The 51,248-nt window shown below is 71.1% G+C and carries 35 protein-coding genes, 1 tRNA gene and 1 pseudogene; 30 read left to right on the plus strand and 7 right to left on the minus strand.

Translation table 11 applies throughout. The annotated features are described in order from the left end of the window. Positions 1-135: 135 nt before the first annotated feature. Complete coding sequence (locus tag ACFYPH_RS29745; protein ID WP_387186397.1) at positions 136-2,112, minus strand: hypothetical protein; 1,977 nt, start codon at positions 2,110-2,112, stop codon at positions 136-138. Between ACFYPH_RS29745 and ACFYPH_RS29750 the strand changes: the two genes are divergently transcribed. Both ACFYPH_RS29750 and ACFYPH_RS29755 read left to right on the plus strand, forming a co-directional pair. Then, positions 2,101-3,150, plus strand: coding sequence for a hypothetical protein (locus ACFYPH_RS29750; RefSeq protein ID WP_387186435.1), 1,050 nt, complete (start codon positions 2,101-2,103; stop codon positions 3,148-3,150). The genes ACFYPH_RS29745 and ACFYPH_RS29750 overlap by 12 nt on opposite strands. After that, positions 3,147-4,172: an HAD-IIA family hydrolase gene (locus ACFYPH_RS29755; RefSeq protein ID WP_387186399.1), complete on the plus strand. Its 1,026-nt coding sequence runs from the start codon at positions 3,147-3,149 to the stop codon at positions 4,170-4,172. The genes ACFYPH_RS29750 and ACFYPH_RS29755 overlap by 4 nt, the downstream gene beginning before the upstream one ends. 18 nt (positions 4,173-4,190) lie before the next feature. Here ACFYPH_RS29755 and ACFYPH_RS29760 read toward each other — a convergent pair whose 3' ends face one another. Beyond that, positions 4,191-4,529, minus strand: coding sequence for an SCP2 sterol-binding domain-containing protein (locus tag ACFYPH_RS29760; protein ID WP_387186401.1), 339 nt, complete (start codon positions 4,527-4,529; stop codon positions 4,191-4,193). A 111-nt stretch (positions 4,530-4,640) separates the two neighbouring features. Here ACFYPH_RS29760 and ACFYPH_RS29765 point away from each other — a divergent pair, with 111 nt between their 5' ends. The 5 genes from ACFYPH_RS29765 to ACFYPH_RS29785 all read left to right on the plus strand — a co-directional run bounded on the left by ACFYPH_RS29765 (position 4,641) and on the right by ACFYPH_RS29785 (position 11,388). Next, the gene (locus tag ACFYPH_RS29765; protein ID WP_355069043.1) at positions 4,641-5,390 is read left to right on the plus strand and encodes a hypothetical protein; all 750 of its coding nucleotides are present in this window, start codon (positions 4,641-4,643) and stop codon (positions 5,388-5,390) included. A 32-nt stretch (positions 5,391-5,422) separates the two neighbouring features. Beyond that, positions 5,423-5,632, plus strand: coding sequence for a hypothetical protein (locus tag ACFYPH_RS29770; RefSeq protein ID WP_355069056.1), 210 nt, complete (start codon positions 5,423-5,425; stop codon positions 5,630-5,632). Between the two features lie 37 nt (positions 5,633-5,669). Then, positions 5,670-6,530 carry a TlyA family RNA methyltransferase gene (locus tag ACFYPH_RS29775; protein WP_387186403.1) on the plus strand — a complete coding sequence of 287 codons (861 nt, stop codon included), beginning with the start codon at positions 5,670-5,672 and terminating at the stop codon, positions 6,528-6,530. 94 nt (positions 6,531-6,624) lie between these two features. Further along, on the plus strand, positions 6,625-7,509 hold the full coding sequence (locus ACFYPH_RS29780) for an NAD kinase (protein ID WP_355139518.1): 885 nt from the start codon (positions 6,625-6,627) through the stop codon (positions 7,507-7,509). 159 nt (positions 7,510-7,668) lie between these two features. Further along, positions 7,669-11,388 (plus strand): S8 family serine peptidase, encoded by a 3,720-nt coding sequence (locus ACFYPH_RS29785; RefSeq protein ID WP_387186406.1) that lies wholly within the window; start codon positions 7,669-7,671, stop codon positions 11,386-11,388. Between the two features lie 56 nt (positions 11,389-11,444). Here the strand turns inward: ACFYPH_RS29785 and ACFYPH_RS29790 are convergent, their stop codons facing one another. After that, on the minus strand, positions 11,445-12,464 hold the full coding sequence (locus ACFYPH_RS29790; RefSeq protein WP_387186408.1) for a helix-turn-helix domain-containing protein: 1,020 nt from the start codon (positions 12,462-12,464) through the stop codon (positions 11,445-11,447). Positions 12,465-12,566: 102 nt separating this feature from the next. Between ACFYPH_RS29790 and recN the strand changes: the two genes are divergently transcribed. The 9 genes from recN to ACFYPH_RS29835 all read left to right on the plus strand — a co-directional run bounded on the left by recN (position 12,567) and on the right by ACFYPH_RS29835 (position 25,427). Then, positions 12,567-14,324, plus strand: coding sequence for a DNA repair protein RecN (recN, locus tag ACFYPH_RS29795; protein WP_355139611.1), 1,758 nt, complete (start codon positions 12,567-12,569; stop codon positions 14,322-14,324). A gap of 119 nt (positions 14,325-14,443) precedes the next feature. Continuing rightward, the gene (gene steA, locus ACFYPH_RS29800; protein WP_234591007.1) at positions 14,444-15,622 is read left to right on the plus strand and encodes a putative cytokinetic ring protein SteA; all 1,179 of its coding nucleotides are present in this window, start codon (positions 14,444-14,446) and stop codon (positions 15,620-15,622) included. Between the two features lie 27 nt (positions 15,623-15,649). Then, a complete protein-coding gene (locus tag ACFYPH_RS29805; protein WP_355139524.1) occupies positions 15,650-16,591 on the plus strand; it encodes a copper transporter in 942 nt (313 codons plus the stop codon). Between the two features lie 73 nt (positions 16,592-16,664). Beyond that, entirely contained in the window at positions 16,665-17,531 is an 867-nt protein-coding gene (locus ACFYPH_RS29810; RefSeq protein ID WP_387186410.1) for a hypothetical protein, read from the plus strand. Between the two features lies 1 nt (position 17,532). Further along, complete coding sequence (gene murJ / locus ACFYPH_RS29815; protein ID WP_355069051.1) at positions 17,533-19,227, plus strand: lipid II flippase MurJ; 1,695 nt, start codon at positions 17,533-17,535, stop codon at positions 19,225-19,227. Between the two features lie 31 nt (positions 19,228-19,258). Further along, positions 19,259-20,416, plus strand: coding sequence for a glycosyltransferase family 4 protein (locus tag ACFYPH_RS29820; protein ID WP_355139529.1), 1,158 nt, complete (start codon positions 19,259-19,261; stop codon positions 20,414-20,416). Beyond that, a complete protein-coding gene (locus ACFYPH_RS29825) occupies positions 20,416-22,860 on the plus strand; it encodes a hypothetical protein (RefSeq protein ID WP_387186412.1) in 2,445 nt (814 codons plus the stop codon). Before ACFYPH_RS29820 ends, ACFYPH_RS29825 begins: the two co-directional genes overlap by 1 nt. Positions 22,861-23,023: 163 nt before the next feature. After that, the gene (locus ACFYPH_RS29830) at positions 23,024-24,775 is read left to right on the plus strand and encodes a CTP synthase (protein ID WP_363941821.1); all 1,752 of its coding nucleotides are present in this window, start codon (positions 23,024-23,026) and stop codon (positions 24,773-24,775) included. 46 nt (positions 24,776-24,821) lie between these two features. After that, positions 24,822-25,427 carry an NUDIX hydrolase gene (locus tag ACFYPH_RS29835; protein WP_354859376.1) on the plus strand — a complete coding sequence of 202 codons (606 nt, stop codon included), beginning with the start codon at positions 24,822-24,824 and terminating at the stop codon, positions 25,425-25,427. Positions 25,428-25,517: 90 nt separating this feature from the next. On the opposite strand, the gene ACFYPH_RS29840 is transcribed toward ACFYPH_RS29835, so the two are convergent. After that, complete coding sequence (locus ACFYPH_RS29840; RefSeq protein WP_387186438.1) at positions 25,518-25,841, minus strand: TM2 domain-containing protein; 324 nt, start codon at positions 25,839-25,841, stop codon at positions 25,518-25,520. A 226-nt stretch (positions 25,842-26,067) separates the two neighbouring features. Here ACFYPH_RS29840 and ald point away from each other — a divergent pair, with 226 nt between their 5' ends. The 12 genes from ald (at position 26,068) to ACFYPH_RS29900 (ending at position 47,331) form a co-directional block, all read left to right on the plus strand. Further along, positions 26,068-27,183 carry an alanine dehydrogenase gene (ald, locus tag ACFYPH_RS29845; RefSeq protein WP_387186414.1) on the plus strand — a complete coding sequence of 372 codons (1,116 nt, stop codon included), beginning with the start codon at positions 26,068-26,070 and terminating at the stop codon, positions 27,181-27,183. Between the two features lie 12 nt (positions 27,184-27,195). Next, the gene (locus ACFYPH_RS29850) at positions 27,196-28,188 is read left to right on the plus strand and encodes a site-specific tyrosine recombinase XerD (protein ID WP_387186440.1); all 993 of its coding nucleotides are present in this window, start codon (positions 27,196-27,198) and stop codon (positions 28,186-28,188) included. Between the two features lie 181 nt (positions 28,189-28,369). Next, positions 28,370-29,293: a ParA family protein gene (locus tag ACFYPH_RS29855; RefSeq protein ID WP_030334877.1), complete on the plus strand. Its 924-nt coding sequence runs from the start codon at positions 28,370-28,372 to the stop codon at positions 29,291-29,293. 41 nt (positions 29,294-29,334) lie between these two features. Then, positions 29,335-30,357: a segregation and condensation protein A gene (locus ACFYPH_RS29860; protein ID WP_387186416.1), complete on the plus strand. Its 1,023-nt coding sequence runs from the start codon at positions 29,335-29,337 to the stop codon at positions 30,355-30,357. A gap of 334 nt (positions 30,358-30,691) precedes the next feature. Then, complete coding sequence (scpB, locus tag ACFYPH_RS29865) at positions 30,692-31,516, plus strand: SMC-Scp complex subunit ScpB (protein ID WP_387186418.1); 825 nt, start codon at positions 30,692-30,694, stop codon at positions 31,514-31,516. Then, positions 31,503-32,273, plus strand: coding sequence for a pseudouridine synthase (locus ACFYPH_RS29870; protein ID WP_387186420.1), 771 nt, complete (start codon positions 31,503-31,505; stop codon positions 32,271-32,273). The genes scpB and ACFYPH_RS29870 overlap by 14 nt, the downstream gene beginning before the upstream one ends. Before the next feature lie 196 nt (positions 32,274-32,469). Continuing rightward, positions 32,470-33,150: a (d)CMP kinase gene (gene cmk / locus ACFYPH_RS29875; RefSeq protein ID WP_387186421.1), complete on the plus strand. Its 681-nt coding sequence runs from the start codon at positions 32,470-32,472 to the stop codon at positions 33,148-33,150. Further along, on the plus strand, positions 33,147-34,550 hold the full coding sequence (der, locus tag ACFYPH_RS29880) for a ribosome biogenesis GTPase Der (protein ID WP_354859389.1): 1,404 nt from the start codon (positions 33,147-33,149) through the stop codon (positions 34,548-34,550). Before cmk ends, der begins: the two co-directional genes overlap by 4 nt. Positions 34,551-34,735: 185 nt before the next feature. Further along, positions 34,736-34,809: transfer RNA gene (locus tag ACFYPH_RS29885), tRNA-Pro, on the plus strand. A gap of 573 nt (positions 34,810-35,382) precedes the next feature. Next, the gene (locus tag ACFYPH_RS29890; RefSeq protein ID WP_387186423.1) at positions 35,383-35,856 is read left to right on the plus strand and encodes a hypothetical protein; all 474 of its coding nucleotides are present in this window, start codon (positions 35,383-35,385) and stop codon (positions 35,854-35,856) included. 173 nt (positions 35,857-36,029) lie between these two features. Next, positions 36,030-46,742 (plus strand): LamG-like jellyroll fold domain-containing protein, encoded by a 10,713-nt coding sequence (locus tag ACFYPH_RS29895; protein ID WP_387186425.1) that lies wholly within the window; start codon positions 36,030-36,032, stop codon positions 46,740-46,742. A gap of 7 nt (positions 46,743-46,749) precedes the next feature. Beyond that, on the plus strand, positions 46,750-47,331 hold the full coding sequence (locus ACFYPH_RS29900; RefSeq protein WP_387186426.1) for an Imm5 family immunity protein: 582 nt from the start codon (positions 46,750-46,752) through the stop codon (positions 47,329-47,331). A 439-nt stretch (positions 47,332-47,770) separates the two neighbouring features. On the opposite strand, the gene ACFYPH_RS29905 is transcribed toward ACFYPH_RS29900, so the two are convergent. Next, positions 47,771-48,952 (minus strand): tyrosine-type recombinase/integrase, encoded by a 1,182-nt coding sequence (locus ACFYPH_RS29905; protein WP_387186428.1) that lies wholly within the window; start codon positions 48,950-48,952, stop codon positions 47,771-47,773. A 208-nt stretch (positions 48,953-49,160) separates the two neighbouring features. Between ACFYPH_RS29905 and ACFYPH_RS29910 the strand changes: the two genes are divergently transcribed. Next, positions 49,161-49,388, plus strand: a complete 228-nt coding sequence (locus tag ACFYPH_RS29910; RefSeq protein ID WP_387186430.1) for a hypothetical protein — start codon at positions 49,161-49,163, stop codon at positions 49,386-49,388. Here the strand turns inward: ACFYPH_RS29910 and ACFYPH_RS29915 are convergent, their stop codons facing one another. Further along, positions 49,389-49,640: a helix-turn-helix domain-containing protein gene (locus tag ACFYPH_RS29915; protein WP_387186431.1), complete on the minus strand. Its 252-nt coding sequence runs from the start codon at positions 49,638-49,640 to the stop codon at positions 49,389-49,391. Positions 49,641-49,841: 201 nt separating this feature from the next. Between ACFYPH_RS29915 and ACFYPH_RS29920 the strand changes: the two are divergent. Continuing rightward, positions 49,842-50,254, plus strand: a pseudogene (locus tag ACFYPH_RS29920) (DUF6924 domain-containing protein). A 456-nt stretch (positions 50,255-50,710) separates the two neighbouring features. On the opposite strand, the gene ACFYPH_RS29925 reads toward ACFYPH_RS29920, so the two are convergent. Next, positions 50,711-51,085 carry a hypothetical protein gene (locus ACFYPH_RS29925; protein ID WP_387186433.1) on the minus strand — a complete coding sequence of 125 codons (375 nt, stop codon included), beginning with the start codon at positions 51,083-51,085 and terminating at the stop codon, positions 50,711-50,713. Positions 51,086-51,248 lie beyond the last annotated feature (163 nt).

Genomic DNA, 51,248 nt, shown 5'->3' on the forward strand with positions numbered 1-51,248 from the left:
GGTACTGCACTCGTGAGGGTGTGGGAGAGTAGGACACCGCCGGACAATCTTCCAGTCGAGGGCCGCCCCATCCGGGTCGGCCCTCGACTGCGTAGCGCCATTGGTGGCGCAATCAGGAAGGATGTACCTGTGAGTTCAGGACCGCAGGGCGGAGATCGTCCCCGTCGTTACGAAGACCGCACCGACGGCCCGGCTGGACGCGACCGTGGTGCGCGCCGCGACGACCGGCCCCCGTACCGGGGAGACCGGGACAACGCTGGCGGCGCCCGAGGCGGATACGCCGGCGGTCGTGATGGCGGTTCCCGTGGTGGCGACCGTTCTGGTGCGCCGCGTGAGGGTGGTTTCCGCGGTGGCGATCGCGAGGGTGGCTTCCGCGGTGGTGACCGTCGTGAGGGTGGCTTCCGTGGTGGCGAGCGTGATGGGTCGCGTTCGGGTGCGCCGCGTGAGGGTGGTTTCCGTGGCGGTGACCGCGAGGGCGGTTTCCGTGGTGGCGATCGTCGTGAGGGTGGTTACCAGGGCGGTGGCGACCGTGGCCGTTCCGGCCCGCCCCGCGAGGGTGGCTTCCGAGGCGGTGCCCCGCGTGAGGGTGGCTTCCGTGGTGGCGACCGTGATGGGTCGCGCTCGGGTGCGCCGCGTGAGGGTGGTTTCCGTGGCGGTGACCGCGAGGGCGGTTTCCGTGGGGGCGAGCGCCGTGAGGGTGGTTACCAGGGTGGCGGCGACCGTGGCCGTTCCGGCCCGCCCCGCGAGGGTGGCTTCCGTGGCGGCGACCGTTCTGAGGGCGGCTTCCGTGGTGGCGACCGTCGTGAAGGCGGTTTCCGTGGCGGCGATCGCGATGCCCCGCGTTCCGGCGCGCCGCGTGAGGGTGGTTTCCGTGGCGGCGATCGCGATGCCCCGCGTTCCGGCGCGCCGCGTGAGGGTGGTTTCCGTGGTGGCGACCGTCGTGAAGGCGGTTTCCGTGGCGGCGATCGCGATGCCCCGCGTTCCGGCGCGCCGCGTGAGGGTGGTTTCCGTGGTGGCGACCGCGACGGTGGCTTCCGTGGCGGCGACCGCCGCGAGGGTGGCGGTTTCCGTGGCGGCGACCGTGATGGGTCGCGTTCGGGTGCGCCGCGTGAGGGTGGTTTCCGTGGCGGCGAGCGCCGCGAGGGTGGTTACCAGGGCGGTGGCGACCGTGGCCGTTCCGGCCCGCCCCGCGAGGGTGGCTTCCGCGGCGGCGACCGCGAAGGTGGCTTCCGCGGCGGCGACCGCGAAGGTGGCTTCCGCGGCGGCGACCGTCGTGAGGGCGGTTTCCGTGGCGGTGACCGTGACGGTGGTTTCCGTGGCGGGGAGCGCCGTGAGGGTGGCTTCCGCGATGGCTCCCGCTCCGGTGCGCCGCGCGATGGTGGTTTCCGCGGCGGTGACCGCGAGGGTGGTTTCCGGGGCGGTGACCGCCGTGAGGGCGGCTTCCGCGGCAGCGACCGTGATGCCCCGCGTTCCGGCGCGCCGCGTGAGGGTGGCTACCAGGGCGGTGGCGACCGTGGCCGTTCCGGCCCGCCCCGCGAGGGTGGCTTCCGTGGCGGCGACCGCGAGGGCTTCCGTGGCGGAGACCGCGACGGCTCCCGTACGCCGCGCGAGGGTGGCTTCCGTGGTGGTGACCGTCGTGAGGGTGGTTACCAGGGCGGTGGCGACCGTGGCCGTTCCGGCCCGCCTCGCGAGGGTGGCTTCCGTGGCGGCGACCGCGACGCCGGCGGCTTCCGCGGCGGCGAGCGTGGTGGCTCGCGCCCGGGCGCACCGCGCGAAGGCGGTTTCCGTGGCGGCGACCGCGAGGGCGGTTTCCGTGGCGGCGACCGTCGTGAGGGCGGGGCGCCCCGCGAGGGCGGTTTCCGGGGCGGTGACCGCCGCGAGGGTGGCTTCCGCGGTGGTGAGCGTGACGGTGGCTTCCGGGCGGACGAGCGGCCCCGTCGCGAGGGCGACTTCCGGCGCGACGACCGTGGCGCGGGCTCCGAGTCGTCCGAGGGTGGGCGCAGCCTGGCCCCGGTGTTGCCGGACGACATCGTCGCGACCGACCTTGACAAGGACGTCCGTGCCGAGCTGCTCTCGCTGAACAAGCCGGTCGCCGAGACGGTGGCCCGGCATCTGGTCGCCACCGGTCAGCTGATCGACGAGGACCCGGCCGAGGCGTTGGCGCACGCGCTGGCCGCCCGACGGCTCGCGTCGCGCATCTCCGCGGTCCGTGAGGCGGTCGGCCTGGCCGCGTACCACGCGGGGGAGTGGCAGACGGCGATCGCCGAGCTGCGGACGTACCACCGGATGACCGGGCTGCAGAGTCACCTGGCCGTGCTCGCCGACTGCGAGCGCGCCCTGGGCCGGCCGGAGCGGGCCATCGACCTGTTCCGCGGCGCCGACCAGGCGAAGCTGGACCAGGCCGTCGCGATCGAGCTGCTGATCGTCGCGGCCGGCGCACGGGGTGATCTTGGCCAGAAGGACGCTGCTGTCGCGATGCTCCAGGTGCCGGACCTCACCAGCGAGGCGACGGTGCCGTGGACGGCGCGACTGCGGTACGCGTACGCCGACGCGCTGCTCGCGGTGGGCCGACGTGAGGAGGCCCGCGAGTGGTTCTCCCGCGCCGCCGACGTGGACACCGAGGGCGAGACCGACGCCGCGGAGCGGTTGCTGGAACTCGACGGCGTCGTCATCGAGGGAGATGACGAGGACGAGGCCGAGGAGATCGCCGCGGGCCCGGGTGCGCCCGGCGCGGTGCCGGCCCAGCCGGACACCGACCTGACCGCCGGCGAGGTCCTCGACGCCGACCACCTCGACGACGCCGACGACCTCGACGACGCCGACGACCTCGACGACGCCGACGACCTCGACGACGCCGACGACCTCGACGACGCCGACGACCTCGACGACGAGGACGACGAGAAGTACGACGACGACGACGAGGACGGCGTCGCCGGCCGCTCGGACGAGCACGAGGGCGGCGAGGACGTCGAGGGCGACGACGAAGACGTCGACGCCGACGACCGCCACCCGGACGCGGGCGACATCGCCCCGGCAGCCACCACGGACCGGAGCACGCCCGCCAGCGACGACAGCCGCGCAGGCGGCGCGGTGAGCGGCGACGGAACCGCCCCCACCCGGGGTGACGAGCCGGAGTCGACGCAGCGGTGAGCGCCGACGCCGGGAAGCGGCTGATCGACGGGTACACCCTGGTGGTCTTCGACCTGGACGGGGTGATCTACCTGATCGACCGGCCGATTCCCGGCGCGGTCGACGCGGTGGCTCGGCTGCACGCCGAGGGGCGAGCGGTGGCGTACGCCACCAACAACGCCTCCCGCCGCTCCAGCGACGTGGCCGACCTGCTGACCGGGATGGGCGTGCCGGCGCGGCCGGAGGAGGTGCTGACCTCCGCCGCCGCGTCGGCCGAGCTGCTGCGCGAGCGCCTGCCGGCCGGTGCGCCGGTGCTGGTGGTCGGTGCGGAGGCGCTGCGCGCCGAGCTGCGCGCGGTCGGGCTGACCCCGGTCAGCCGCGCCGACGAGAAGCCGGCCGCGGTGGTGCAGGGCTACGGTCCGCAGGTCGGCTGGGCCGAGCTGGCCGAGGCGTCGATCGCCGTACGGGCCGGGGCGATCTGGGTCGCCACCAACACCGACCGGACGCTGCCCAGCGCCCGGGGCCCGCTGCCCGGCAACGGGTCGCTGGTCGCGGTGCTGCGAACCGCGTTGGACCGCGACCCCGACCTGGTGGTCGGCAAGCCGGAGTCGGCGCTGTTCGAGACCGCCGCCCGACGCGGCGACGGCGGCCGAGCCCTGGTCGTCGGGGACCGGTTGGACACCGACATCGAGGGTGCCCGCCGGGCGGGACTGGACAGCCTGCTCGTGCTCACCGGCGTCAGCGGCGTACCCGAGCTGCTCGCGGCCGAGCCACGACGGCGGCCCACGTACGTCGCGCGGGACCTGGCGGGGCTCTTCGACCCGGCGGCGGCCGTGCAGGTCCCGGGCTCGGCGAACGGCGGCGGCTGGTCCGTCACGGACCGCGACGGGACGCTGGAACTGGCCGGCGCCGGCCGGGATCTGGACGCCCTCGCCGCCCTCTGCGCGGCGGCGTGGTCGGCTCCGGAGCTGCCGGCGATCCGCCCGGTGGGCCCGGACGCGGCTGCCGCGCTGGAGAGCTTCGGGCTGGCCACCGACGGGTGACGCCGCCGAGCGCGCTCGTCAGAGCAGCTTGCGCAGCTTCATCAGGTCGAGCGGGTTGGCCTTGATCGACACCCGGCGGGAGGTGACCGCCTTGGTGACGTCCAGGTCACCGCGGACCAGGGCGAGCAGATCGTCGCTGGACGTGCTCAGCGCGATCTTGGCCTTCGGGTCGTCGCCGTCGGTCAGCTCGACCAGCCGGCCACCGCTGATCTTGCCGTGGAACGCCGTGTCCAGGTCGGTGATCCGGCAGGCCAACGTCCGGTCCAGGTCGATCCGTTCGCGGACCGTCTCGGCGTTGCGGTCCAACCGGGCGGCCAGCTCCTGCAACGCCTGCCGGCACTCGTCCACGCTGGCCACATCTCCCCCTCGCCGATCGCCACGCCGTCCCCGGCACCGTACCGCACGAGACAGTCCGGGGTGCCCGGTAGCGTGACACCTGCAGACCCCGCCCCATGGAAGGACTCAGGCATGCAGGACGCGTGGCGCGCCTACCTCGAACTGGCCCTGGGCCTGGCGGAGGCGCCCCGGAAGAAGGCCCAGGACGCGGTGCGTCGCCTCGTCGGCTCGGGCGGTGCGACCGCCGCCCAGCTGCAGGCTCTCGGCGAGGAGCTGGTCACCACCGGCGCCGCCAACCGGGAGGCGCTGACCAAGCTGGTCCGCTTCGAGGTCGACCGGGCCCTGGGCGCGGTCGGTCTGGCCACCGCCGACGAGGTGGCCGAGCTGACCCGACGGGTGCGCGACCTGGAACGCCAACTGCGCGAGGCGCGCGCCACCGAGGCCCCGCAGCCGGCCGCGCCCTCCACCGGGCCCGCGCCGCAGCCCGATCCGACCCGCGCGGCGCAGCCCGGCAGCGGCCTGGTGCCGTCGGACGGCCCCGCCGGAGCGCCGGTCTCGGCGCCGGTGGCCAGGAAGGCCTCGGACGGCCCCGCCGCAGCGCCGGTCTCCGCGGTGGCCAAGAAGGCTGTCGCCAAGAAGGCGCTGGCCAAGAAGGCTGTCGCCAAGAAGGCCATCGTGAAGAAGCCGCCGGCGACGATCAGCCGGACCGGCGACGACACTCCGACGCCTGTCGTGCAGGACGACGACACCCCTACGCCGCCGGCCGTGCAGGACCACGACACCCCTACGCCGCCGGCCGTGCAGGACCACGACACCCCTACACCGGCGGTCATGCCGGCGAAGAAGGCCGTCCGTAAGCGCCGCCCGGACGGTGACTCGTGAGCGACGGCGCGCGTCCGGGCCCGCCGCCCGGCATGCGCCCCGGCCCGCCCGGAGGCTTCCGGCCCGGCCCGCCGCCCGAGGGCGTCGACGTCGGCGACGACACGGCCCGCCACCCGGCGGTGGACGCGGCCGTGCGGGCCATGGACAACGCGGCGACGCTCGCCCCGGCCGACCAGATCGCGCAGTATGAGGCGGCCTACGAGACGCTGCGCGAAACGCTCGCCACCATCGACCAGACCTGAGCAGGACGACCAGGTCGGACAGACCGGAGAACCACCCATGGCACGTCGCAACCGGCTGGACGCCGAACTCGTCCGCCGCGGGCTGGCCCGCTCGCGTGAGCAGGCCGCCGCGCTGGTCGAGGCCGGCCGGGTCCAGCTGCGCGGAGTGCTCGCGCGCAAGGCCGCCGCGATGGTCGACCCCGCCGATCCGCTGCTGGTCACCGGCGAGGACCCGACCGAGGAGTACGTCTCCCGGGGCGGGCACAAGCTCGCGGGCGCGTTGGCGGCGTTCGAGGCCGGTGGGCTACGCGTCGCCGGGCGGCGCTGTCTGGACGCCGGCGCGTCGACCGGGGGCTTCACCGACGTGCTGCTGCGCGCCGGCGCCGCCGAGGTGGTGGCCGTGGACGTCGGCTACGGGCAGCTCGCCTGGTCGCTGCGCACCGACGAGCGCGTCCGCGTCCTGGAACGCACCAACGTCCGTACCCTCGTCGCGGACGCGATCGGCGGGCCGGTCGATCTGACGGTGGCCGACCTGTCGTTCATCTCGTTGCGGTTGGTGCTGCCGGCCCTGGCCGGCTGCACCCGCGACGACGGCGACCTGGCGCTGATGGTGAAGCCGCAGTTCGAGGTGGGCAAGGAGCGGGTCGGCGCCGGCGGCGTCGTCCGCGACCCGGCGCTGCGCGCCGAGGCGGTGCTCGACGTGGCCGCCGCAGCGGCTCAGCTCGGCCTCGGGTTGACCGACGTGGCGGCCAGCCCGCTGCCCGGGCCCAGCGGCAACGTCGAGTTCTTCGTATGGTTGCGCCGGGACGCACCACCGGCCGACCCGCAGCGCGTGCGGGCCGTGGTGGAGGCCGGGCCAAACGGCCCGACGACGGCCGGCGACGTGCCGGGCGTGGCGGCGGAGGAGGTCGCAGGGTGAACGCGTACAGCGAACGGCGCACGACGGCACGCGGCCGTGCCGGGGCGGCGGCGACGGCAGTGTGCCGTCCGATGGCGGACGGGCGGCCGCTCCGATGAGCCGCACGGCGCTGCTGGTGACCCACACCGGCCGTCGACGCAGCACCCAGCACGCCCGGTCGGTCGCCGCCGACCTCATCGCCGCGGGCTTCGAGGTGCGGGTCATCGCCGAGGAGGCCGACGACCTCGATCTGCCCGGGATGGTTCCGGTCACCGGCCCGGAAGCCGCCGAGGGCGCCGAGATCGTCTTCGCGCTCGGTGGGGACGGCACCTTCCTGCGCGCGGCCGAGCTGGCCCGCCCGGCGAAGGCGCCGCTGCTCGGCATCAACCTCGGCAAGGTGGGCTTCCTCGCCGAGGCGGAGATCAACGATCTGGACACCGCGGTCCGGGACGTCGTCGAGCGCAACTACACCGTGCACGAGCGGCTCACGCTCGACGTCACGGCCGAGTTCGACGGTGGCCCGACCATCGAATCCTGGGCGCTCAACGAGATCAGCGTCGAGAAGGGGGAGCGGGCGCAGATGCTCGAACTCCTCGTCGACGTGGACGGCCGCCCGCTGTCCCGCTACGGGTGCGACGGCGTGGTCTGCGCCACCCCCACCGGCTCCACCGCCTACGCGTTCTCCGGCGGCGGTCCGGTGGTCTGGCCGGAGGTGGAGGCGCTGCTGCTGGTGCCGATCAGCGCGCACGCGTTGTTCAGCCGCCCCCTGGTCACCGCACCCACGTCGACGTTCATCATCACCGTCGACCCGTTCACCACCCTCGCCGTGCTCGCCTGCGACGGCCGGCGGGTCTACGACCTGCCGCCCGGCGCCCGGGTGACGGTGCGTCGAGGCGCCCTGCCGGTGCGCATCGTCCGGCTGCGCGCCCGTCCGTTCACCGACCGGCTGGTCGCCAAGTTCGGTCTGCCGGTGCACGGGTGGCGGGGCAGCCGCCGGTGACTGTGGGGCACACCGTCGGTGTCCGGCGGTTGTCCACCTGACGACATGTCGCCGCTGCGGCGGCGCAAGGCTAGTGACCTGGTTGTGCGCTGCGTCGCAGACTCCGATCGGTCCTCATCTACGGATGGCGGGCCCACCGGAGTTTAAGGAGCGCATCGCATGCACTGGTCCCCCCGCTGGCTCAGCGCTGGCGCGGTCGGCGCGCTGGTGGTCGGCCTCGCCGCACCGGCGTCCGCCGAGCCGCCCGTCCGGCCCACCGGCCCGAGCCTGGGCACGTCCGCCCCGGGCGCCGCGCCCGTCCGCATCACCCTCATCACCGGCGACCAGGTCGAGCTGGCGCCGGCCGCGCCGGGCCGGGTCGCCGCCACCGTACGCCCGGGACCCGGGCGCGAGCGGGTCATCTTCCAGACCCTGGAGGTCGACGGCGGGCTGCGGGTGCTGCCCAGCGACGCCCTGCCCTACGTCTCCAGCGGCGTCCTCGACGCCAACCTGTTCGACGTGCAGGAGTTGGCCGCCGACGGCTACGGCGACGCCGCGCAGGGCGCCCTGCCGCTGATCGTGCGCTACCAGGAGCAGGCGGCCGGCCGGGTCCGGCCGCTCGGCGGCGTCACCGACGCCCGCCCCCTGGAGAGCATCAACGGCGCCGCGTTGCGGGTCGGCAAGGCCGACCTCGGTGGACTGTGGAGCACCCTCGCCGGCACGCCGACGAGCCGGACCACGGCCGCCGCGCCCCGGCTGGGCGGCGGTATCGCCCACGTCTGGCTGGACGGGCGGGTGCACCCGACGCTGGAGCACAGCGTCCCGCAGATCGGCGCCCCGACGGCCTGGGCGGCCGGCCGCGACGGCAGCGGCGTGAAGGTGGCCGTACTCGACACCGGCGTCGACGCCACCCACCCCGACCTGGCCGGACGGATCGCCGAGGCGCGGGACTTCTCCGCCAGCGGCAGCGCCCGCGACGGCCACGGCCACGGCACGCACGTCGCGGCCACCATCGCGGGCAGCGGCGCCGCATCGGCGGGGCTGCGCAAGGGCGTCGCGCCGGGCGCGCGACTGCTGGTCGGCAAGGTGCTCGACGACGGCGGCTCGGGCTACGACTCGGCCATCATCGCCGGCATGGAGTGGGCCGCCCACTCCGGCGCGAAGGTCGTCAGCATGAGCCTCGGCGGCGACCCGACCGACGGCACCGACCCGATGAGCCAGGCGGTGAACGACCTGACCGCCGAGACCGGCGCGCTCTTCGTGGTCGCCGCCGGCAACGCGGGCGCGGCGCGTACCGTCGGCTCGCCGGGCGCGGCCGCGGCGGCCCTCACCGTCGGCGCGGTGGACCGCGACGACAACCTGGCCGAGTTCTCCAGCCGTGGGCCGCGCCTGGGCGACAACGGCCTGAAGCCGGAGATCACCGCGCCGGGCGTCGGCATCGTCGCCGCGCGGGCCGCCGGCACCACCATGGGTACGCCGGTGGGCGACGCCTACACGACCGCGTCCGGCACCTCGATGGCCACCCCGCACGTGGCGGGCGCGGCGGCGATCCTCGCGCAGGACCACCCGGACTGGTCCGCCGGCAAGCTGAAGGACGCGCTGGTCAGCACCACCAAGGCGAACCCGGCGCTGACCGTCTTCGAGCAGGGCGGCGGTCGGGTCGACGTGGCGCGGGCGCTCACGCAGCGGGTGTACGCCTCGGCCACCGCCGACTTCGGCCGGATCACCACCGGTGGCGCGGCGTTGCAGCGCACCGTGACGTACACCAACGACACGACGGGCGAGCAGACCCTGCGGCTGGCCCTGGACCTGCGCAACCTGGACAGCGGCGCGGCCGAGAACGACGGGGTCGCCGTCGCGTCCGGCGAGGTGACCGTGCCGGCGGGCGGCAGCGTGGCGGTGCCGCTGCGCGCCGACCCGGCGAAACTGGCCCGGGGCCCGCACGGGGGATGGCTGGTGGCGACCGGCGCGGACGGCGTCGCCGTGCGCACGCCGGTGGGCCTCACCGTCAGCGGTCCGATCCACGACGTCACGATCAAGGTGCTGGGCCGGCAGGGTCAGTTGACCCTCTCGCCTGCGCTGACCCTCTTCGGTGAGCAGCCCGAGTCGGACTACTGGGGCTGGTGGCCGGGCGAGGGCACCCTGCGGGTCGAGGAGGGCACCTACCTGCTGACCGCGCTGGTCGAGCACGGCGCCCCCCTGGACGAGCAGCTGACCGAGGCCGTCGAGCCGGAGCTGACCGTCGACCGGGACCTGACCGTGGTGCTCGACGCCCGCAAGGGCACGCCGGTGCGGATCGAGACGCCGAAGCCCAGCGAGCAGCGGGCCACGCTCAGCTTCTACGTGCACCGGGTGTTGGGCAACGGCCGGCAGATCGACCACGGCGTCATGGCCTACAGCACCATTCAGCAGGTCAATGTCACGCCGACCCGCCAGGTACGCCAGGGCGAGTTCGAGTTCGCCTCCCGCTGGCAGCTCGTCGCGCCCATGGTGGACGCCACGATCAGCGGGGTGTCCGGCCCGTCGGACATCAACCTGCTGGGCACGTCCCCGGCGCCGACCGGTCGACGGAAGCTGCCGCTGGTCTGGGCCGGCACCGGAACCCCGGCCGAGCTGGCCCGGGTGCGGGGCGCGGCGGCGCTGCTCGCCGCCGACCCGAACCGTAACGAGAATGAGCAGGTGGCCGCGGCGGCGGCGGCCGGCGCCGCGGTGGTGCTGATCGTCCGGCCCGAGGACCAGAGCGCGTGGACGGTCTGGCGGCCGGCGGGGGAGCGGCTGCCAATCCCGGCGATGGTCGTCGCGTACGACGACGGGCAGCGGCTGATCGCGGCGGCGCGCAAGGGCCGGGCGACGCTGGACCTGACGCTGACCGTGGACAGCCCGTACCTGTACGACGTGTGGCAGGTGTCGAAGGGCCGGGTGCCGGAGCGGATCGTGCACACGGTGACCGCGAAGAACACCGCCGAGGTGACCACCAGCTACGGCGACACGGGCGCGGGCTGGGCCACCGAGGAGCGGTTTGGCTGGCGTCCGTGGCAGGAGTACTCCTGGAACGACGACCAGCGCCTGGTCCGCAACGGGACCACCCGGCAGGAGTTCGTCAGCGCCGGGGACTCCTGGTGGCAGCACCGGGTGCTGCACAAGGAGATGTTCATGCAGTGGGGGCAGGTGACCGGTGGGCTGACCCAGGAGCCCCGACGGTACGCCGCCGACGACCGGGAGACCGAGACCTGGCACGCGCCGGTGGTCCGTCCGGCCGTGCCGGCCAGCGGGACGCCGGTGCCCACCCGGACGGGCGACAGCCTGGACGTGCGGGTCCCCGAGTTCGTCGACGCCGACGGGCATTACAGCGTGGCCGGCAACAGCGAGGAGGCGGACACCGTCGAGGCTCGCCTCAGCCGCGACGGTCAGCAGATCGCCGACCTGTCCGGCGGCTGGGCGCCGGTGCCGACCACCGCCGGGGTGGCCCGCTACCGCCTCGACGTGACGACGCGGCGGGCCTCGAACGAGTGGCGTTACGCCACCCGCACCGACACGGCGTGGCAGTTCAGCTCGGCCCGGCCGGCGGGTGACGCCGCCGTGCCGCTGTCGCTGCTGCAGGTGGACTACCGGGTGCCGGCCGACCTGCTCGGCACCGTACCCGGCAACCGGCCGCACCAGCTGGGGCTGACCCTGCGCCAGCCGACCGGAGTCGCCGCGCCGACGGGCACCAGCCTGACGGTGCAGGTCTCCTTCGACGGGGGCGTCACCTGGCGGTCCGCGCCGACCAGAGGGTCGGGGACCCGCTGGACCGCGACCGTGCCGGCCGGGCGCGCAACCGTGTCGCTGCGGGTGCACGCCACCGACCGCAACGGGAACTCCGTCGACCAGACGGTGCTGCGCGCGTACGGGTTGCGCTGACTCCGAGCGTGTCCGGCCGGGCCCGCCGTCGCTTCGGACGGCGGGCCCGGCCGCGTTCAGAGCCAGCCGCGCCGGGCGACCTGGAACGCCAGCCCGGGTCGGGTGTCCACGCCAGCGGCGTCCATCAGGTCGGCGAGGCGGCGCTGCACCGTCCGGCGGCTCACCCCGAGCTGGGAGGCGATGGACTTGTCCGGTACGCCGGCCACGAACAGCGACAGCAGCCGGGCCTCGTCGGCGTCGGGCTGGTAGCCGTCGACCGGACGGTCGTCGGCCTCGTCGCGCCGGATCTCGGTCGCGGTGGCGGCGAGCGGGTCGTCGAGTCGCAGCCGGGTGGCCACCCGCCAGTGGCTCTCGAAGAGGGCGAGCAGCGCGTCGAGCAGTTGGCTGCGGCCGATTATCGCGGCGCTCGGCTCGCCGCCGTCGCGGTCGGCCACCAGCGGGCAGATGGCGGTACGCGCGTCCACGATGGCGAGTCGGACCGGCAGCCGGTCCAGCACGCGGGCCTGCTCGCCGGCGGCCACCCCCTTGGCCAGGTCGGCCAGCGCGCCCGGCTCCAGCAGCAGGTCCCGTTCGTAGATGGCCCGGTAGCTCACCCCGCGGGCCAGCGCGTCGAACTCCTCGACGTTCTCCGGGCCGGCCATGGCGAGGGGGTTCGCCCGGCAGAACCACAGCACCTCGTCGCGGGCCGAGTTCTGCAGGTCACGCAGCCGGTCGCGCAGCACCCGACCGCCCCGGATCACCTCGACCAGGTGGTCCACGTGGTGGCGGCGCAGCCCGGAGCGGTACTCCTCGGCCAGTTGGGTGACCCGGCGCCGGGCCGCCTCCAGGTCCTCCTGGCGGCGCAGCAGCGTCGCGCCGAGGGCGACGTCCGGGGCGGTCGGGCGCAGCGGGGCGTCCGGGTCGTTGTCGGTGGGCTGCACCAGACCCTTGGCCCGCAGCGCCTTGACCTGCTCGACGACCTGCGCCCGGGGCCGTCGCAGCCGGCGGACCAGCTCGTCGACGCGGGCCGTGGTGAGTTGGAGCAGGCAGCGGTAGAGCTCCTCCTCGGCGGGGGTCAGGCCGATCACGTCCGACACGGGGCAAGACTGTACGTCGGTAAGGTGCGGGCCGTGCCGGGGCCCGGCCGTGGGGCCCGTCGGCTGGTCAAGTGTCGGGCCTCGCGTCTACTGTCGGTGGCTGTGCTGGAAGAGCTGCGCATCACCGGGCTGGGCGTCATCGAGGACACCACGCTGCCGTTGACCGGCGGCATGAACGTCATCACCGGCGAGACCGGTGCGGGCAAGACGATGGTGGTGACCGGCCTCGGCCTGCTCTTCGGCGGCCGGGCCGACGCCGGGCGGGTCCGCGCCCAACCCGGTCGGGCGGTGGTGGAGGGGCGGCTGCGGCTGCACGGGCGGGTCGCCGACTCCGTGCACGCGCGGATCACCGAGGCCGGCGGCGAGCCCGACGAGGACGGCTCGGTGCTGCTGAGCCGCACGGTGACGGTGGAGGGGCGCTCGCGCGCCCACGTCGGCGGCCGGAGCATGCCGGTGTCGATGCTCGGTGAGGTCGGCGAGCAGGCGGTGGCCGTGCACGGCCAGTCCGACCAGCTGCGGCTGCTGCGCCCGGCCGAGCAGCGGGCCGCACTGGACCGGTTCGCCGGCCCCGCCCACGAGAAGCTGCTCGACGCGCTGCGCGAGGCGTACACGGGGTGGCGTCGGGTGGTCGACGACCTGGCCGACCGGCGGCGCAACGCCCGCGAGCGCAGCCAGGAGGCCGACCTGCTGCGACTCGGCCTCGACGAGATCACCCGGGTCGATCCGCAGCCCGGTGAGGACGACGAGCTGAAGACCGAGGCGCAACGGCTGGAGCACGCCGAGGGCCTGCGGACAGCCGCGCAGATCGCCCAGCAGTGCGTGGCCGGTGGCGTGGAGGTTGCCGACGAGACTCCGGACGCGGCGGCGCTGCTCGGCACCGCCCGGCGGACCCTGGAGGCGCAGTCCGGCACCGATCCGGCGCTCGGTGAACTGGCCGCCCGCCTGGAGGAGGCGGCCACGCTGGTCACCGACGTGTCCGCGGAGCTGTCGACGTACCTGGCGGCGCTGGACGCGGACCCGGCCCGGTTGCAGCACGTCTACGAGCGGCGGGCGGCGCTGCGCGCGTTGACCCGTAAGTACGCCGACGACGTCGACGGGGTGATCGCCTGGGCCGATCGGGCGCGCACCCGACTGTCCGACCTGGACATGTCCGACGACGTGCTCGACGAGTTGGAGCGGGAGGGTCAGCGACTCGCCGTCGAGGTGGCCGACCTCGCCGGCCGGGTGTCCGCTTCCCGGCAGGAGGCGGCGGTCCGCTTCGCCGACCAGGTCACCGTCGAGTTGGCCGGTCTGGCCATGCCGCACGCGCGGATCGAGGTGGCGGTGCTGCCCCGTCCGGCCGGGCGGGCCGAGCCGACGCTCTCGGTCAACGGCGTCGAGGTGGGTGTCACCCCGGACGGTGGTGACGAGGTGGAGCTGCGGTTGCTGGCCCACCCGGGCGCGCCGTCGCTGCCGTTGCAGCGCGGCGCCTCCGGCGGTGAGCTGTCCCGGGTGATGCTCGCCATCGAGGTGGTGTTCGCCGGCTCGGGCGGCCCGCCGACGTTGGTCTTCGACGAGGTCGACGCGGGGGTCGGCGGGCAGGCGGCGGTGGAGATCGGCCGCCGGCTGGCCCGGTTGGCCCGCAGCCACCAGGTGCTTGTCGTCACGCACCTGCCGCAGGTGGCCGCGTTCGCCGACCGGCACCTGGTGGTGGCGAAGGACACCGGCGGCGCGGTGACGACAAGCGGGGTACGCGTGGTGGAGGACACCGAGCGGGCCCGGGAGTTGGCGCGCATGCTGGCCGGTTTGCCCGATTCAGATCTGGGTATCGCCCACGCCGAGGAGCTGCTGGCCGTGGCCGCCAAGGAAAGGCGGTTGTGACGCCGCGTATTGTGAGCGCAAGCACACCGGCTTGTGCCGACGTGTGCTTCCCTGGGTAGGCGGCCCTGCTCAGGCATGTCGCGACAGAAAAGCCTGCCTCACATGCCAGGATGGTCACGATGCGTCTACCCACGTTGCGCCGGAACCGAAACGCGGAGCCGGGCAGAGTCCTCGGCACCGCGCGCCTTGATCGCCGGACGAAACGGCTGGTCGGGCGGCTGCGCCCCGGTGACATCGCGGTCATCGACCACGTCGACCTGGACCGGGTGGCGGCCGACTCGTTGGTCGCTGTCGGTGTCGCGGCGGTGCTCAACGCCAAGCCGTCGGTCTCCGGCCGCTACCCCAACCTCGGGCCGGAGGTGCTGATCGCCGCCGGCATCCCGCTCCTGGACGATCTCGGGGAGGGCGTCTTCGAGCGGATCCGCGAGGGCGACCAGGTCCGGATCGAGGGCAACACCGTCTTCGCCGGCGAGGAGCCGGTGGCGCACGGCACCCTGCAGGACGCCGAGTCGGTCGCCAAGGCGATGTCCGACGCCCGGGAGGGGCTGTCGGTGCAGTTGGAGGCGTTCGCCGCCAACACGATGGACTACCTGCGCCAGGAACGCGACCTGCTGCTCGACGGCGTCGGCGTTCCGGACATCCAGACCCAGATCCAGGGCCGGCACTGCCTGATCGTGGTGCGCGGCTACGACTACAAGGCCGACCTGGACGTGCTGCGCCCGTACATCCGGGAGTTCAAGCCGGTGCTGATCGGCGTGGACGGCGGCGCGGACGCGCTGGTCGAGGCCGGGTACACCCCTGACATGATCATCGGTGACATGGATTCGGTCACCGACGACGTGCTGCGCTGCGGCGCCGAGGTGATCGTGCACGCCTACCCCGACGGGCGGGCGCCCGGCCTGCCCCGGGTCAACGGCCTCGGCGTCCCGGCCATCACCTTCCCGGCCGCGGCGACCAGCGAGGACCTGGCGATGCTGCTGGCCGACGAGAAGGGCGCGTCCCTGCTCGTCGCGGTCGGCACCCACGCCACGCTCGTCGAGTTCCTGGACAAGGGGCGCGGCGGAATGGCCTCCACGTTCCTGACCCGGTTGAAGGTCGGGGGCAAGCTGGTCGACGCCAAGGGGGTGAGCCGGCTCTACCGGCAGAGCATCTCCGGCTCGTCGCTGCTGCTGCTGGTGCTCTCGGCGATCGCGGCGATGGCCTCCGCGGTGGCCGTCTCCACCGTCGGGAAGGCGTACCTGGGTGTGGTCGCCGAGTGGTGGGACAATTTCGTGTTCCAGCTGTACCGGCTCTTCTAGTTCCCGACCGATCAAGAGGCTGCAAGCGTGATCAACTTCCGCTACCACGTGGTGTCCCTCACCGCGGTGTTCCTGGCTCTGGCGATCGGTCTGGTGGTCGGCACAGCCGCCCTCAACGGCCCGGTCGCCGACTCGCTCAAGGAGCAGGTCACCGGTCTGCGCAAGGACAACCAGCAGTTGCGTCAGCAGGTCAACAGCATGGAGAAGCAGCTCGGTCTGGAGGAGGAGTTCGCCGAGCAGGTGTCCCAGGTCGTCCTGCCGGGCACCCTCACCGGGCGCCGGGTGGTGGTGCTCAGCCTGCCCAACGGGCGCGACCACACCGAGGGCGTGCTCAAGAAGCTCCAGCTCGCCGGCGCCACCATCACCGGCCGGGTCGACCTGCAGGACAAGTTCATCAACCCGGACAACAACTCCAACCTGCTGGAGTTGGCCGTCACCGCCGCGCGGCCGACCGCGCAGACCACCGGCCTGCCGGGCAACGGCCACGGCGTGGAGACCTCCAGCGCGCTGCTGGCCAGCGTCCTGCTGGACCGGGCGCAGGGCACCGCGCCGGTCAGCGACGCCGACCGGCGGGCGGTGCTCGCCGCGTACAACAACGCCGGCTACCTGACCACCGACAACAACAAGGTCACCGGGCCGGCCGAGGCCGTCGTCGTGGTCAGCGGGCAGCCGTACGTCGACAAGGACTCCGAGAAGCGGGACGAGTCGGTCGTCAAGATCGCCGAACAGTTCGACCGGACCGGGTCGATCGTGGTGGGCGGCAACGGCTCCGCCGGTGGCAACGTGGTGTCCGTGGTCCGCGGTGACCCGGTGCTGTCGCAGACCATCTCCACGGTCGACAACGCCAACACCGTGCAGGGCCAGCTGGTCACCAGCCTCGCCCTGGTGCAGCAGCTCACCGAGAAGAAGGCCGGCCAGTACGGCGTCGGCGACAATGCCGCGTCCCTGCTGCCTAGACTGCCCCAGTGAGCGAACGACGTACCCCGGTGTCCGGAACCGACGCGCCTGAGCGGGCGACCCTGCGCCCGAGCGAGGTGGCGGCGTGAGGATGCTGGGCCGGCTGCTGATCGCCGGGGCCGGTGCCGCCGCCGCCCGGTACGCCCTCCGCGAGGTGCGGACCGCCCCGGTGGGGCCGGCGCTGGAGCGCACCAACTTCCGGGGCCGGACGGTGACCCTGGCGGCCGGGCCGGCGCTCGCCGCCGGTGCGACAGCCGCGGGCGTGTTCGGCGCCACCAGCGCCGCCTCCGGTGGCGCCGCCCTGGTCGCCGGCCTCGGCGCCGGCGGTGTCGGGCTCTACGACGACGTGGTCGGAGCACGTCCGGAGCAGAAGACGGCCAAGGGCTTCGCCGGGCACCTCGCCGCGCTGCGCGAGGGACGCGTCACCGCCGGACTGGTGAAGATCATCGGGGTGGGCGCCGCCGGGCTGGGCGCGGCCGCGCTGCTCGCCGCCGACCCGCGGGTCGCCGCGCACCCGCGCCGGCAGCGCCACGGCGCCGTCGGCCGGGGGGTCGACGTGCTGCTCGGCGCCGGGGTGATCGCCGGCACCGCCAACCTGCTCAACCTGCTCGACCTGCGGCCCGGCCGGGCCATCAAGTCCGGGCTGCTGCTGGGCGTGCCGCTGGCCGGTGGCCCGCACGGCGGGATCGCGGCCGGCGCGGCCGGCGCCGCCGCCGGCCTGCTCCGCGACGACCTGTCCGAGGACGTCATGCTCGGCGACAGCGGCGCGAACGCGCTCGGCGCCCTGCTCGGCGTCGCGCTCGCCGCCCGCAGTGGCCCTCTCGGCCGGGCCGGTCTGCTGGCCGTGCTCGCCGGGCTCACCGCCGCCAGCGAGAAGGTCAGCTTCACGGCGGTGATCCAGCGAACCCCGGGCCTGCGGCAGCTCGACGCACTGGGCCGACGCGCCGACTGACGTGACCAGACCGGCACCCCTCGCCGGCGCCGGCCGGCTGGCCGGGGCAGCCGCGCTCATCGCCGTCCTCACCGTGCTCAGCCGGCTCGCCGGCTTCGGCCGTACCGCCGTGTTCACCTGGAGCCTCGCCCCGACCGACCTGGGCGGCGCCTACGTGGTGGCCAACGCGGTGCCGAACTTCATCTTCGAGATCGTCGCCGGTGGCGCGCTGGCCAGCCTCGTCGTACCGCTGCTGGCCGGGGCGGTCGAGGCCGGCGACCGCACGGCGGTCGCCCGGACCACCGGCGCGCTGCTGACCTGGACGCTTGCCCTGCTGGTGCCGCTCGCGCTGGTCGTGGTGCTCTTCGCCGGCCCGGTGGTCGAGTCGCTGGGCCACCACCTGACCGACGCCCAGCAGCAGAGCGGCGTACGGATGCTGCGGGTCTTCGCGCCGCAGCTGCCGCTGTACGGCGTCGGCATCGTGCTCACCGGGGTGCTCCAGGCGCACCGGCGCTTCGCCTGGCCGGTGCTCGCCCCACTGCTGTCCAGCCTCACCGTGATCGTCGTCTACCTGGGGTTCACCGCCACCCAGGGCCGGTACGCCACAGTCGCCGGGGTGAGCCCCGGCGGCGAGCTGCTGCTCTCCGCCGGCACCACCCTGGGCGTGGTGACGCTGTCGCTGTCGCTGCTCGTCCCGGTGCGCCGGCTGCGCCTGGGGTTGCGGCCCGGGTTCGGGTTCCCCGCCGACGCGCGGGCCCGGGTCGGCGCGTTGGCGGTGGCGGGCGCGGTCACCGTCACCACGCAGCAGATCGCCCTGATCGTCAGCCTGAACCAGGTCACCGCGGGCGCGCGCAGCAACCCGGGCGTCTACAACCTGGCGCAGACCGTCTACCTGCTGCCGTGGGCGGTGCTCGCGGTGCCGCTGGCCGTGGCGGCCTATCCGACGCTCGCGGCGGCGCGGTCGGCCGGCAACGAGGACGGCTACCGGGCGACCCTGGCGCCGGCCGTGCGCGGGGTGCTGCTGTTCAGTTGCCTCGGCGCGGCCGCGCTGGTCGGGACCGCGGGGCCCGTCGGGCACTTCTTCTTCCCCGCGTCCACCGCGCCGACCGCCGCCGCCGCGATCATCGGGTACGCCCCGGGCCTGGTCGGCTACGGCCTCTTCGCGATCCTCACCCGGGCGCTCTACGCGCGCGGGGAGACCCGGGCGGCGACCGCCGCGACCGCCGTCGGCTTCCTGGTGGTGCCGCCCGTCGTCCTGCTGCTCGGTGCGATCCTGCCGTTGACCGACCGGGTGCTCGCCGTGACGTCCGCCAACTCGGTGGGCATGGTGGTGCTCGGCGTGTTGCTCGTCACGGCGGTGCTGCGCAGCGCCGGCCGGCCGGCGCTTGCCGGCGCGGCGCGCGCCGGTGTGGCCGGTGGCCTCGCCGGGCTGCTCGCCGCGCTCGCCGGGCTGGGCGTGAGCCGCTGGCTCGACAGGCTGGACGGCGGCACCCCGACGACGGCCGCGGCACTCGGTCAGGGCATGCTGTCCGGGGTCTTGGTCGGTGTCGTGTTCCTCGTCGTGGTCTGGTTCGTCGACCGGCGGGACGTACGGCCGCTACTGACCGGGGTGGTACGCCGCCTCGGCCGGCGAGGGCCGCGGGGCCGGGCCGGCACGTCGACGCCGGGCGCGGTCCCCCCGGAGCGGGGCGACGGGAAGGAGACGGCGGTTCGGTGAGCGTTGTCAACACCAACCGGCGGTGGCCGGCATGACGGAGACAAACGGCTGGTCGGGCTCCGTGGCGCTGCTGCTGGCTTCCAGCACCGGCGGGGTCGGCCAGCACGTCCGCTCGGTGGCGCGCGGGCTCGTCGCGGCCGGTGCCACCGTGCTGGTCTGTGGGCCGGCGGCCACGCAGGAGCAGTTCGACTTCACCGGCGTCGGCGCGCGTTTTGAGCCGGTGGAGATCCCGGCCAGCCCGACCCCCGCCGACGCGCGGGCGGTGCTCGCCCTGCGGCGGGCGCTCGCCGCAGCCCGCGTCGACGTGGTGCACGCGCACGGCCTGCGCGCCGGTCTCGTCGCCGTGCTGGCCCGTCCGTCCGCCCCGCTGATCGTGACCTGGCACAACGCGGTCCTCGTGGGCGGCCTGCGCGGCGGGGCCTCGCGGCTCGTCGAGCGGGTGGTCGCCCGGGGCGTCCGGGTGGCTCTCGGCGCCTCCACCGATCTGGTCGAGCGGGCCGCCGCGCTGGGCGCCGCCGACGCCCGACTCGCCCCGGTCGCCGCCCCGACGCTGCCCGCGCCGCGTCGACGCCGCGCCGCCGTGCGCGCCGAGTTCGGCGTACGACCGGAGCAGCCGTTGCTCGTCTCGGTGGGGCGGCTGCACCCGCAGAAGCGCTACGACGTGCTGATCGACGCGGCCGCCCGCTGGCGTACGCGTACCCCGCCGCCGGTCGTGGTGATCGCCGGGAGTGGCCCGGCGTACCTGCCGCTGGCCGCGCGGACCTCGGCAGCCCGAGCCCCGGTGACCCTGCTGGGGCACCGCACCGACGTGGCCGACCTGCTCGCCGGCGCCGACCTCGCGGTGGTCACCAGCGACTGGGAGGCCCGGCAGTTGTTCGCCCAGGAGGCGATGCGGGCCGGCGTGCCGCTGGTGGCGACCGCGGTGGGTGGCCTGCCGGAGCTGGTCGGCGATGCCGCCGCGCTGGTCCCCGCCGGTGACGTGGACGCGGTCGACGCGGCGGTGCGCGCGCTGCTGGACGACCCGGAGGCCCGGGCCGAGCTGGGCCGGCGCGGCGCCGAGCGGGCGGCGACGTGGCCCACCGAGACGGACACGGTGGCCGTACTGGCGGCCCTCTACGCCGAACTGACCGCCCGTTCGACTCCTCCGGCGGCCCCCGGCTCCGACGCGCCGATGACGGGACACCGGTGATGCTGCGTCGACTCGCTCCCGCCCTGTTGACCGTGCTCGTGGTGGTGTTGGGCGTCACCGCGCTGTCCGCCCGGCCACCCCAGGGCACCCCGCAGCGCACCGCCGACTTCGTGGTGCTCGCCGGGATCGCCGGGCTGCGCTGGGAGGACGTCGACCAGCAGAGCACCCCGACGCTGTGGCGGATGGCCCGGGACGGCTCGATCGGCTCCCTGTCGGTGCGGTCCGCGCACCGGCCCACCTGCCCGGTCGACGGGTGGCTGACCCTCGGCGCGGGGAGCTTCGCCGCGTGGAACGGCACCCGGCCCGACGGCGGCTGCCCGCCCGCCGGCGTGGCCGTGGAGCAACCGGACGGGATCGGCGCGAACCTGCCCGACCAGGAGAGCGTGGTCCAGTACAACCAGCAGCGGCTGCCCTGGGGCACCATGCCCGGGTCGCTGTCGGAGTCGGTGCGCTGCTCGGTCGCCGTGGGTCCGGGCGCCGCCGTGGCCGCCGCCCGCCCGTTCGGCCGGGTCGACAGGTACGCCGCGGGGCTGCCGGCCGATCCGCGCCGGCTGCTCGGCTCGTGCGTGCTGAGCATCGTCGACCTCGGCACGGTCGAGGGGACCGACCCGGTGGCGCGTGCCGAGCAGGCGCGGGCCGCCGACGCCCAGTTGGCCCGGGTCCTGGCCGCCCGGCCGGAGCGGTCGCTGGTGTTGGTGGCCGGAATCTCCGACACCGAGCAGCCGTCGCGGCTGCACGTGGTGGTCGCGGACGGGCCGGGCTGGGAGCGGGGTTGGCTCACCTCGGCCAGCACCGGCCGCGACGGTTACCTGCAACTTGTCGATCTCGCGCCGACGGCGCTGACCGCGCTGGGACGGCCGATGCCGGAGCGGTTGTTCCTTGGCCGGCCGGCGGTCAGCACCGGCGGCCGCCCGTCCGACCTGACGGAGGCGATCAACGCGCCGGCGGACGCCGACCGGGAGGCGACGGCCCAGCGGGCCGTCTCCGGCCGGTTCTTCGCCCTGCTCGCCGGGCTTCAGGTGCTGCTGGCCCTGGCGGTGCTGCCGTTGCTGCGCCGGGCCCGACCACACGCCGGCCCGGCCGGCCCGACCCCGGTCTCCGCCCGCGTCGTGGCGGTGGTGGAGTTGCTGCTGGTGGCGGCCGCGTTGGCCGTTCCGGCCGCGCTGCTCGCCGACGCCGTGCCCTGGTGGCGGGGCGAACACCCCGGATGGATCTTCGGCGCGGTCACCGCGCTGCTGGTCGCGGGGGGCACCGCGGCGGTCCGGTTCGCCCCCGGGTACGCGAACACGCTCGGCCCGTTCGGCGCGGTGGCCGGCCTCACGACCCTGACCGTCGGGCTGGACGTGCTCACCGGGTCGAGCCTGCAGCTCAACAGCGTGGTCGGCTACTCGGCGTTGCAGGGTGGCCGGTACGCCGGGCTGAGCACCGTCGGGCTGGGAGTGTTCCTCGCCGGCGCGCTGGTGACCGGCGGGTGGTTCGGCCAGCGGGTGCACCGCCGCTGGCGGCCGGCCGTGATGGTCGCCGTGGGCGGTCTCGCCGTGGTGGTGGTCGGCAGCCCGTACCTGGGCGCCGACCCGGTCGGCGCGATCGCGCTGACCGCCGGGCTGAGCGTGGCCGCGGCGATCAGCGCCGGCGGCTGGCTGACCATCACCCGACTGGCGTGGGCCACCATGGCCGCCCTGGCGGTCGGCATCGGCTTCGCCGTGGTCGACCTGCGACGGCCTGCGGCCGAGCGGGGGAGCCTCGGCCGGTTCCTGTCCGCGGTGGCCGACGGCACCGGCGGGTTCACCGTGCACCGGTCCAGCACGGCGAACTTCGAGACGTTGGTGAACAGCCCGTTGACCGTGCTGGCGCTGGCCGGTGGGCTGCTGGTGTGGTTCGCCCTGCTGCAGCCGTGGGGCGGGCTGCTGCGGCTGTTCGGCATCTACCCGGCGATCCGGGCCGCGCTGGGCGGCACGGCGGTCGCGGCGGTGCTGGGTGGCGTGCTCGACGGCGCGGCGCTGGACGTGGCGGGCGCCGCTGCCGCCCTGGTGGTGCCGATGGCCGCGCTGGCGTCGCTGCGCGTGCTCGGGCATGCCGCCGACCGGACCCGCCCGAACACGGGCCGTGCCCGGGAGAATGGGGCCGACGACGACTCGGGCTCCGGTGGCGACGGGCCAGCCGGGGGAGGCGACGGTCCGACCGGTGGCGGTGGACCGCTGGGCGCGGGTCACCCCCGGCCGATCGGCGGCCCGCCCGCAGCGCCCCCACGAGTGGTCGTGCTGCCCCCGGGCCCGGACGCGCCCGTGGGCACTCCGGTGGTCGACGGGCCCGCCCAGTCGCCGCCGGAGCGTCCGGCGGCGGACGCGGCGACCGGGGCGCCCTCCGCGCCGGCGCAGCGACGATCGGCGGACACCCCGGCCGCGCCGGTCACCCGGCCATCGACCGAGGTTGCCGCTTCCTGACCGCCGGACGTCGTCCTGGTGACCCGGCGCTGTCCCACCCGGGGTGCGGCCTGCGAGTACCCGCCGCAGAGGTGTTACCGTGGAATCCCGTGGATCGCGTGATCACTTTGCTGATCGAGCACGGCGGTCTGCATGACCGCGACAGACGACACGGGAGCAGGCCTTGGCCCCATCAGCACGGACGACCAGGCACATTTTCGTCACCGGGGGCGTCGCCTCCTCGCTGGGTAAGGGCCTCACCGCCTCCAGCCTCGGCAACCTGTTGACCGCGCGCGGGCTGCGCGTGGTGATGCAGAAGCTCGACCCCTACCTCAACGTCGACCCCGGGACGATGAACCCGTTCCAGCACGGCGAGGTCTTCGTCACCGAGGACGGCGCCGAGACCGACCTCGACGTCGGGCACTACGAGCGTTTCCTGGACCGGGCCCTGTCCGGCAAGGCGAACGTCACCACCGGCCAGATCTACTCCGACGTGATCGCCAAGGAGCGCCGGGGGGAGTACCTGGGCGACACCGTCCAGGTCATCCCGCACATCACCAACGAGATCAAGTCGCGAATCCTGGCGATGGCCGACCCGGACGACGACGGTGTCCTGCCCGACGTGGTCATCACCGAGGTCGGTGGCACCGTCGGCGACATCGAGTCGCTGCCGTTCCTGGAGGCGATCCGCCAGGTGCGCCACGACCTGGGCCGGGACAACTGCTTCTACCTGCACGTGTCGCTGGTGCCGTACCTGGCGCCGTCGGGCGAGCTGAAGACCAAGCCGACCCAGCACTCCGTGGCGCAGCTGCGCAACATCGGCATCCAGCCGGACGCCATCGTGCTGCGCTGTGACCGGGAGATCCCGGTGAAGCTCAAGGAGAAGCTGTCGCTGTACTGCGACGTCGACGCCGAGGCGGTCGTCGCCGCGCCGGACGCCCCGAGCATCTACGACATCCCGAAGGTGCTGCACCGCGAGGGGCTCGACGCGTACGTGGTGCGCCGGCTCGGGCTGTCGTTCCGGGACGTGGACTGGGCGAGCTGGGACGACCTGCTGGAGCGGGTGCACCGGCCCCGGCACACGGTCACCGTCGCCGTGGTCGGCAAGTACGTCGACCTGCCGGACGCGTACCTGTCGGTGAGCGAGGCGATCCGGGCGGCCGGTTTCGGTCACCGGGCGCGGGTGCAGCTGCGCTGGGTGCCCAGCGACGAGTGCGTCACCCCGGCCGGCGCGGCGGCCGCCCTGGCCGGCGTGGACGGCATCCTCATCCCGGGCGGGTTCGGGGTCCGTGGCATCGAGGGCAAGATCGGCACGGCCCGGTACGCCCGGGAGAACGGCATCCCCCTGCTCGGCCTCTGCCTCGGCCTGCAGTGCATGACGATCGACGTGGCCCGGCACCTGGCCGGCCTGGACGGCGCCAACTCGCTGGAGTTCGACGAGCAGGCCGCGCACCCGGTCATCGCCACGATGGCCGACCAGGAGGACATCGTCGCCGGCAAGGGCGACCTGGGCGGCACCATGCGGCTCGGGGCGTACCCGGCGACGCTGACCGAGGGCTCGATCGTCGCCGAGGCGTACGGCAGCACCGACATCAGCGAGCGGCACCGGCACCGCTACGAGGTCAACAACGCCTACCGGGACGCGCTGACCAAGGCGGGCCTGCACATCTCCGGCACCTCCCCGGACGGCCGGCTGGTCGAGTTCATCGAACTGGACCGGGATCTGCACCCGTTCTTCGTGGCCACGCAGGCGCATCCGGAGCTGAAGAGCCGTCCCACCCGCCCGCACCCGCTGTTCGCGTCGTTCGTCCGGGCCGCCGTGACGTACTCGCAGGCCGACCAGTTGCCGGTCGACCTGGAGGCCGCGTCGGAGGCCCCGTCGGCGCGCAAGGCCGCCCGCAACGGCGCCGCGACGAAGGCCGCGTCGGCCTCGTGAGCGAGCGGAGCGAGCGAACCAGCAGGCTCAGCAGCGGGGCGACGGCGTGAGCGACAGTGAGCACCGCTACGAGGTGCGCTCCCGCGAGGAGCGCTATCGGGGTCGGATCTTCGACGTGGTCACCGAGGAGGTGACCATGCCGGGCGGCGGGACCGCGCTGCGTGACCTCGTCCGGCACGTCGGGGCGGTGGCCGTGGTGGCCCTCGACGACGCCGGTCAGGTGGTGCTGATCCGGCAGTACCGGCACCCAATCGGCCGGCACCTGTGGGAGCTGCCCGCCGGGCTGATGGACGTCTCCGGCGAGGAGCTGCCGGCCGCCGCGCTGCGGGAGCTGGCCGAGGAGGCCGACCTCACCGCCGGGCGGATCGACGTGCTGGTCGACCTGCACAGCTCGCCGGGGTTCACCAACGAGATCGTCCGGGTCTACCTGGCCCGGGACCTGGCCGACGTGCCGGCGGGGGAGCGTCACGAGCGCCGCGACGAGGAGGCCGACCTGCAGATCGTCCGGATGGCCCTGGACGAGGCGGTCGACATGGTCCTGGCCGGCGAGATCACCAACGCGTCCGCGGTGGCCGGCCTGCTCGCGGCGGCCCGCGCCCGGGACACCGGCTTCGCGGCGCTGCGTCGGGCGGAGGCGCCGCTGCCGCGCTGAGCGCCGCCGCCGGTCCTTCCCGATCGGTGGGTACGCGAGAAGGGGCCCCGCGGTCAGCCGCGGGGCCCCTTCCCGTTTCGGCGTGGCCGGTCAGTCCCGCAGCGGGCGACCCTGCGCGTCCGTGCCGCCGTTGACCAGGATCAGGATGCCGTCGATGACGCCCCAGAGCGCGCCGACGCCGCACGTCACCAGGCTCACGACGAGCTGGAGAACAGCGATCTTGGTGTGTCCGGTGTAGAACCGACCGGCCCCGAAGGTGCCGAGCAGGATGCCGAGGATGCCCGCGACGACCTTGCTCTTGTCGGAGTAACCCGGGGCGTACCCGGGCTGGTATGGAGGAGTGGTCATGGGCGGACACACTAGTGATCCACTCGCCGGCTGTCCGCACCGCCACACGGCAGATGGGACGATAATGGGCGAACACTGTCCTGACGGCTGAGGTGACGTCCCAATGCCGGCCCGTTCGGCGCCCTGACACTCCGTCAGGTCACCCGGGCACCGGATGCCACTGTGCTGGCTCCCGGCGGGGCCGGACGCGCCTAGACTGCCGCCGGCGGGACCGGTGGACCGTGGCGGCAATGGGGCCGTCGCGGCACCGAGCAGTCGGGGGGAAGCAGCCCCGAAGAGAGGTGTCTGCATCGTGAAGGTCGGAATCCCACGCGAGGTCAAGAACCACGAGTACCGCGTGGCGATCACGCCGGCGGGCGTCAACGAGTTCACCCGCAGCGGCCACCAGGTCTTCGTCGAGTCCGGCGCCGGAGTCGGCTCCAGCATCACCGATGAGGAGTTCGCCGCGGCGGGCGCCAAGATCCTGGCCACCGCCGACGAGGTGTGGGACACCGCCGAGCTGGTGCTCAAGGTCAAGGAGCCGATCGCCGAGGAGCACCACCGGATGCGCGAGGGGCAGGTGCTCTTCACCTACCTGCACCTGGCCGCCTCCAAGTCGTGCACGGACGCGCTGGTCGACCGCAAGGTCACCGGCATCGCGTACGAGACCGTCGAGCTGCCCGACCGGTCGTTGCCGTTGCTCGCCCCGATGTCCGAGGTGGCCGGCCGGCTCGCCCCGCAGGTCGGCGCGTTCTACATGATGCGCACCGGCGGTGGGCGCGGCGTGCTGCCCGGCGGCGTCTCCGGCGTGTACGCGGCGAAGACCGTCGTCATCGGCGCCGGCGTCTCCGGCATGAACGCCGCCGCCATCGCCCTGGGCCTGCAGTCCGAGGTGCTGCTGCTGGACAAGAACGTCGCCCGGCTGCGCCAGGCCGACGCCATCTACCGGGGTCACCTGCAGACCGTCGCCTCCAACGCGTACGAGATCGAGCGGGCCGTGCTCGACGCCGACCTGGTCATCGGCGCGGTGCTGGTGCCCGGCGCGAAGGCCCCGACGCTGATCTCCAACGAGCTGGTCTCCCGGATGAAGCCCGGCAGCGTGCTCGTCGACATCGCCATCGACCAGGGCGGCTGCTTCGAGGACTCGCGCCCCACCACGCATGCCGACCCGGTCTACAAGGTGCACGAGTCGATCTTCTACTGCGTGGCGAACATGCCCGGCGCGGTGCCGAACACCAGCACCTACGCGCTGACCAACGTCACCCTGCCGTACGCCCTGGAGTTGGCCAACCACGGCTGGCGCGAGGCGCTGCGTCGCGACCCGGCCCTCGCCCTGGGCCTGAACACCCACGACGGCCAGGTCACCTACGGTCCGGTCGCCGAGGCGCACGGCATGACCGTGCTCCCGCTGGCCGACGTCCTGGCCTGAAGCGGTGGCGGTCTGACCGGGGTCGCGCAGCAGGCCGGCGTGGGCGCGGAGCCCGCGCCGGCCCTGCGCCGTGCCGTCCGCGGCTACCTCGACCACCTCACCGTCGAGCGCGGCCTGTCCGCGAACACCCTCGCCTCGTACCGCCGGGATCTGGAGCGCTATCTCACGACCCTGGCCGACGCCGGCGTCGCCGACCTCGCGTCGGTCGGCGCCGGCGTCGTCGAGTCGCACCTGGCCCGGCTGCGCGCCGGAGACGACGACCATCCGCCCCTCGCCGTGTCGTCCGCCGCCCGCGCGGCCAGCGCGGTCCGCGGCCTGCACCGCTTCGCGCTGCGCGAGGGGCTGGCCGGCGCCGACCCCAGCCGCGACGTCCGCCCGCCCACCCCGCCGCGCCGGCTGCCCCGCGCGCTGGGAGTCGACGACGTGGTCCGGCTCCTGGAGACCGCCGGTGCGATCACCGCGACCGGCGAGGACGCGCCGCTCGCGCTGCGCGACCGGGCGCTGCTGGAGTTTCTCTACGGCACCGGCGCGCGGATCTCCGAGGCGATCGGCGCCGCGATCGACGACCTCGACGCCGACGAGGGCACCGTGCTGCTGCGCGGCAAGGGCGGCCGGGTGCGGCTGGTGCCGATCGGCGGGTACGCCGTCGAGGCGGTGCGCGCCTACCTGGTCCGGGCCCGCCCCGCTCTGGCCGCCGGCGGCAAGGGAACCCCCGCCGTCTTCCTGAACGCGCGCGGCGGGGCGCTGTCCCGGCAGGGCGCCTGGGCCATCCTGCGCCGCGCCGCCGGGCGGGCCGGCCTGCCGGTCGAGGGCGCCGCGGCGGTCTCCCCGCACACCCTGCGCCACTCGTACGCCACCCACCTGCTCGACGGCGGCGCCGACGTCCGGGTGGTCCAGGAGTTGCTCGGCCACGCCTCGGTGACCACCACCCAGGTCTACACCCTCGTCACCGTCGAGCGGCTGCGCGAGGTGTACGCCACGGCCCACCCGCGCGCCCTCGGCTGAACCCCGGCCGTCGTCGGCTTCGACACGCCGGGCCGGTGCCGAACGCCCTGCTGGTCGGTGGCGTACAGTCGGCATCGGCGCGGACCTCCTGGGGCGACACGACCGGGGTGCGCAGCGGCGCCGCGAAGGACGTCGGACGGCTCCGACGCCGGGTGGGTCGTCGGGAGGGGGCAACGAGCACATGGCTGGCAACGGTGACCGTGCCGAGACCTGGACGTCGGAGCTCCGCGAGCAGCAGGCCACGCTCGGCGCGGACCTGGGTCCCGCGGACCCGGCTGCCTACACGATGCGCAAGCCGATCCCCGAGCCGATGCCCACCGACCGGCACGGCCCCGCGCGCATCATCGCGATGGCCAATCAGAAGGGTGGCGTCGGCAAGACCACGACCACCATCAACCTGGGCGCGGCGCTGGCCGAGTACGGCCGCAAGGTGCTGCTCGTCGACTTCGACCCGCAGGGCGCGCTCTCGGTGGGCCTGGGGGTCAACCCGCACAACCTCGACCTGTCCGTCTACAACCTGCTCATGCAGGACGACGTGACCGCCGAGGACGTCCTCATCAAGACCGACGTCGCGGGTCTGCACCTGCTGCCGGCCAACATCGACCTCTCCGCCGCCGAGATCCAGCTCGTCAACGAGGTCGCCCGGGAGATGGCCCTCGCCCGGGTGCTGCGGACCGTCCGCAAGGAGTACGACTACATCCTGATCGACTGCCAGCCGTCCCTCGGCCTGCTGGCGATCAACGCGCTGACCGTCGCGCACGGCGTGCTCATCCCCCTCGAATGCGAGTTCTTCAGCCTGCGCGGCGTCGCGCTGCTGCTGGACACCATCGACAAGGTGCGCGAGCGGCTCAACTTCGACCTGGAACTCGAAGGCATCCTCGCCACCATGTACGACAGCCGCACCACCCACTGCCGGCAGGTGCTCCAGCGGGTGGTCGAGGCGTTCGGCGACAAGGTCTACCAGACGGTCATCACCAAGACGGTGAAGTTCCCCGAGTCCACCGTGGCCGGTGCCCCGATCACGACGATGGACCCGGCGTCCTCCGGGGCGCGCAACTACCGTCAGTTGGCCCGTGAGGTGATCGCCGCCCAGTCGGAGCGGTAGCCGGAACGCCCCGTGTCCGTGTCGTGGACTACGGTCGTGCGGTGACCGCGCCACCCCTCGACCCGCCCGAAGCCGCTGCTGCGGCCGTGGTCGACGGCGTGCCGCCCGCCTCCCCGCCGGCCGACCCGGCTGCCGCCCCGCCGGCCGATTCGGCTGCCACCGGCTTCACGGTGCGGCTGGCCAACTTCACCGGCCCGTTCGACCTGCTGCTGCAACTGATCGGCAAGCACAAGCTCGACGTCACCGAGGTGGCCCTGCACACGGTCACCGACGAGTTCATCGCCTACATCCGCGCCATGGGCGACAGCTGGGACCTCGACGAGGCCAGCGAGTTCCTGCTCATCGCCGCGACCCTGCTCGACCTGAAGGCGGCCCGGCTGCTGCCCGCCGCCGAGGTGGAGGACGAGGCGGACCTGGCCCTGCTGGAGGCGCGCGACCTGCTCTTCGCCCGACTCCTGCAGTACAAGGCGTACAAGGAGGCCGCCGCCCACATCGCCGAGCTGGAGGCGGTCGGCGGTCGCCGGTATCCCCGGGCGGTCAGCCTGGAGCCCCGCTACGCCGAGGCGCTGCCCGACCTGGTGCTCGGCATCGGCCCGCAGCGACTGCTGAAGCTGGCCGTGCGGGCGATGACCCCGAAGCCCGTGCCGGAGGTGTCCATCGCCCACGTGCACATGGTCCGGGTCAGCGTCCGCGAACACGCGGCGATCCTCGCCTCCCGGCTGCGCCGGGCCGGCACGGCGACGTTCTCGCTGCTGTGCGCGGACTGCGAGGCCACCCTGGAGGTGGTGGCACGGTTCCTGGCGCTGCTGGAGCTGTACCGGGAGGGCCTGGTGGCCTTCGTGCAGGAGCAGGCCCTGGAGGAGCTGACCGTGCGCTGGACCGGCCCGGTCGACGGCGAGACAGAACTGCACGTCGACGAGTACGCCGGCACCCCCGCCGACCCCGACCCGCCCTCGGGGCCGGAGCCGGCGGTGGAGGCCGGGCCTGGATCGGCGGGGGAGGCCGGCTCGGAGTCCGCGGGCGCGGGCGGAACGGGAACGACGGAGGGTGAGCGGGATGAGTGACGAGGAACGCCGGGACTCCCTGGCCGACCAGGCCGCCGCCTGGGTCCCGCCGTGGAATCGTCCCCGCCCACCGGCCCCAACCCCCGCCGAGGCGCCCGAGTCTCCCGAGGCTGCTGGGTCTTCCGAGGAGGCCGAGCCCTCCGACGCTGCTGAGACTCCCGGCGCTGCTGAACCTGCCGAGGCTGCCGCCGCTCCCGCGTCCGCCGGTGCACCCGAAGCGCCCGCGCAGCCCGACACCCGCACGGTCGCCGGGGCTCCCAGCGCCGTCGGGGTCGACGGGGAACGCGACACCGACCAATCCGCAAAATCACCTGGGGCGGTCACCGTCCCGCCGATGTCCGCCGAAGATCTGGGAAGCAAACCGCCCCTCCAGGGGCCGGAATCCTCCAAGATCTCCGCCGAGTCCGCCGGATCCGCCGAGTCCGCCGAGTCGGCCGGATCCGCCGGGTCTGCCGAGTCCGCCGAGTTGGGCGAGCCCTCCGAGCCTCGTGAGACGGTCGGGGTGGCCGAGACTCCTGCGGCTCAGGTGGGGGAGCGGGCTGGGGGCGTACCTCGGCGGGAGGTTGTGGGGCGGCGGCGGGTGACGGCCGCGCCGGAGCCCGCGCCCGACCTGCCCGACGCCGAGCTGCGCGGCGCGCTGGAGGCGATCCTGCTGGTGGTGGACGAACCGGTCAGCGAGCTGGTCCTGGCTCAGGTGTTGGAGCAGCCGGCCGAGCGGATCGGGCCGATGCTCGATGAGATCGCCGCCGGTTACACGGCCGCCGGGCACGGGTTCGAGCTGCGCAGGGCGGCGGGCGGTTGGCGGTTGTACACCCGGCCGGAATACGCTACGTACGTCGAGCGGTTCGTCCTGGACGGGCAGTCCGTGCGGCTGACCCAGGCGGCGTTGGAGACTCTGGCCGTGGTCGCGTACAAGCAGCCGGTGACCCGGTCGCGGATCTCGGCCATCCGGGGTGTCAACTGCGACGGCGTCATCCGTACGCTGGTCACCCGCGGCCTCATCGAGGAGTGCGGCGCCGAACCGGACAGCGGGGCGTTCCTCTACCGGACCACCACGCTGTTCCTGGAGAAGCTCGGGCTGAACACCGTCGACGAGCTGCCACCCCTCGCACCCTTCCTGCCCGACGACGTAGAAGAGCTTGCTGATGCGACCCGATAACCGTTCCCCGAAATCCGACGCCCCCGTCTACGAGGGGGCGGAGCGCCTGCAGAAGGTGCTCGCCGCCGCCGGCGTGGGCTCCCGGCGTGCCTGCGAGGACCTGATCTTCCGGCGGCGGGTGACGGTGGACGGGCGCGTCGCGAAGCTCGGCGACAAGGTCGACCCGGCGCAGGCCGTGATCCACGTGGACGGCGAGCGCCTCCAGGTCGACATCCGCCTCGTCTACGTGGCGATGAACAAGCCACGTGGGGTGGTCACCACCATGGCGGACGAGAAGGGACGCACCGAGCTGGCCGACTTCATCGGCAGACGGCTGGATCAGCGGGTCTACCACGTCGGGCGGCTCGACGCGGACAGCGAGGGCCTGCTGCTGCTCACCAACGACGGCAACCTCGCGCACAAACTCATGCACCCCTCGTACGAGGTGCTGAAGACCTACCTGGCCGAGGTGGTCGGGCCGATCCCGCGCAACCTCAGCAAGCGGCTCCTCGCCGGCGTCGAGCTGGAGGACGGGCCGGTCAAGGTCGACTCGTTCAAGGTGGTGGGCACCCTGGGTAAATCCGCCCAGGTGGAGCTGAGCCTGCACGAGGGGCGCAAGCACATCGTCCGGCGGTTGATGGACGAGGTCGGGCACCCGGTCACCAGGCTGGTGCGTACCTCCATCGGTCCGATCCGGTTGGGCGACCTGCGCACCGGGCGTCTCCGGCGGCTGACCAACGCCGAGGTCGCCGCCCTGTTCAACGCGGTGGGTGACTGACCCCCGAGTTCGGGGTACGGCTGCCGGTAGGCTCGCGACGGCCGGCACGCGGCCGCCGGAGGTGGCGTGGGTCGCCTCGGGCGGCGGCGCGCGTGGGTCCGCCACGGACCCCGGGCATGATTGATGACGATTGACAAAACCGCTTGCGGCGCCAGAGCACCGGGCGATCCGTGAGGTACGGGCTGAGGAGGACACGGTGGAGGAAAACGTACGGGCCGGGCGATGTGTGGTCGCTGTGGACGGGCCGTCCGGTTCGGGTAAGTCCACCGTGTCGCGGCGGCTCGCCGCCGCCATCGGCGCGCGCTACCTGGACACCGGGGCGATGTACCGGGCGATCACGTGGGCCGTGCTGCGCTCCGGCGTGGACCTCACCGACGCCGCGTCGGTGGCGAAGGTGGCCGGCGAGGTGGACCTGCGCATCGGCACCGACCCCCAGGGGTACGGCGTGACCGTCGACGGTGTGAGCGTCGACACGGACATCCGCGGCGCCGAGGTGACCGGGGCGGTCTCCGCCGTCGCCGCGGTGCCGGCGGTCCGTGAGCTGCTGGTCGCCCGCCAGCGCGAGATGATCGTCAACGCCGGTCGGATGGTGGTCGAGGGCCGCGACATCGGCTCGGTCGTGGCACCGGACGCCGACCTGAAGGTCTTCCTCACCGCCTCCGAGGCGGCTCGTGCCGCCCGGCGCAGCGCCGAGGACGCCGCTGACGTGGCGGCCACCGCCGCCGACCTGGCCCGCCGGGACCGGCTCGACTCGACCCGCAAGGTCAACCCGTTGGCCCAGGCGACGGACGCCGTCGTACTGGACACGACCGAGCTGGGCATCGACGAGGTCGTGCTCCGGCTGCGTGACCTGCTCACCGAGCGGGGCGTGGCATGAGCGATCCAGGTGGATGGGTTGAGTTGCGCGAGCCCGACGTCGCCGTCGAGGAGCCGACCGGCCCGCAGCCGGTGGTGGCCGTGGTGGGTCGTCCGAACGTGGGCAAGTCCACCCTGGTCAACCGGATCATCGGCCGTCGACAGGCAGTCGTCGAGGACGTCCCCGGCGTGACCCGCGACCGGGTGCCGTACGACGCGCAGTGGAACGGCCGGTCGTTCACCGTGGTGGACACCGGCGGTTGGGAACCGGACGCGAAGGACCGGGCCGCGGCCATCGCGGCGCAGGCCGAGACGGCAGTGGTCACCGCCGACGTGGTCCTCTTCGTGGTCGACGCCATGGTGGGCTCCACGGACGTGGACGAGGCCGCGGTGAAGATGCTGCGGCGCAGCGCCAAGCCGGTGATCCTGGTGGCGAACAAGGCCGACAACACCGCCATCGAGATGGAGGCCACCTCGTTGTGGTCGCTCGGCCTCGGCGAGCCGTTCCCGGTGTCCGCGCTGCACGGACGCGGCTCCGGTGACCTGTTGGACGCCATCCTCGCCGCGCTGCCGGAGGCCCCGGAGATCGTGGAGAACCGGCCGCGCGGGCCGCGCCGGGTGGCGCTTGTCGGTCGGCCGAACGTGGGCAAGTCCAGCCTGCTCAACCGGTTCTCCGGCGAGGAGCGGGCGGTCGTCGACTCGGTCGCCGGCACCACTGTGGACCCGGTGGACAGCCTGGTCGACATCGGCGGTCAGACCTGGCAGCTGGTCGACACGGCCGGTCTGCGCAAGCGGGTCGGCAAGGCCAGCGGCACCGAGTACTACGCCAGCCTGCGTACCGCCGGCGCGATCGAGGCCGCCGAGGTGGCCGTGGTGCTGCTGGACGCCAGCGAGCCGATCAGCGAGCAGGACCAGCGGATCCTGACGATGGTGACCGAGGCGGGCCGGGCGCTCGTCATCGCGTTCAACAAGTGGGACCTGGTCGACGCCGACCGCCGGTACTACCTGGACAAGGAGATCGACCGGGAGCTGCGCCGCATCCCCTGGGCGATCCGGCTGAACCTGTCGGCGATGACCGGCCGCGCGGTGGACAAGCTGGCGCCGGCCCTGAACAAGGCCCTCGCCAGCTGGGAGACCCGGGTGCCGACCGCGCACCTCAACCAGTGGCTGACCGCGCTGGTGCAGGCCACCCCGCACCCGGTGCGCGGCGGACGCGCGCCACGCATCCTGTTCGCCACCCAGGCCGGGGTGGCGCCGCCGCGGTTCGTGCTCTTCACCACCGGCCCGCTGGACGCCGGATACCAGCGTTTCGTCGAGCGCAAGCTCCGCGAGGAGTTCGGGTACGAGGGCAGCCCCATCGAGATCTCGGTACGCCCCCGCAAGAAGCTCGGCCCCGGCGGCCGAGGCAAGGCGCACGGCTGACCCTGCACGCCCAAAATGCCGGATGGTCCTCCGAGGCCATCCGGCATTTCCCTACCCCACCCTCCTAGGACGCTCTAGGCGGTGTGCGGGTTCGCGACCCGCACGACCCGGGTGGGGCCTGTGCGGCCGACCGGCAGGCGCTGCGCTAAGCTGTACCGGCTGTCGCGGGGGAAACCTTGCGGGGGCGGGACGTGGCGCAGCTTGGTAGCGCACTTGACTGGGGGTCAAGGGGTCGTCGGTTCGAATCCGGCCGTCCCGACCGGTTGACCTGGGGAGATGAAGATCCCTCCAGGTCGCGGCGGTAACATTCGGTAACGGATGATCTTTGTTGGCGGTAACGGCCTGGGTGGTTGGCCGTTGACGTGCCTGCTGTACAACGCGCTGACCTGCCGCTTCATCCGGGTCCTGGATGGAGCGGCACTTCTGCTCTTTATTGCGCGTCAAGTGCTGCAGATGTTGCTAGCTGTCGCTAGCCCCGATGATGCGACACTGATGTACAGAGGATCGTCGGTGGGTCGAGCTCACGACGATCCAAGCCGGGTCGAGCCGATCTTCTACCGCACGGCGCCGAGGAGGCATGCCTTCTCGGAACGCTGGACTACGAGGACGCCGGCCGGCCCCGCTTTGATGTCCGAGTGCGCTCCGCGACTAACGGGCTGGTCCGCGACGGCCGTTGTCTTCCCCGCTGGATCGCGGAGGCGCGCACGGTGTGGCTTCACGATCAAGGCATGATCGACGAGGCTTCTGCTCGCCCGTATCCTCAGCCGGTGCGGGGGACCCACCGCCGTCGCGAGGAGGTCGGCAGGTGTACAGGTATTTACGGCGGCGATGGGTGTTGGTCGGGCTCGTTGCTCTGGCCGTCGCGATAGTGGTGGCGTGGATCGTCTGGCCCAACCCGACCACTGCGCCTCGGGAGCGACAATACCGCGATGTCACCGCCTGCTTGTTGACCAACAACAGGGGGCTGGCCAGCCGAGACGCGAGAGCCGCCTGGACTGGGATGCAACGCGCTTCGGTTGAGTCGCTGGTGCAGGTGCAGTACCTAGCCGCGGACGGCGTCCAAGATAAGTCCAATGTGGCTGCCTACTTCAACACGTTGGCTGCTCAGGGGTGCGAGATGGTCATCGCGGTCGGGGCCGCTCCGGTGGACGCGTTGATCGCCGGAAAGGACCGCTTTCCGTCTATTCGGTATGTGGTCGTGGGGGGTGCGCCAAACGCCGGCGTGACCATAGTGGAGGCCGGCTCACCAGATGAGATCGTCGAGGGTGTTGCCGCAGCCGTGCGTACCTTGCCCGCTTCGACCTAACATGTAAAAACTAGGCCACTGATGGCCATTGTTTTCTCAGCGAACGTCCAGGAAGCTTCCCGTTGCATGATCAAGCTACGGGGAGGGCTGCCATGGGCGGTCGGCATGATGCTGTTCGCGGGGCGTTGGCACGGCGACGTGCTCGTATCTCGCGGCGGCCTGTGTACCGACGGGTGGCAACCGTCCTGGTGCTCGTCCTGGTTCTCGGTGTTGGTGCTCCACGAGAGCCGCTGCCCATCGTGGCGGGCTCTGGCTTCCCGCTCAGTTGGTTCTGGTCACTGCTGGAGGCCCGACCGTCCTGGGCTTTAAGCAATCCGTCCACCCCGAAGCAGCAGGTGGGAAAGAACCCGCCGCGCAGTCACTATGCAGAGGCTCCGCTCACCGAGGATCGCAGCAAGCCCGTGCGGGCGAAGGGCGAGCTGGCGCGCTCTGAGCCCCACCGGCCGGAGAGCGCGGTGCGCAAAGCCGGCGAGCCGTCGCGCGGATTCGAGCTCAAGACCAGCAAGCGGCAAGCGGCAGGCGCCACCGAGCAGACCGAGATGTTCCGTAACGCGGACGGCTCGTACACCCGGAGGGTCTACCAGCAACCGGTCAACTTCCGGGCGGCGGACGGGTCGTGGCAGCCAATCGACGGCAAGCTGGTGCGGGGTGCCGACGGTCGGCTCCGGCCGCGTGCCAACGGGCAGAAGATCGAGTTCGACGCCTCGGGCGGTGATCCCGCAGAGCGCACGACAGGCACGACGCCACTGGTCAGCATGACATTCGACGCAGGTCGAAGCCTTGCTTACCGGATCGCGGGCGCAGACATTGGCCTTCCCGAGGTGAGCGGTGAACTGGCGACGTACCGCCAGGTCTTCCCGAACGTCGACCTGAGACTTGCTACCGCAGGACGCGAGGTCAAAGAAAGTCTGGTCTTCCACTCGGCGGACGTTCCCACGGAGTACACCTACCCCCTCGCACTGATTGGGCTTACGGCCGCAGTGGATGGCGACGGATCGGTGGTGTTCCGAGCGGCCGGGGGACAGGCGGTCGCCCGGATGCCCGCAGCGTTCATGGAGGACGCCGCCGGTGACGCTTCTGGCGCCGGTGCGATGTCCCGCGACATCCGCTACTCCCTCGTCGACACCGCTGACGGCCCTGCGCTGAAGATGACGGTCGACGGCGCCTGGCTGCATGACCCGAAGCGGGCGTTCCCGGTTGTGCTCGACCCGACCATCGCCACCACAGACGGCGACACCTACGTCCAGTCTGGCAGCACCGAGTCTGACCGGTCGACCGAGAAAAGTATCGGGATCGGCACATTCAACAACGGTGTGGCCAAGGCGCAGGGACTGCTACCGTTCCCGAGCTTCTCCACTGCCTACGCGGGCAAGAAGATCAGCACGGCCAAGCTCAACCTCTTCATGAGCTACCAGGGCCTGAACACCGGCTGCGAGGTCCACCGTTTCGACGTCTTTGCCGTCAAGTCGAACTGGTCGTCCACCGGCGTTCGATCCACGAATTTCCCGACGTTGTCTGATTCCATCGGCAACGCGTCACCGACCAGTACTGCGGCCTGTGGTAACCAGGCGGGCATCCGGAACGTTGGCATCTGGGTGCCGGTCACGCTCAACGTGTCCGAGGTCAATAACTGGGTCACCGGCGGTGCCAACTACGGCCTCGCGCTGAAAGCCGAGAGCGAAACCAACGTCAAGGCGTGGAAGCGGTTCACCTCGGTCGATGCCGGCATCGAGAACTCAACGATGCGCTGTGCCCATGCGACCTACGGCTCGATCAAGTGTGATGCCTTCCTCGACGTCACCTACACGGACAATGTCCCGCCACAGCTCGACGTCCGCTACCCGGCCAACAACTACGCCGTCAATACGCTGACACCGGAGCTCGCCGCCGCCGGGAGCGACCCGGACAGCTGGCCCAACAAGGGCTTGCGGTACAACTACTTCGTCTATGACGAGGCAGGTGCGCAGCTCAGCACCTCCGGTTGGGTGACCGCCGGCGTATGGAAGGTGCCTGCTGGCGTCCTCGTCTGGGGCAAGACCTACCAGTACGCGGTGCAAGTCAATGACTACTCGTCCACCTCGGCCGTCGCCCCGGTGAAGTATGCGTTCACCACCCAGGTGCCACAGCAGATGGTGACCTCTGACCTGGCGCAGAATGGCGGAAAGGGTTACGAGCCGAGTACGGGTAACTACACCACCTCCGACACGGATGTGGAGGTGACGACGGTCGGTCCGGCGCTCAGCATCACGAGGGACTACAACAGCCTCGACGCCCGCGTATTTGGGGCGTTTGGGCGAGGCTGGTCGTCGCTGCTCGACATGCAGGCCCGTGAGTCGATCGACGCGAGTGGTGCCCTGCAAACGGTGGCGGTGCGCTACCCGAGCGGTGAGGACGTCTCGTTCGGTCGCAACCCCGACGGCAGTTGGACACCGCCCTTGGGGCGCTACTCCGTCTTCAAGGCGGTCACCAGCGGTTATACGTTGACCGACAAGGACACCACTACGTACGAGTTCAGCCAGGCGGCGACCGGTGGTGTCTACGGCCTGACGCGGATCACCGACGCTGCGGGCCGTTCGCTGACCGTGCACTACGACGCTGCTGGGTTGGTCGACGAGGTGCGATCCGTGGCCTCAAGTCGCGCACTCCGCATATCGTGGTCGCGTCCACCGAACTCGACGTATCCACACGTCTCGGCAATCACCACAGACCCGGTCGTCCAGGGCGACGCGGCCAGCGCGGTGACCTGGACCTACGACTACGACGGCGACCTGCTGACGAACGTTTGTCCGCCTTCTGGGGCCGCAAACTGTTCCAGCTACCAGTACACGCTGACGCCGCAGCACGCCACCACTGTGCTCAACACCGACCCGTATTCGTTCTGGCGGCTCAACGAGAGCCCCGGTGCGACGGTCGCACAGAGCGCGGTGCTGAGCAACGACGGCGTGGACAACGCCACCTACGCCAACGTCACCCTCGGGAGTTCCGGCCCGGTGGCTAACTCGACCTCCACGGCAGCAAGCTTCAACGGGACCTCGTCGTCGGTGAAACTGCCGGCGAAGCTGGTGACCGAGGCGTCGTACCAATCGATCAGCATGTGGTTCCGCACGAACAGCCCCACCGGCGTGCTCTTCAGCCATCAGATCGACCCGGTCAGTGCGGGTGCCACGACGACCAAGACCTACACCCCGACTCTCTACGTGGGGTCGGACGGCAAGTTGCACGGACAGTTCTGGACGGGCAGCACCGCGAACACCATGGCCTCGCCCAACACGGTAGTCGACGGTCAGTGGCACCACGTTGCCTTGGCCGGCAATGGCGGCAACCAGGCCCTCTACGTCGACGGCGCCCGCGTCGCCACGCTGACCGCCACGATCAATCTTGACCTTGGCATGACGAACGGCTACGTGGGCGCCGGCTTCCTTGGCGGCGCTTGGCCTGCGCAACCGAACACCGCGGCCACCGCCACCTTCTTCAACGGGTCGATCGCCGACGTGGTCTTCCACAATCGGGCCATCACCACGCCCACGGCGACCTCCCTGCACAGCAGCGGTGTTGCGGCTGACCCCCTGCTGACGCGGATCACGACCCCCGGTGGTCGGGTCCAGGCCATCATCGACTACGACACGGTGACGGGCCGGGTCAAGCAGGTGACCGACGAAATTGGCGGGACGTGGAAGATCGGGGCACCGACCGTAGGCGGCTCGAGCCTGGTCTACGTGTCGGCGGTGCTCGGGTCGCAACCGGAGCACTATTTCCGGCTCGCCGACATTCAGGCGCCCACCAAGCCGGTGAACGAGGTGCGCGGCGAGTACCACGAGGCGCGGTATCGAAACGTCACGTTCAACACGACCCAACCCAACACGACGAGCCCGTTCGCCGATTCGTACGGGGCAGTGTTCAACGGCACCAACGCCTATGTCGAGCTGAACACCATGGCGGACCTCGGCGGCGGTCCGTACGACACCACCAAGTCGGTCGAGATGTGGTTCAAGACCCCGGCGGGCAGCGCCAAGAGCGGCGTGCTGCTGGGCTACACCAACGGCCAGATGGACCTCCCGCCGTCGACGACGGGGGCGACCACCTGGACGCCGGCCCTCTATGTCGGTGGGGACGGCTACCTGCGCGGCGAGTTCTGGGCCCCGTCATCACCCGTCGTCCAGTCCCCGTCGAAGGTCAATGACGGTAAGTGGCACCACATCGCCGTCACCCAGACCCCGAGCCAGCAGTTGCTCTATCTTGATGGCGACATGGTCGGAGGCCATGCAGGTACGGTTCAAGAATTTGCCGGGTCCGCCTACCTTGGCACGGGCATCACCAAGGGCTGGCCCGGATCCACGCAGGATGTCTCCTACTTCACCGGAAACATCGCCGAGGTGGCCTTCTACAAAACGCCGCTGAGTGCCGCGGAGGTCGACCGGCACTGGAAGGCGTCGAAGAGCACCACACAGCCCGGCTCCGGCACCACCGGGTCGACGCTGACCTCGATCACCACGACGACGGTCACCGACCCGAAGGGCAAGACCTCTACGCAGGTCTTCGACCTGGTCAACGGTAACCGGCTGATCGCCTCCACCGACGTGCTGGGCAACACCACCACCTACGGGTACGACATCGGCGGTTTCGGCTCGGTGACCTATGACCCACTGCGGAACAGGACCGAGACGGGCCGGGACGTGCGGGGCAACACGATCCGTACGACAGCGTGTATCACCTCGGTCAAATGTGACTCGGCCTACTACAACTACTATCCGGACGCGACCAGCACCAACCTTGCACCGGATCCACGTAACGATCAACTGATTGAATACCGCACGGCCAACTCGTACAGCCCAACCGATCCGATGTTCCTCACCCGGTTCGGATACGACACCGCCGGCAACCGGACGAGCACCACGACGCCGCCCGTCGCGGGCTTTCCCGGTGGCAAAACCACCACCGTCACCTATACCAGCGCGACCACCGCAGCGGTTGGCGGCGGAACGACGCCGCCCGGACTGCCGGTGACGACCAGGTCCGCTGGCGGCGCCACCCAGACCAACGAGTACAACTCCGCGGGTGATCTGGCACGGATCATCGACGGAGCGGGGCTGGTGACCGAGTTCGCTTACGACGGCCTGGGTCGGATCACCGCCAAGACCATCAAGACCGAGACCCTGGGGGACCTGACCACCTCCATGAGGTACGACGCGGAGGGCCAGGTCGTCGAGCAGACCGAGCCCCCCGTGCTGAACCAGGTCACCGGCGCGTCGCACACCGGCCGAACGTCGACTGACTACGACCCCGACGGCAACGTCACGGGACGCCGGGTGCAGGACCTGACCGGCGGCGATGCGGAACGTGCGGTCCAGAGTTTCTACGACGACCACGGCAGGATGATCAAAACAGTCAATCCTGCGGGTGTGGTCACACTGCTCGAATACGACGTCTACGGCAACACCACGGCCGAGGTCACCTGCGACAGTTCGCCCTCACCTGGCGATCCCTGTCCTTCGGGGGACGTGCTGCAAGCGGTACGGAAGACCTTCGACGGCGAGGGTAACGACCTCACCACCACGATCACCGGCGCCGACGGCACCACCACCCAGGTCAGTTTCAAGGCGTACTTCCCGGACGGCAATCTCGCCTCCGACACGGACGCCATGAATTACACGACGAACTACACGTACAACGGCGACGGCACGCTGCGACGGGCCACCCGCACCGACGGCACCCGTACGTACGTTCTCGAGGAGAACATCCACCGGCCCGACGGGGAGTTGTCGAGCCAGGAAACCAACAACGGCGCGACCGTCACCTCGTACACCCGCGACCCTGCCAACCGAGTCGTGCGGATTAGCGCGACGGCGCCGGCGGACGTCTACAACAACACTGAACGTGTCACCAGTTTCAGCTTCGACGCCGACGACCATGTGCTGGCCACCCGGTCCAGCGACAAGGGCGGGACCAACCCGCTGCAATCAACCAGCCGCACCTACGACCCGCTCGGTCGGATGACCTCGGAGCGGATCGCCGCAGATCCTTCAGTCGAACCGAACGCCTGGTTCAAGCTTGACGAAACCAGCTTCAGCGACGGATACAACGTCGCCTACGACTCGACAGCATCGGCGGGCAAGGCGACCGGCGGAGCCGACGTGACCCTGTCGGAGGGCGTCGCCACATTTAGCGGTGGCCGAGGTCTCCGAATCGACAATCATGCCATCGACACCGCCAAGTCGTATACGATCTCTGCCTGGGTCAAGCCAAAGGACTTCCTCAAGGACCAGACCGCACTGACTCAGATCGGCTCGTACGGGACTGCGTATTACCTTGAGTACAACAAGACCCTGAACAAGTGGGCCTTCCGGGCGCCATCTTCAGACTCGGCTACCCCGTCGGCCATCTACTCGGCCACCTCCAGCAACGCGTTGGTCGCAAACAGTTGGGTTCATCTGGTTGGTGTCTACAACGCCACCAGTAAGGCGCTCAGCCTCTACGTCAACAACGTCGCCGGTACCGGGGCCACCAACCCGACCCCATTCACCTCGCAGTCGCCGAGCATCGGTGGTGGCTACCTCGGCATGGGTGTCTACGCCAGCTACAGCGGCTCCATCGACAACGTGCAGCTTTACCAACGAGCCCTGTCCGCCGCCGAGATCAACACGCTCTACGCGGGGGGCAACGGCCGTACCGGTGAGGCACTCGCGTCGACCACCGGCCTGACGACCAGCTACACGATCGACAAGCTGGGCAACACCACCGCAACCACCGACCCGAAAGGCAAGACCACCAGCTACGAGTACGACGAGGCCGGCCAGTTGGTGAAGACGGTGGAGCCGTCGGTGACCGCCGAGGTGTTCGGCACGCCAGGTGTACCCGTCGTCCCGGTCTCCCGTATCGGCTACAACACCTTCGGCGAGATAGTCGAGACACAGGACCCACTCTCGAATGTCACCCGTACCCGAGTCGACCCTCTCGGCCGGCCCACCGAGGTGATCGCACCGGACTACACCCCGCCCGGCGGTACGCCAATCGTGGGGGCCTCGGTGATCACCAACTACGACAAGCTCGACCGGGTGCGCTCGGTGACCAACGCCGACGGTAAGACGACGAGCTATGAATACGACGCCCTCGGCAATCGGGTCGCAGTCACCGATCCGCGGGGCAAGGTGTCCCGAGCGAGCTACGACAAGCTCGGCCGCGTTCTGGACTCAATTGACCCGACCGGTGCCAAGCAGACGTCGACGTACGACCTGATGGACCGCCCGCTCACCACGAGCCAGGTGGTCCGCCAGACCGGCGAGACCAACACCACCAACTATGACTACGGCACCGGCGCGCTCGGTCAGGGCCCGTGGCCCCAGTCGGTGACCACCGCCGCAGGCGTGAAGACATCGAGCACCTACGACTTCACCGGCGCGCCACTAACCACCACCGACGGTGCGAACAATCAGACCAAGTACGAGTACGACGGACTTGGCCGGGCCACCAGGATCACCATGCCGGATGGTACGGCGCAGACCGCCAGCTACGACCCGCTCGGCCGACTCAGGCAGCAGCAGGACCTGGATGCCGCAGGAACCGTACTCGTCACCCGATCAAAGGGTTACGACGACAACGGCAACCTGACGTCGTCGACGGACGGGCGCACGACCACCACCACCTTCGGGTACGACGCGATGAACCGACTGACGAGCGAGAGCCAGCCGGTCACCGCCACCACCGCGATCACGACCAGCTTCGGATACGACGCCGCAGGTAACCAGACTCGCTTTACCGACGGGCGGGGCAACCAGTTCTGGACCACCTACAACACCTGGGGCCTGCCCGAATCGCGAATCGAACCATCCACCCCTGCCTATCCGAACCTGGCCGACCGCACCTTCACCACGACCTATGACAAGGCCGCTCGGGTCGTCGACCAAATCGCTCCCGGCGGGGTACGAACCAGCAACAGCTACGACGACGCTGGCCGACTGACCCGACAGTCCGGCACTGGTGCTGAGGCCACCACGGCCGACCGGACCTTCGACTACGACGACGCCGGCCGGCTGACCGGATTCGCGGTCCCGGCCGGCACGGCAGACGTCTCGTACGACGACCGCGGCCTACCGTTGTCCATCACGGGTCCCGGCGACTCGTCCTCGTTCACCTACAACAAGGACGGAAAGACGGCCTCGCGCGCCGACGCCGCCGGCAGCAGCAGCTACACCTACGACACCGCTGGCCGGTTCCGGACGGCGACCAACACCACCACCGGCGTCAACCTCGTGGTCGGCTACAACAACATGTCGCAGATGTCATCGATCAGCTACAACTCCGGCAACGTGCGGAACTTCGGATATGACGCGATGCACCGCCTCAAGTCCGACACACTGAAAAACGCCGCCGGCACCACCACCCTCGGCTCTATCACCTACGGCTACGACAACAACAACAACGAAACCTCGAAGGCCACCACCGGCTTCGCCGGGTCCAGCTCCAACACCTACACGTACGACCTCGCCGACCGGCTGTCGACCTGGAACAACGGCAGTACCACCATCGGCTACACATACGACGGAGCAGGCAACAGGACCCAAGCCGGCGGGAAGATCTTCACCTACGACGCGCGGAACCAGCTCTCGACGCAGAGCGGCGGGATCTCGTACGCGTACACCGCACGCGGTACCTTGCGCCAGACCAGCTCAACGGCAGGAGAGCTCACCACCACGGCCGACGCCTTCGGCCAGGTGATTTCCCAACAGTCGGCCGGAGGCACCCGCACCTATTCCTACGACGGGCTTGGTCGCGCCGTCGTACCGGGATTTCGATACACGGGTCTCGACAATGATCTAGCCCAGGACAGCGGGGCGACCTACACCCGTGGCCCTGACGGTAAGCTGCTCGCGGCCGGCACCGGCACCGGCACGGGTTCTCGGTACGTCTGGACAGACCAGCATGACGATGTCGTGGGCCAGTTCACCGCCACCGGCACCACTCTTTCCGGGTCGACCACCTATGACCCCGTTGGCACCGTCGTCGCCTCGTCCGGTCTACTCGGCAGCCTGGGCTACCAGTCCGAGTGGACTGACAACCTGACAGGGCGGGTCAACATGCTCGCCCGCTGGTACAACCCGGATACCGGTCAATTCGACACCCGAGACACCGCGTCCAACAATCCGGTGCCCGACTCGGTCAACGCCAACCGCTTCCAGTACGGCGACGCGAACCCGCTGACGACGACGGACCCGACTGGACACTGGGGCCTTTCGAGCCTCAAGTCGGCCTTCCGTAGCACCGTGTCTGTGGTCACCAACCCTGTGGCGGCGATCCAGACCACCTATCGGGCGACGACGACCCTGGCAAAGAGCTCCTACCAGGCGTTCAACTACGTCCGATCCGGTAAGGCGTGGCAGGACGTCAAGAAGACAGCGAGCAACGTCAAGAACAACCTGAAGAAGGCCGCCCATGTCGTCAAGGACACCACGGTCCGTTGGGCGAAGACGAAGATCCAAAAAGTTAAGGATGCGTATCACGCTGCCAAGAAATGTACGTCTGGCGGCGTCAGTAAATGCTTGAAGGAAACTGCGAAGAAAGCGGCAAAAGCCGCCGTCACCAACCTCAAATCGACAGTGGAGGCGATCAAGAAGGATCCGTGGAAGTTCGCGGCGACGGTGGCCGTGGGTATGGCGGCGACAGTCGCAGTGGGCGCTCTCTGCGCCACCGGGGTCGGGTGCTTGATCCTGGCCGGCGCCGCCGCCGGAGCGATGTCCGCTGGTGCCGGATACATGGTCGACGTGGCTCGCGGTGACGAGAAGTTCTCGCTGGGCAACCTAGCCAGCACGATGATTGAGGGCGGCCTGGACGGCGGTCTATCGGCCGGCGTGAGCAGGCTGACCGGAGGTGCGACGAAGCTCGCTGGTGGTGGAGCCAGTCGGGCGCTCGGCGGCAAGAGTGGCAGAAGCGCGACGCCGAGCCGGCCGCAGCGCGACGAGGGACGACAGGGCCTCTCGGGTTGCAACACTCCGCGGCACAGCTTCGATCCGGCCACCCGCGTTCTGATGGCCGACGGCAGCACCAAGGCGATCAAGGACATCGCGCTGGGCGACAAGGTGGCGGCGACCGACCCCGAGGCTGAGGAGACTGCGGCCAAGAGGGTGACCGCCCTGCACGTGAACCAGGATCGCGACCTCACCAACGTCACAGTGCGTGATGCCAACTCGGGTAAGTCGACGGTGCTGAAGACCACGCAACACCATCCGTTCTGGGACGCGACCGACCGCAAGTGGGTGGACGCGGCTGAGCTGAAGGTCGGCCACCGCTTGCTCGTGCACGATGACAAGCGGCTGGAGGGTGACGGCACTGGCGCTGGCATGGGTGGTGGGGGACCTGGAGCGCAGGTGACTGTGATCGAGGTTGAGAACCTCGACGGTGACGCCGAGATGCGCGACCTCACGGTCGCCGACATCCACACCTACTATGTGGTCGCCGGCAGCACCCCGATCCTTGTGCACAACAACAATGCGCAGGTTCCTGGAGCGTGCCCACGCCCGCCGACTGTTCCTGGTAAGACAGCCGGCCACGCGGACGACATCAGCACGCTCAGCGGTTGGGCCGCGGGGTATCCAAACGGCTACACACGTGTGTCCCCAGCAACCGTGCTCGCCCATACTCGGCAGATCGGCGCTCCGATCACGCCAGCTGGCTTCCGTGACCACGGCATCGATGGCCAGTATTTCGCCTCGCACGCCGAGCGTCAGGCTGCCGTCGCGAGGCCGAACGAGCCGATCGAGGTGGACCGAGACATGTGTGATGATTGCATCGAGTGGTTCAAGCATGAGGCGGTTTACCAGGGTCAGGTTCAGCGAGTCACCGATCCGACCGGTGTAAACGTGTTTCGCCCAAACGGCACTTGGAAACAGGAGTAGTCGCGGAGTGACCGAAGAGAACGTTGTCCGCCTAGCCGACGGGTATATCGACCGTATTTCGTCAGACGGTGAGCTGAAGTGGCCGCTTCGGATGGAGCTGCACCATGCGCTCGAGCAGGTTACGGGCGGCGACAGTTGGCGTTCGTACCTGCGGCTATCAGCATCCTGTGCGGTAAAGGCATGGCCAGTCTGGCAGGAACGCTTCGGCGAACCGCTTCCCTTTTGCGCGCCCACCCCAGGCGCCACGCCCGAACAGCCTCAACTGGGCTTGGTCTACAACTCGGTCCAGCTCAACCGTCTTGCGACGTTCCTCGACAATCGGATGCGTACCGGTCCGGAGACGTTTCCTGCGGTCGCCGCGGGTTTGGCGTGCTGGGCTACCAACCGCGACGTGCTACGGGCCGAGCTAGTGCTGCCCGCAGGCGCCGATGAGGCGGAGGTCGACTCTGAGGATTGGGAACCTTCCTACTTCGCCTCCATCGCCTTGGCGGGCGGAGCCATCTGGGAGACGCCCAGTAACTCTGCTCTGCGTCGGGATTTTTGGTTGTGGTACCTCCGCGTAGCGGTGCCCGCCAGCTACGGCGCCTGAAGACAGATCCCAACTGTCAGCGCTCGAGCAACTGGCGAGCGATCGGCTGCTGGAGAGGCGCGTGCGCGGACCAGGTATGAAGGGCGGGCACCAGAGCTACCTGGACCCGATGTCAGGGCGGGTTCTTGACCGGTTGCCGTAACGAGCTCGGTAACGGCTCAAGGCTGGCAGCCGAGGAGCGGTTGGCATGAGGTAGCAGAGGGCGTCACGAAGGGCTGCCCTTCTGTCCATGTTTGCGAATGTATCAGTCATTATTGGCACGCCGTGACAGGATCGTTGTAGAACTGGGGGTCAAGGGGTCGTCGGTTCGAATCCGGCCGTCCCGACAGAGTTTCGGCAGTTCGGAGGCCTTGATTCACTTCGGTGAGTCGGGGCCTTTTGCCGTTTCGTCTCACAATTTCTCACGTACGCCTGTACTGCTGAATTTTGGGCGCTGGAGTCACCCGAACAGGCTCGATTCGAGGTGCTCGGCAGCCACCTTGAGGTGGCTGCCGTCGGGGTGGACGTAGACCCTTTTGGCGAGGGTGCCGCCGTCGGCGTGGCCGGCCCAGGCAGCGAGGACGACGTCGGGCACTCCGGCGCCGGCGAGGTAGGTCAGGCAGGCGTGCCGCGCGTCGTACGGCCGGACCTTGGGGACCCCGATCTTGGCCATCAGTTCGTAGACCCGGCGGCGGAGCCAGTCGGTGCGCTGCGGCTGGCCGAGTTCGTTGACCAGGACGTAGCCGCTGTCGACGTAGGCGTTACCGGCCTTCAGACGCTCCTTCTTCTGCAGGGTGTGGAACGCCTTGAGCGCTTTCGTTACCGTCGCGGGCATCGGCAGGCCGCGTTTGCCAGCCGCCGACTTGGCCTCCTTCTCTTCGATCTCACCGTCGACGAGCGTCCGGGTGTTGTCCCCGGCCGCGATCTTTCCGGCCTCGAATTCGACATCGGACCAGCGCAGCCCGCACACCTCGGCCGGTCGGAGGCCCATCAGCGACAGCAGGCAGGCGGCGTAGAGGCGTTCGCCTGTGATGCCGGTCAGGAACGCCTTCACCTCTTCCTGGGTCCAGGGCTTGCGCTCAGCCTGTGCCTCGACTGCGGCCTTCGCGGCCGCTCTGGGGATGGCGACGAACGCGGCGACGTTGCGGACCACGAGCTGACGGCGAACCGCCACGTTCAGCGCGGTTCGAAGGCGGCCGAGCGTCAGGCGCACTGACCGGACACCGAGCCCCGTTCCAGGCTTGCCACCACGCTTCCGGCCCTCCGTCAGCATCCAGTCGATCAGAGCCTCGATGTCGGCCTCGGTAACGTCCTGGAGTGGCTTGCTGCCAAGGCGGACGCGGACCGGCAGCAGCGCATCGCGGTAGTTAGCGGCGGTGGCCTTCTCGACATCGCGCGTGGCGGATGCCAACCACTCGTCGAGAAAATCGTTGACCGTGATCTTGCCGGGTTTGACGTACGTGCCGCGGTCGGTCTCGTGCTTGATCCGGGCGTACTCCGCCTTTGCCTCCTTCCTGGTGTCGAAGGTGTACGTCCGCTGGTCCCGACGCCCGTCCGGCTTGCGTCCGACGTCTAGGACGAAGCGGTAGCGGGTCTTGCCGCTGCGAAGAATGACCTTTTTGATCGGGTCCGAGGCGCTCACGTCGGTCCTGTTCCTTCCAGGGAGGGATGGGCTGAGCCCTGCTTCCGTGCGTGAAGCTACTGCGCACTTGTTGTTATGGTACCGATTAGTGGTACCAAAATGTGGTCCCGGGTTGGCGTGTGAGATGGCGGTTTGGGATAGGCGACGTGGAATGTGGGAACCTCGACTCGTCATCTAGCCGTTCGAGAGTTCGCCGAGGAGTTGAGGCATGCCGCGACAGCGTCCTGTCGCCGAGAACCTGCCGCCGTTGCCGGCGCGCGAGAAGCGGGATCAGCAAGTCAAGATCCGGCTCACGCCTTCGGAGATGGAGAGGCTGGCGGTGACGCGGCCCGATCTCACGCCGTCCGGGATTGTCGCGCTGCTCGTCGACGACGTGCTCAGCGGGCGGTATCGACCGAGATGGGCTGTGCCGCAAGAGTCAGGGCAAACCGACTGATCAGCCGCGCGTCCCGTCCGATGAGTCCTCCTGATCGGCGCCGTGTCGGTCGATGCCGACCAGCCTCAGCAGGTCTGCGGTGCGTACGCGGTAGGACGTCCCGATCCGAAGCACCGAACACGGAAACAGGTCCTGCTTCGCGAGCTCGTAGGCCTTCGTCCGCCCGACGCCCAAGGCGCGAGCAGCAGTGGACAGGTCGACAATCGCGGGGAGTCGCAGCAGTTCATCGTGGGTCAGCGAGCTGTTGATCATCTTGCCCAATCCTCCGGGGTGAGGGGAGTGGACGCCGAGGCGACCGGCTGTCGAGGCACCAATTGGCATGCCCTGACACGACGATCCCGGCCGACCATTTCCGGGCGCGCTACCGCCAACGTGGTAGCGGCCAACCAGCAGCACCGGTAGCGCTGGGCGCGGCTCGGAAAACCCATCCCGCTGATCTGCAAGACTGCATCGATGTTGACCCTGCCGGACACGCCATGCGCGCTGGTGCTCCGTGCCGATTTCACCGACGAGGGAGCCTGGGACGCAGTGCGTGCGGCGAGTATCGCGCCCTCGGTCGATGGATTCGCGGCGAGCCTGTCCTTCGTCAGCGACTCAGCGTTCGCTGATCTGTCCCCTGAGCAGGTGGCGGCGCTCCCGATGGTGACCTACCGCAGCTTCCTGTTCCTCGTTGACAACGTCACCGTCACCGACCCGGACACGCCGCTTGTCGCGCTGGATCTGCTTCACGAGCCAGGTCGTTGGTTCCGGGTCGTCCCGGCGGAGATGTGGAGTGTCGAGAACAACTCTCGATTGCCAACATGGACTTTTTCGAGTTCGCGGACGCGGCGGACCCGGACGGGGTGTTCCGAGGCTTCCCGCAGTAGGTGTCGGGCTACCAGCGGCTTCCGAGATGATGCCCGCGGCGTTGCCGGAAAATCCGACCGGGCCGCTACCGGATAGGTCTTCAGGCTGCGGGACGTCATCCGGTCGACGTATCTCTCGATGCCGGCGGCGCGCTTCGGCGTCAGAGCCAAGCCGACCGGCCCGGCCGTTCGTCGAGCGGCGGCCCACGGCGGGCGGCCCGTCGCACGACCTGCTGGTACTGCTGAACACGCATCGGATGCTGACGACCGGCCAGTTGGCCCCGGCGATCAGCGCCCCGGTCAGGACCGTGCGGCACCTGGCTCGACCGGCTGCGCTGCGCCGGGCTGGTCAATGGGGTGCGTCGGGCGGGAGTCCAGATCCACGCCGAGGCACTGGTGGCTACGTCCGGCCGGTGCCCGCTTGGTGGCTGGCACCGCAGCCGGCGCCGGGTGGCAGGCCCCCACCGCTGAATGTCGCTAGCCCTCCTGGGGCCCGAAAATCTCATCTACAAACAACTCTGAAGGAAGGTCAGACAACGCCCGGACCCGCACTCGACGACCGTCGAGCCCGCGAAGCCGCATCTTCAACTCGAACACGTGCGTCATCTGCTGAAGGATCGCGAGCGGGTCAACATTGTGAACGAGGAACTCCGTTACTTCGATCTCGGCATCATCATCGGGCTTGACCTTCTCCCACACATCAACGGGCGTGGCGACCACCCGTAGGTCGTACCCATGCTCACCGCCGCCGATGCTGAACCCGACCACCTGCCACTGGTCACCGTCGAGGCCGACAGTCCGCGCCAGCCCCTCCCACGGAACCGTCATGCGCTCGTCTAGTGCCGTGACCACGAACGTTCACGGTGTTGGGTGACACGCCGTCCGGCCTATCGGCCGGGCGGCGCCGCAGCGGTCAGGCTGTGGCGGTGGCAGATCTTGTACGCGTGCGGCGGCTGAGTGATCAGGAAGGTCAGCAGCTGCTCAGAATCACCCGCCGGGGAACCGGTTCACCGAT

Source organism: Micromonospora sp. NPDC005252, assembly GCF_042872475.1.
In the GTDB taxonomy this organism is placed as follows: domain Bacteria; phylum Actinomycetota; class Actinomycetes; order Mycobacteriales; family Micromonosporaceae; genus Micromonospora.

Bases quoted from the DNA above. Each gene is read 5' to 3' on its own strand.
- ACFYPH_RS29745 (WP_387186397.1), bottom strand. From the start codon at position 2,112: ATGCCGGGCCACCGTCTCGGCGACCGGCTTGTTCAGCGAGAGCAGCTC.
- ACFYPH_RS29765 (WP_355069043.1), top strand. From the start codon at position 4,641: ATGCAGGACGCGTGGCGCGCCTACCTCGAACTGGCCCTGGGCCTGGCG.
- ACFYPH_RS29770 (WP_355069056.1), top strand. From the start codon at position 5,423: ATGCGCCCCGGCCCGCCCGGAGGCTTCCGGCCCGGCCCGCCGCCCGAG.
- ACFYPH_RS29775 (WP_387186403.1), top strand. From the start codon at position 5,670: ATGGCACGTCGCAACCGGCTGGACGCCGAACTCGTCCGCCGCGGGCTG.
- ACFYPH_RS29780 (WP_355139518.1), top strand. From the start codon at position 6,625: ATGAGCCGCACGGCGCTGCTGGTGACCCACACCGGCCGTCGACGCAGC.
- ACFYPH_RS29785 (WP_387186406.1), top strand. From the start codon at position 7,669: ATGCACTGGTCCCCCCGCTGGCTCAGCGCTGGCGCGGTCGGCGCGCTG.
- steA (WP_234591007.1), top strand. From the start codon at position 14,444: ATGCGTCTACCCACGTTGCGCCGGAACCGAAACGCGGAGCCGGGCAGA.
- ACFYPH_RS29820 (WP_355139529.1), top strand. From the start codon at position 19,259: ATGACGGAGACAAACGGCTGGTCGGGCTCCGTGGCGCTGCTGCTGGCT.
- ACFYPH_RS29825 (WP_387186412.1), top strand. From the start codon at position 20,416: ATGCTGCGTCGACTCGCTCCCGCCCTGTTGACCGTGCTCGTGGTGGTG.
- ACFYPH_RS29855 (WP_030334877.1), top strand. From the start codon at position 28,370: ATGGCTGGCAACGGTGACCGTGCCGAGACCTGGACGTCGGAGCTCCGC.
- scpB (WP_387186418.1), top strand. From the start codon at position 30,692: ATGTCCGCCGAAGATCTGGGAAGCAAACCGCCCCTCCAGGGGCCGGAA.
- ACFYPH_RS29870 (WP_387186420.1), top strand. From the start codon at position 31,503: ATGCGACCCGATAACCGTTCCCCGAAATCCGACGCCCCCGTCTACGAG.
- der (WP_354859389.1), top strand. From the start codon at position 33,147: ATGAGCGATCCAGGTGGATGGGTTGAGTTGCGCGAGCCCGACGTCGCC.
- ACFYPH_RS29910 (WP_387186430.1), top strand. From the start codon at position 49,161: ATGCCGCGACAGCGTCCTGTCGCCGAGAACCTGCCGCCGTTGCCGGCG.
- ACFYPH_RS29915 (WP_387186431.1), bottom strand. From the start codon at position 49,640: ATGATCAACAGCTCGCTGACCCACGATGAACTGCTGCGACTCCCCGCG.